This window comes from Kineosporia sp. NBRC 101731, assembly GCF_030269305.1.
Taxonomy (GTDB): Bacteria; Actinomycetota; Actinomycetes; order Actinomycetales; family Kineosporiaceae; genus Kineosporia.
Map to the genome: position 1 here is coordinate 570,771 of NZ_BSTC01000003.1, position 56,745 is coordinate 627,515.

The 56,745-nt window shown below is 70.2% G+C and carries 50 protein-coding genes and 1 pseudogene (2 of these 51 running past the window's edge); 23 read left to right on the plus strand and 28 right to left on the minus strand.

What is annotated here, in order from left to right; translation table 11 throughout:
- A protein-coding gene (locus QSK05_RS12520; RefSeq protein ID WP_285597311.1) for a LysR family transcriptional regulator crosses the window boundary here: on the plus strand, window positions 1-7 show its 3' end. It extends 893 nt beyond the left edge of the window; 7 of the gene's 900 nt are visible here — the last part of the coding sequence; its start codon lies off the left edge, out of view; it ends in the stop codon at window positions 5-7.
- A 100-nt stretch (window positions 8-107) separates the two neighbouring features.
- Here QSK05_RS12520 and QSK05_RS12525 read toward each other — a convergent pair whose 3' ends face one another.
- The gene (locus QSK05_RS12525; RefSeq protein WP_285597312.1) at window positions 108-1,385 is read right to left on the minus strand and encodes a glycosyltransferase; all 1,278 of its coding nucleotides are present in this window, start codon (window positions 1,383-1,385) and stop codon (window positions 108-110) included.
- A 120-nt stretch (window positions 1,386-1,505) separates the two neighbouring features.
- Between QSK05_RS12525 and QSK05_RS12530 the strand changes: the two genes are divergently transcribed.
- A complete protein-coding gene (locus QSK05_RS12530) occupies window positions 1,506-2,138 on the plus strand; it encodes a TetR/AcrR family transcriptional regulator (protein WP_285597313.1) in 633 nt (210 codons plus the stop codon).
- A gap of 200 nt (window positions 2,139-2,338) precedes the next feature.
- Entirely contained in the window at window positions 2,339-3,139 is an 801-nt protein-coding gene (locus QSK05_RS12535; protein ID WP_285597314.1) for a PIG-L deacetylase family protein, read from the plus strand.
- Here the strand turns inward: QSK05_RS12535 and QSK05_RS12540 are convergent.
- Complete coding sequence (locus QSK05_RS12540; protein WP_285597315.1) at window positions 3,120-3,473, minus strand: P-loop nucleotide/nucleoside kinase family protein; 354 nt, start codon at window positions 3,471-3,473, stop codon at window positions 3,120-3,122. The genes QSK05_RS12535 and QSK05_RS12540 overlap by 20 nt on opposite strands.
- Window positions 3,474-3,694: 221 nt before the next feature.
- On the opposite strand from QSK05_RS12540, the gene QSK05_RS12545 reads away from it, so the two are divergent.
- A complete protein-coding gene (locus tag QSK05_RS12545; protein WP_285597316.1) occupies window positions 3,695-6,355 on the plus strand; it encodes a sensor domain-containing diguanylate cyclase in 2,661 nt (886 codons plus the stop codon).
- Here QSK05_RS12545 and QSK05_RS12550 read toward each other — a convergent pair.
- Together QSK05_RS12550 and QSK05_RS12555 are read right to left on the minus strand one after the other, a co-directional pair.
- Window positions 6,324-6,584, minus strand: coding sequence for a hypothetical protein (locus QSK05_RS12550; RefSeq protein ID WP_285597317.1), 261 nt, complete (start codon window positions 6,582-6,584; stop codon window positions 6,324-6,326). The two genes, QSK05_RS12545 and QSK05_RS12550, sit on opposite strands and share 32 nt — an antisense overlap.
- Before the next feature lie 259 nt (window positions 6,585-6,843).
- Window positions 6,844-9,156 carry a molybdopterin-dependent oxidoreductase gene (locus tag QSK05_RS12555; RefSeq protein ID WP_285597318.1) on the minus strand — a complete coding sequence of 771 codons (2,313 nt, stop codon included), beginning with the start codon at window positions 9,154-9,156 and terminating at the stop codon, window positions 6,844-6,846.
- 198 nt (window positions 9,157-9,354) lie between these two features.
- Between QSK05_RS12555 and QSK05_RS12560 the strand changes: the two genes are divergently transcribed.
- The 6 genes from QSK05_RS12560 to QSK05_RS12585 are packed head-to-tail and all read left to right on the plus strand — an operon-like array spanning window position 9,355 to window position 15,790.
- Window positions 9,355-10,590, plus strand: a complete 1,236-nt coding sequence (locus QSK05_RS12560; RefSeq protein ID WP_285597319.1) for a sarcosine oxidase subunit beta family protein — start codon at window positions 9,355-9,357, stop codon at window positions 10,588-10,590.
- An 11-nt stretch (window positions 10,591-10,601) separates the two neighbouring features.
- Entirely contained in the window at window positions 10,602-10,883 is a 282-nt protein-coding gene (locus QSK05_RS12565; RefSeq protein WP_285597320.1) for a sarcosine oxidase subunit delta, read from the plus strand.
- A complete protein-coding gene (locus QSK05_RS12570; RefSeq protein WP_285597321.1) occupies window positions 10,880-13,666 on the plus strand; it encodes a 2Fe-2S iron-sulfur cluster-binding protein in 2,787 nt (928 codons plus the stop codon). The genes QSK05_RS12565 and QSK05_RS12570 overlap by 4 nt, the downstream gene beginning before the upstream one ends.
- Complete coding sequence (locus QSK05_RS12575; RefSeq protein ID WP_285597322.1) at window positions 13,659-14,216, plus strand: sarcosine oxidase subunit gamma; 558 nt, start codon at window positions 13,659-13,661, stop codon at window positions 14,214-14,216. The genes QSK05_RS12570 and QSK05_RS12575 overlap by 8 nt, the downstream gene beginning before the upstream one ends.
- 10 nt (window positions 14,217-14,226) lie before the next feature.
- A complete protein-coding gene (gene purU / locus QSK05_RS12580; protein ID WP_285597323.1) occupies window positions 14,227-15,093 on the plus strand; it encodes a formyltetrahydrofolate deformylase in 867 nt (288 codons plus the stop codon).
- A 19-nt stretch (window positions 15,094-15,112) separates the two neighbouring features.
- Window positions 15,113-15,790: a GntR family transcriptional regulator gene (locus QSK05_RS12585; RefSeq protein ID WP_285597324.1), complete on the plus strand. Its 678-nt coding sequence runs from the start codon at window positions 15,113-15,115 to the stop codon at window positions 15,788-15,790.
- On the opposite strand, the gene QSK05_RS12590 is transcribed toward QSK05_RS12585, so the two are convergent.
- The 5 genes from QSK05_RS12590 to QSK05_RS12610 form a co-directional block, all read right to left on the minus strand.
- Window positions 15,787-16,338, minus strand: a complete 552-nt coding sequence (locus QSK05_RS12590) for an AAA family ATPase (protein ID WP_285597325.1) — start codon at window positions 16,336-16,338, stop codon at window positions 15,787-15,789. The two genes, QSK05_RS12585 and QSK05_RS12590, sit on opposite strands and share 4 nt — an antisense overlap.
- Window positions 16,339-16,486: 148 nt before the next feature.
- Window positions 16,487-16,927, minus strand: coding sequence for a BLUF domain-containing protein (locus tag QSK05_RS12595; protein WP_285597326.1), 441 nt, complete (start codon window positions 16,925-16,927; stop codon window positions 16,487-16,489).
- Between the two features lie 111 nt (window positions 16,928-17,038).
- On the minus strand, window positions 17,039-18,154 hold the full coding sequence (locus tag QSK05_RS12600) for a CaiB/BaiF CoA transferase family protein (protein WP_285597327.1): 1,116 nt from the start codon (window positions 18,152-18,154) through the stop codon (window positions 17,039-17,041).
- Window positions 18,155-18,163: 9 nt separating this feature from the next.
- The gene (locus QSK05_RS12605; protein ID WP_285597329.1) at window positions 18,164-18,619 is read right to left on the minus strand and encodes a DUF2752 domain-containing protein; all 456 of its coding nucleotides are present in this window, start codon (window positions 18,617-18,619) and stop codon (window positions 18,164-18,166) included.
- Complete coding sequence (locus QSK05_RS12610) at window positions 18,619-19,221, minus strand: CD225/dispanin family protein (protein WP_285597330.1); 603 nt, start codon at window positions 19,219-19,221, stop codon at window positions 18,619-18,621. The genes QSK05_RS12605 and QSK05_RS12610 overlap by 1 nt, the downstream gene beginning before the upstream one ends.
- A gap of 239 nt (window positions 19,222-19,460) precedes the next feature.
- Between QSK05_RS12610 and QSK05_RS12615 the strand changes: the two genes are divergently transcribed.
- The 6 genes and pseudogenes from QSK05_RS12615 to QSK05_RS12640 all read left to right on the plus strand — a co-directional run bounded on the left by QSK05_RS12615 (window position 19,461) and on the right by QSK05_RS12640 (window position 26,101).
- Window positions 19,461-20,471 carry a phosphotransferase family protein gene (locus QSK05_RS12615; RefSeq protein WP_285597331.1) on the plus strand — a complete coding sequence of 337 codons (1,011 nt, stop codon included), beginning with the start codon at window positions 19,461-19,463 and terminating at the stop codon, window positions 20,469-20,471.
- A gap of 58 nt (window positions 20,472-20,529) precedes the next feature.
- Window positions 20,530-20,976 carry an NUDIX domain-containing protein gene (locus QSK05_RS12620; protein WP_285597332.1) on the plus strand — a complete coding sequence of 149 codons (447 nt, stop codon included), beginning with the start codon at window positions 20,530-20,532 and terminating at the stop codon, window positions 20,974-20,976.
- Window positions 20,977-21,151: 175 nt separating this feature from the next.
- Window positions 21,152-21,931, plus strand: coding sequence for a GNAT family N-acetyltransferase (locus tag QSK05_RS12625; protein ID WP_285597333.1), 780 nt, complete (start codon window positions 21,152-21,154; stop codon window positions 21,929-21,931).
- A pseudogene (gene rffA / locus QSK05_RS12630) lies at window positions 21,928-23,046 on the plus strand (dTDP-4-amino-4,6-dideoxygalactose transaminase); the annotation flags it as partial. The gene QSK05_RS12625 and the pseudogene rffA, both read left to right, overlap by 4 nt.
- Before the next feature lie 98 nt (window positions 23,047-23,144).
- Window positions 23,145-25,379, plus strand: coding sequence for a WzyE family oligosaccharide polymerase (locus tag QSK05_RS12635; protein ID WP_285597335.1), 2,235 nt, complete (start codon window positions 23,145-23,147; stop codon window positions 25,377-25,379).
- Window positions 25,376-26,101 (plus strand): WecB/TagA/CpsF family glycosyltransferase, encoded by a 726-nt coding sequence (locus tag QSK05_RS12640; RefSeq protein WP_285597336.1) that lies wholly within the window; start codon window positions 25,376-25,378, stop codon window positions 26,099-26,101. Before QSK05_RS12635 ends, QSK05_RS12640 begins: the two co-directional genes overlap by 4 nt.
- Here QSK05_RS12640 and rfbB read toward each other — a convergent pair.
- Window positions 26,085-27,041: a dTDP-glucose 4,6-dehydratase gene (gene rfbB, locus QSK05_RS12645; protein ID WP_352301059.1), complete on the minus strand. Its 957-nt coding sequence runs from the start codon at window positions 27,039-27,041 to the stop codon at window positions 26,085-26,087. The genes QSK05_RS12640 and rfbB overlap by 17 nt on opposite strands.
- Window positions 27,042-27,102: 61 nt before the next feature.
- Window positions 27,103-27,702: a GNAT family N-acetyltransferase gene (locus QSK05_RS12650; protein WP_285597338.1), complete on the minus strand. Its 600-nt coding sequence runs from the start codon at window positions 27,700-27,702 to the stop codon at window positions 27,103-27,105.
- A 126-nt stretch (window positions 27,703-27,828) separates the two neighbouring features.
- Between QSK05_RS12650 and QSK05_RS12655 the strand changes: the two genes are divergently transcribed.
- From QSK05_RS12655 to QSK05_RS12670, 4 genes are all read left to right on the plus strand, one after another.
- Window positions 27,829-28,659, plus strand: a complete 831-nt coding sequence (locus QSK05_RS12655) for a universal stress protein (protein WP_285597339.1) — start codon at window positions 27,829-27,831, stop codon at window positions 28,657-28,659.
- Window positions 28,660-28,948: 289 nt separating this feature from the next.
- The gene (locus QSK05_RS36635; protein WP_285597340.1) at window positions 28,949-29,170 is read left to right on the plus strand and encodes a hypothetical protein; all 222 of its coding nucleotides are present in this window, start codon (window positions 28,949-28,951) and stop codon (window positions 29,168-29,170) included.
- A 46-nt stretch (window positions 29,171-29,216) separates the two neighbouring features.
- On the plus strand, window positions 29,217-30,218 hold the full coding sequence (locus QSK05_RS12665; protein WP_285597341.1) for an LLM class flavin-dependent oxidoreductase: 1,002 nt from the start codon (window positions 29,217-29,219) through the stop codon (window positions 30,216-30,218).
- A gap of 33 nt (window positions 30,219-30,251) precedes the next feature.
- Window positions 30,252-30,899, plus strand: coding sequence for a phosphoribosylanthranilate isomerase (locus QSK05_RS12670; protein ID WP_352301001.1), 648 nt, complete (start codon window positions 30,252-30,254; stop codon window positions 30,897-30,899).
- Here QSK05_RS12670 and QSK05_RS12675 read toward each other — a convergent pair.
- From QSK05_RS12675 to QSK05_RS12725, 11 genes are all read right to left on the minus strand, one after another.
- The gene (locus QSK05_RS12675; RefSeq protein ID WP_285597342.1) at window positions 30,896-31,663 is read right to left on the minus strand and encodes an SDR family oxidoreductase; all 768 of its coding nucleotides are present in this window, start codon (window positions 31,661-31,663) and stop codon (window positions 30,896-30,898) included. The genes QSK05_RS12670 and QSK05_RS12675 overlap by 4 nt on opposite strands.
- A gap of 141 nt (window positions 31,664-31,804) precedes the next feature.
- Complete coding sequence (locus QSK05_RS12680) at window positions 31,805-32,800, minus strand: heme-binding protein (RefSeq protein WP_285597343.1); 996 nt, start codon at window positions 32,798-32,800, stop codon at window positions 31,805-31,807.
- Window positions 32,797-33,819 carry a sugar phosphate isomerase/epimerase family protein gene (locus QSK05_RS12685; protein ID WP_285597344.1) on the minus strand — a complete coding sequence of 341 codons (1,023 nt, stop codon included), beginning with the start codon at window positions 33,817-33,819 and terminating at the stop codon, window positions 32,797-32,799. Before QSK05_RS12685 ends, QSK05_RS12680 begins: the two co-directional genes overlap by 4 nt.
- A 4-nt stretch (window positions 33,820-33,823) precedes the next feature.
- Window positions 33,824-34,732 carry a myo-inosose-2 dehydratase gene (gene iolE, locus QSK05_RS12690; protein ID WP_285597345.1) on the minus strand — a complete coding sequence of 303 codons (909 nt, stop codon included), beginning with the start codon at window positions 34,730-34,732 and terminating at the stop codon, window positions 33,824-33,826.
- Window positions 34,733-34,741: 9 nt separating this feature from the next.
- A complete protein-coding gene (locus QSK05_RS12695) occupies window positions 34,742-35,236 on the minus strand; it encodes a hypothetical protein (protein WP_285597346.1) in 495 nt (164 codons plus the stop codon).
- Window positions 35,233-36,357: a ferritin-like domain-containing protein gene (locus tag QSK05_RS12700; RefSeq protein WP_285597347.1), complete on the minus strand. Its 1,125-nt coding sequence runs from the start codon at window positions 36,355-36,357 to the stop codon at window positions 35,233-35,235. Before QSK05_RS12700 ends, QSK05_RS12695 begins: the two co-directional genes overlap by 4 nt.
- Window positions 36,358-36,372: 15 nt before the next feature.
- The gene (locus QSK05_RS12705) at window positions 36,373-38,250 is read right to left on the minus strand and encodes a GMC family oxidoreductase (protein ID WP_285597348.1); all 1,878 of its coding nucleotides are present in this window, start codon (window positions 38,248-38,250) and stop codon (window positions 36,373-36,375) included.
- A gap of 30 nt (window positions 38,251-38,280) precedes the next feature.
- Window positions 38,281-40,077, minus strand: a complete 1,797-nt coding sequence (locus QSK05_RS12710) for a GMC family oxidoreductase (protein ID WP_285597349.1) — start codon at window positions 40,075-40,077, stop codon at window positions 38,281-38,283.
- Window positions 40,074-40,538, minus strand: coding sequence for a hypothetical protein (locus QSK05_RS12715; protein ID WP_285597350.1), 465 nt, complete (start codon window positions 40,536-40,538; stop codon window positions 40,074-40,076). Before QSK05_RS12715 ends, QSK05_RS12710 begins: the two co-directional genes overlap by 4 nt.
- A complete protein-coding gene (locus QSK05_RS12720; protein WP_285597351.1) occupies window positions 40,531-41,934 on the minus strand; it encodes a glycoside hydrolase family 15 protein in 1,404 nt (467 codons plus the stop codon). The genes QSK05_RS12715 and QSK05_RS12720 overlap by 8 nt, the downstream gene beginning before the upstream one ends.
- A gap of 57 nt (window positions 41,935-41,991) precedes the next feature.
- A complete protein-coding gene (locus QSK05_RS12725; protein WP_285597352.1) occupies window positions 41,992-42,426 on the minus strand; it encodes a lipocalin-like domain-containing protein in 435 nt (144 codons plus the stop codon).
- A gap of 364 nt (window positions 42,427-42,790) precedes the next feature.
- Here QSK05_RS12725 and QSK05_RS12730 point away from each other — a divergent pair, with 364 nt between their 5' ends.
- Entirely contained in the window at window positions 42,791-43,471 is a 681-nt protein-coding gene (locus QSK05_RS12730; protein ID WP_285597353.1) for a DUF1345 domain-containing protein, read from the plus strand.
- A 39-nt stretch (window positions 43,472-43,510) separates the two neighbouring features.
- Here QSK05_RS12730 and QSK05_RS12735 read toward each other — a convergent pair whose 3' ends face one another.
- Window positions 43,511-44,341 (minus strand): GNAT family N-acetyltransferase, encoded by an 831-nt coding sequence (locus QSK05_RS12735; RefSeq protein WP_285597354.1) that lies wholly within the window; start codon window positions 44,339-44,341, stop codon window positions 43,511-43,513.
- Between the two features lie 164 nt (window positions 44,342-44,505).
- A complete protein-coding gene (locus tag QSK05_RS12740) occupies window positions 44,506-46,404 on the minus strand; it encodes a rhamnogalacturonan lyase (protein ID WP_285597355.1) in 1,899 nt (632 codons plus the stop codon).
- A 288-nt stretch (window positions 46,405-46,692) separates the two neighbouring features.
- On the opposite strand from QSK05_RS12740, the gene deoC reads away from it, so the two are divergent.
- Window positions 46,693-47,367 (plus strand): deoxyribose-phosphate aldolase, encoded by a 675-nt coding sequence (gene deoC, locus QSK05_RS12745; protein ID WP_285597356.1) that lies wholly within the window; start codon window positions 46,693-46,695, stop codon window positions 47,365-47,367.
- Window positions 47,368-47,390: 23 nt separating this feature from the next.
- Here the strand turns inward: deoC and QSK05_RS12750 are convergent, their stop codons facing one another.
- Both QSK05_RS12750 and QSK05_RS12755 read right to left on the minus strand, forming a co-directional pair.
- Entirely contained in the window at window positions 47,391-48,734 is a 1,344-nt protein-coding gene (locus QSK05_RS12750) for a hypothetical protein (RefSeq protein WP_285597357.1), read from the minus strand.
- Window positions 48,735-48,805: 71 nt separating this feature from the next.
- Entirely contained in the window at window positions 48,806-52,183 is a 3,378-nt protein-coding gene (locus QSK05_RS12755) for a pyruvate carboxylase (RefSeq protein WP_285597358.1), read from the minus strand.
- Between the two features lie 183 nt (window positions 52,184-52,366).
- Here QSK05_RS12755 and QSK05_RS12760 point away from each other — a divergent pair, with 183 nt between their 5' ends.
- Window positions 52,367-54,385 (plus strand): beta-galactosidase, encoded by a 2,019-nt coding sequence (locus QSK05_RS12760; RefSeq protein WP_285597359.1) that lies wholly within the window; start codon window positions 52,367-52,369, stop codon window positions 54,383-54,385.
- Here QSK05_RS12760 and helR read toward each other — a convergent pair.
- Both helR and QSK05_RS12770 read right to left on the minus strand, forming a co-directional pair.
- Window positions 54,372-56,528 (minus strand): RNA polymerase recycling motor ATPase HelR, encoded by a 2,157-nt coding sequence (gene helR / locus QSK05_RS12765; RefSeq protein ID WP_285597360.1) that lies wholly within the window; start codon window positions 56,526-56,528, stop codon window positions 54,372-54,374. The two genes, QSK05_RS12760 and helR, sit on opposite strands and share 14 nt — an antisense overlap.
- 188 nt (window positions 56,529-56,716) lie before the next feature.
- Window positions 56,717-56,745, minus strand: partial view of an MBL fold metallo-hydrolase gene (locus QSK05_RS12770; protein WP_285597361.1) — the end only. It continues 613 nt past the right edge of the window; the window shows 29 of its 642 coding nt (coding positions 614-642); the start codon falls outside the window, past its right edge; its stop codon occupies window positions 56,717-56,719.

Consider the following 56,745-nt stretch of genomic DNA (forward strand, 5'->3'; position numbering starts at 1 on the left):
CCCCTGAGCGACTACGGGGGGAACCCCAGTGCCTGACTCCCGTGACGGCCCTCCACCGATGCGCGGGACGACCCGGGCCGCGCATCGGTGATCCGGTAGGGGCCCGGTCAGGCCCTCTCGACCATGGCCACGATCAGCGCCAGGCTGTCGTAGCGGGAGTACGCCTCCCGCATGGCGTCCACCCGCTCCTGGTAGCCCGGATCGGCCAGAATGGCTCGCACGGCGTCCCGGATCTGCTCGGGCGCAGGCGTATCCGTGCCGAGATCCACCCCGGTACCGCTGTACGTTACCCGGGCCGCAGTGGCCGGTTTGTCCTCGGTGGTGCCGGCCACGACCACGGGGCACCCGGCCGCCAGGGAGACCTGGACCCCGCCGTAGCCACCGTTGGTGACCAGTACGTCGGCGTGGGGCAGCAGGCGGTCGAACGGCACGAAACTCTCGACCCGGGCGTTGGCCGGCGACTTCTCGGCGATCTCGTCCACCGCCCGTCCCCCCAGGGCCACCACGACCAGGACATCCTCGTCGGCCAGGGCCGTGAGCGTCGGCTCGACCAATGAGCTCAGGTCGTGGTTCGACAATGTTCCCTGGGTGACCGCCACCACCGGACGCGAACCCAGTTCGCTCCACCAGCTCGGGGGCGTCCAGGCGTCCACCGTGGTCATCGGGAGCGGGCCGACGTAGGTGATGTGCTCCGGAAGATCGCTGCGCGGGAACTCAAGTTCGGGCACCGTGGGCTGCGCGACGATGTCGGGCAGGGAGTAGGCCGTGGCGATGTAACCGGTCACCCGGCTCAGGTCGCCGCCCAGCCCGGCGATGAGGTCGCGCACGTGCGAGAAGCCGGGCTCCAGCATGGCATCGAAAGCGGCTGTCGCAGCTAGGTTCGCAGCTGCCTGGTCGCCACCGGGCTCCACCGGCACCGGTCCCAGCATCGAGGTGTCGACGCTGGCCACGTACAGCGGGGTCATGGCCAGGGAGATCCAGCGGCGCGGGCGCAGGCCGACGCCGAGTGCGGACGGCCAGGCGCCCAGGAACATGAGATCGGTGATCAGTGTCTGCTCAGGGTCCTGGGCCAGGAGCGCCTGGAGCTGGAGGTGCTGCTGCACCAGCGGGTCGCCGAACACCTGCCGGAGGTCCAGGTTCAGCTGCGGGGGACCGGGCGGTGTGGACGCGCGGTTCGGGAAGAACTCGTCGAACCGGCGGTCGTCGTAGTCGGCCTTCCCGGTCAGGGCGACCATCTGTGCGCCGGCCTCCTTGACGCTGCCGGTGTAGCGCTCGCCGCCGAGGAAGGTCACCTCGTGGCCGGCGGTCACCAGGGCCGCCGCGATCTGGAGCATCGGTGATGTGTGCCCGGCCAGCGGGGTGGCCGCGACGATGACTTTGCTCATGGGTCTGCTTCCTGCTGGTTCCATGGGCCCGGGGAAGGCCCTCCGGTCAAGAATTCACTGCAACACTGTTTCAGTCAATTTCTCAACTATTCTGGCTCTCCCGTCAGCCAGGAAGTGAGCATGTCCCGCACCTATCGTTCGGACCTGCGTGGGCAGCAGGCCGAAGACACCCGGCGCCGGATCTTGGAGGTCGCGGCCGGGAAATTCGCACAGGACGGGTACGCGGCCACTTCGGTGCGTCAGCTCGCCGTCGCCGCGGGGGTCTCGGTGAACACGCTCTATGCGATCGGTGGCAAGCCGGAGATCTTCCTGAAGGCGCTCGTGCAGGTGATCGACGACGAGGAGGGGGCCCGTCTGGTCGACCGGCCGGAGGTGGTCGATCTCTTCGCGGTTGCCGAGCCGGTGCTGAATCAGGTCCTCGTCGCCCAGGCCGCGTTGATCACGGCGGCGAACGACCGCTCGGCGAAGCTGTGGGCGGCGTTCGAGGAGGGTGCCAACACCGATGCCTATCTGGCGGTGGCGTACGGACAAGAGGCCGAGAAGATGCGTGCGGACTCCCGCCGCGGACTGGACCGGCTGGTGCGGGCGGGGATCTGCGCGGCCCCGGCCGATCCCGACCGCACGGCCGACCTGCTCTGGGCCGCAGGGCATCCGCGCAACTACGACGTCCTGGTGCGGCAGGCCGGATGGGCCCCGACCGACTTCCAGGAGTGGCTCGTCGGGCAGTGGATGGCGCTCCTGGCCGTAAAGTAGACTATTCTTGTAGAGATTAGGTCCGGTCCGACCGGGCCGATCATGAACACCCGGGCCACGGCCCAGACCTGCGAACGGGGGACCTTCATGCTGTACGTCGCCATGACCGTGGTGTCCTCCCGCTGTCCGGTGGGGTGTTGTCCGGGCTGATCTGCGCCCCGACAACCCTTCTCATCACCGGAGCGTCACCTGTGTCTGCTGTGCTCACACCCCCTGTCCAGCGCCGTCCGTATGTCGACCACTCGGTCGTCTTCGTGCACGCCCATCCCGACGACGAGGCCATCTTCACCGGTGCCGTCATGCACGCCCTGGCCCGTGGAGGTGCCCGCGTCACGCTGGTCGTGGCCACCGACGGCCTGGCCGGCCAGGACCTGGCCGGCCAGGGGCGGCACGTCGGGTCGGTGCGGGCCCGTGAACTCGAGCGGGCCGCGTCCGTGCTCGGGGTTCACGAACTGGTGACCCTGGGGTGGGGTGACTCCGGAATCGGCGATCCGTGCTCGGGGCACGCCCTGGCCCGCCAATCGGTGGACGCGGTCGCCGGGCAGATCGGGGAGATCGTCGAGCGGGTCGGTGCCGACGCGATCGTGGGCTATGACGAGGGTGGCATCTACCCGCATCCCGACCATGTCTTCGTGCACCGCACCGTTGCCGAAGTGGCGCGTCATCAGCCGGATCTCAGCTACTACGAGGCGACGGTCGACGCCGAGAGCCTGGCCCGGCAGGAGATCCGGCACCTGGTGCTCGGGGCCAACGACGCCGTCCGCCGGGCCGGCTTGCCGAGCGTGCCGGTGGGCCTGCCGGCCACCCGGATCGGTGCCTGCTATCGGGCCGGGGCTTTCGACTTCGCCGCGAAGGTGGCTGCGATGCAGGAACACTCCAGCCAGATCGACGCCGAGCACCTGCGCCAGGAAGACCTGCACTCGGCCTACGGCGTGGAGTGGTTCACCTGCACCGGGCCGGCCGGGGCGATCGACCGGCTGGTCAGTGCGGGCGGTCGGTGACCGGGCCGGTCTCCGCTTCCACGGCCTGGCGTAGCTCGGCGACGCAGGTGGCCACGTCGCGGGACGCGGTGTCGATCACGAGGTGCGCCCGGTCCCAGGGTTCGTAGTCGCGGCCGGTGATGGCGTCCCAGTCGGGCGGGACGAGGTCGGGGATGTCGACGTGGCGGTGTTCGGCGCGGTGCCGGTGCTGGGTGGCGTCGCTGCAGATGATCTCGGCCTCGAGGGCGGGTACCCGGGCCCGGCCGGCGATGTCGCGCCAGGCCTGCCGGGTGATGGCGAGGGGGTTGACCGACTCGGCGATCACGGTGAGCCCCTGGCGCAGGTCGGGGCGCACATCTCGATCCTCGGCTTCAACCACGCTTTTCCGACCCGGAGACCGAGGTGTTCCGGCAGCCGCTGCTGAGGCCCGGGAAACCGCCGCCCCGCCTGACCACCCGGCCACCCAGCGTGCTCGGCATTGACCCGGGCGGGTGGGTGACGCGTCCTGGCTCAGGCCCGCCCGTCCAGGCTCCGAGTCACTGAGAACCGGAGGACGGCTGGGGCAGCGGAGGACGTGTGGCGGATCAGGTCGGGGAGGTCCGGGGCCCGCCCCTTCCCTCCCGGCGGACGAGCCAGGTCGTGGCCGTGCTGGTCGCGGCCGGGCTCGCGGTGCTGCTGCGCCTGGCCGGCGTGGAGTTCTTAATGCACTCCTCCGAGGAGGGGCCGGTCTGGTGGCCTCTGGCGGGGGTGGGCGCCGTCGCCCTGCTGCTGAGCCGTCGCTGGCTGTGGGGACCGATCGTCGCGGGCCTCGCGATCGGGCTGACCGTGGCCGCGGCCATGACCGGGTTCTCGCTGAACGCGGTGGCCGGCGCGGTGGGCGGCGTGTGCGAGACCGGCCTGACCGCGGCGTTCATCGGCCGCTTCCTGCCCGAACGGCGCACGGCCGGCCACCGCGGTCAGATGATGCTCGTCGTGCTCTGCGCCCTGGCCGGGACCACGGTGGCGTCGGTGGCGTTCGCGGCCGTCATCGGTGTCGGTGGGGGCGAGGTGGACCGGCTCTGGTGGCAGTTCGCCCGCAGCCATCTGCTCGGGCTGTGCGTCACGGCCAGCGCCCTGCTCGCCCAGCAGGTCCGTCATCCGGCGCAGATCCTGGCCGGACTGCGCGACCACCGGACGAACCTGGAATGGGCACTGCAACTGCTGGTGCTCGGCGCGGTCTGCGGAGCGGTGTTCCTGACCCACCAGCGGGTGATCAGCTCGTCCATCATCGCTCTGCCCCTGATCTGGTCGTGCCTGCGCCTGGGGCCGTTGCGGACCGCGGTCGGGCAGGCCCTCGCCGCCGTGATCATGACGGTCGGCACCCTGCACGGCTTCGGGCGGGTGGCCGCCCTGGACCGTTCGGGGGAGATCGTGATCGCGTTACAGGACTCCATCCTGAACCTGACGCTCATCACCCTGGTGGTGGCCGTGGTGGCGCAGGCGCGCGACCGGGCCTTCGCCGTCATCCACGACCGCACGCGCGATCTCAACAGCGCCGAGCGGATGGCCCGGCTGGGCTCGACCCGCTGGGAGCCGGGCGCGCGCGAGGTGGTCTGGAGCGACGGCCTGTTCGCCCTGCTCGGGACCTCACCGGCCGACACCACGCCGGGCCTGCCGGCGATGCTCGCCGCTGTTCACCCGCAAGACCGCGGCCGGCTGCAGCAGGAGATGGTGACGATCAGCCAGGACGGCCGGCGGCGCACCACCGAGTACCGGATCGTCCGCCCGGACGGCGAAGTCCGCGACGTGCTCTCCTACGCCGCCGCCGAGCGAGGGGCGAACGGCCGGATCCGGCAGGTGTTCGCCACGCTTCAGGACATCACCGAGGCCAAGGCGGCCGCGGCCGAGGTGGCTCGCGCCCACGACGAGCTGGCGGCCGTGCTGGACGCGGTGACCGGGGTCGCCATCATCGGCGCGGATCCGGCCACGAACGTCATCCAGTTCTTCAACCGGGGTGCGGAGAACCTGTTCGGGTACACCGCGCAGGAGGTCGTGGGGCGCTTTCGCGTTCACGACCTGCACGACCCGGACGAGCTGGCCGACCTGACGGCGGACGGGACCTCGCTGGGGCAGGAGGTCGACAAGAGTGTCGCCTCCCGCGGACTGCACGGGCGGCAGTGGACCTTCATCCGTCAGGACGGCACCCGCTTCCCGGGTCAGCTCACCGTCAGTGCCCAGGAGGCTCCCGACGGAGCCCAGCAGGCCCGGATCGGGGTGGTGACCGACCTGTCGAGGGTGCTGCAGGTGCAGGAGGAACTGAGCGAGAGCCAGGACCGCTTCCGGCTCGCCTTCGACGGTGCGCCGGTGGGCATGGCGATGGTCGCCCTGGACAGCGACGACCCGGGGGCGATCTTCCACGTCAACTCGGCCTTCTGCGAACTCACCGGGCGCACCGAGGACGAGCTGCTGGCCCTGCGGATCGATGCCCTCCTGATGGACGACGGGGAGGCCGAGGACTCCCGCCGCAACGTCGCCGAACTCCTGCACGGCGTGATCGAGACGATCACCACCGAACGTCGCATCGTGCGCCCCGACGGCCAGGAACAGTGGGGCCGGGTGTCCACGTCGGCGGTGCGCCCGCCCGGCGACGGCCGGGGCCCGTACCTGATCTGCCTGGTCGAGGACATCACCGCCCGTAAGGAACTCACCGAGAGGCTGCACCACGACGCCACCCACGACCCGCTCACCGGGCTGCCGAACCGGCTGCACCTGCATCGCCAGCTGGAACAGACCCTGGCCGACCGGCGCAAGAGCGCGGTCGCCGTGCTCTACCTGGACCTGGACGGGTTCAAGGCCGTCAACGACACCCAGGGCCACGGTGCCGGCGACGACCTGCTGATCCAGGTCGCCGACCGGATAGCGGCGTCGGTGCGCAGTACGGACGTGGTGGCCCGGCTGGGTGGCGACGAGTTCGCGGTGCTGTGTCCCGGCCTGGGTGACGAGGAGATCGCCCTGCAGATCGGTCACGCGATCCTGGCCGAGCTGACGCGCGAGTTCGATCTGGGCTCGTGCACGGTCCGCGTCGGGGCGAGCATCGGCGTCGCGATGGAGGGTGACGGCGACACCGGCCCGGCCCTGCTGCACGCGGCGGACGTGGCGATGTACACGGCCAAACGTGAGGGCAAGGGACGGGTGCGGCGGTACATGCCCGGCGTCGGCGCCGGACCTAGCTCCGCCGGACCACCCGGAACACCGTGACCGCGGCCGGGGAAGCGGTGCGGTCGTCGGTGGTGATGCCCCGGCCGTCGAACGTCTTGGTCCAGGTCCCGCCGTCCGGAAGGGTGACGTCCTGGGCACCCGTGGTGGGGTTGACCACGACGACCGTGTCGTAGTCGGTGGGAGCATCCGCCCGGGAGCTGATCCTCGAGGTGACCACCTGGCCGGCGACCGTGACCTGCTGCTGCTGGCTGATGGCGTCCCAACTCATCAGGCGTAGGGACGGGGTGGTCCGGCGCAGGTGGAACAGGGCCCGGTAGTAGGCGTTGACGTTCTGGTTCGTGATCTTGTCGCCCCAGTGGACGGCGGTCGTAGCGTTCGTCGAAAAGGCGGAAGTCCTCGACCGGTTCGCCGGTGGGCAGGCTCAGCCCGGTGATGTCGGCCTCGTCGGCCGTGGGATGGAACGAGAGGGTGGGTAGCCAGAGCGCACTGATCACGATCAGTGCGCGCATACCGGCATGCTGTCCCGCCTACCTCTGGTGAGGGGGAGGCGTATGGACGCGGACGGCCCCCGGGTCGCTGCCGGCCACCCGGATCTCGACCAGGGTCGAGTGGGCACTGGGCCCCTGGCCCAGCCGGGAGGTGCCGAAGTCCCGCGTGAGGACGTTCGGGTTGCCGTGGCGGTCGGGTGACCCCTCCGTGGCGGACGGGTCGATCGGGTCGTACCAGGCACCCGTGGCCAGCTGGACCACCCCGGTGCGCACCTCGTCCGCCAGCACCGCACCGGCCAGCACCCGCCCGCGGTCGTTGAACACCTCGACCAGATCACCGTCGCCGATACCGCGCTGCGCGGCGTCGCCGGGGTTGAGCCGGACCGGCTCACGCCCGGCGACCTTCGCGGCCCGGCTGACCGGGCCCGCATCGAGCTGGCTGTGCAGGCGGTGTTTCGGCTGGTTGCTGATCAGGTGCAGGGGATAGGTGGCGGCCAGCTCGCTGCCGGCCCATTCGCGCGGTTCCAGCCAGACCGGATGACCGGGACAGTCGTCGTAGCCGAAACCGGCCACCACATCACTGGTGATCTCGATCAGCCCGCTGGGCGTGCGCAGCGGGTGCGCGAGAGGGTCGGCGCGGAAATCGGCCAGCAGCGTGTGCTCGGCCTCGTGCTCGATGACGGCCTCGCCCTGCTCCCAGAAGGTCGCGAAGTCCGGGAGCCGGATGTCGTGGTCGGCCGCGCGCTCGCGGGTGCTGTCGTAGAGGAACCGGACCCAGCCCATCTCGTCGCGGCCCTGGGTGAACTCCTCGAGCACACCCAGCCGATCGGCCAGCCCGGTGAAGATGGCGTAGTCGTCGCGGGCCCCGGCCTGGGGCTCGAGCGCCCGTTTCATCGCCACCAGCACCCGGTCGCGCGAACTGGCGCCGATGTCGTTGCGTTCCAGCGTGCTGGTGGCCGGGAGGACGATGTCGGCGCGGCGGGCGGTCGCGGTCCACCAGGGCTCGTGCACGACGACGGTCTCCGGGCGGCGCCAGGCCGCGGAGAGCCGGTTCAGGTCTTGATGGTGGTGGAACGGGTTGCCCCCGGCCCAGTAGACCATCCGGATGTCCGGGTAGGTGCGCGTCGTCCCGTCGTACTGGTAGCTGCCGCCGGGATTCTCGAGCATGTCGCTGATCCGGGCCACCGGGATCCAGGAGTCGCACCGTCGCCGGCCGGTCGGCAGCGACGGCGAGGCGAAGGGCAGTTTCGCGGCGCCGGTGGTCGCCGAGTTGCCGTACCCGAACGAGAACCCGCCGCCGTCCAGCCCGATCTGCCCGAGCATCGCCGCCAGCGTGATCGTCATCCAGTACGGCTGCTCCCCGTACTCGGCGCGCTGCAACGACCAGGTGGTGGTGATGAAGGTGCGGTTCGTGGCCATCCGGTGGGCCAGGTCGACGATCTGGTGCTCGGGCAGGCCGCAGATCCCGGCGGCCCACGCGGCGTTCTTCGGCTGCCCGTCGCTCTCGCCGAGCAGGTAGCGCCGGAAGGTGGCGTAACCGTGGGTGTACCGGGCCAGGAAACGCTCGTCGGCCAGGCCGTCGCGTTCCAGGGTGTGGGCCAGGCCGAGCATCAGCGCGGTGTCGGTGTTCGCCCGCAGTGCCAGCCACTGCGGGTCCAGGTCCGGGTCGAGGTCGTCACGCAGTGGGCTGACATTGACGAAACAGGCTCCGGTGCGTGACATCCCGAGCATGCGATAGCGCTGCTCGTGCCGGCTGACGCCCCCCGACTGGCTCTGGGCCGTACGCAGGGGAACGCCGCCGAAGGCCACCCACAGCGTCGTGGCCCCTTCCAGTCGTCCCCAGGTGGTCACCTCGCCGCTGACCATCGCGGGGTCGCCGACGACGTGGGGGAGCAGCGCCGTGGCGGTGCCGAAGGAGTAGGTGCCGCGCCCGTCGGTGAACCCGCCGATGCTGTTGAGGAAGCGCTTGAGCTGACTTTTCGCGTGATGCACGCGCCCGGCGCTGGACCAGCCGTAGGAACCACCGAAAATCGCCTGGTTGCCGTGCGTGGTGCGCACCCGGTCGAGCTCGGCGGCCACCAGGTCCAGCGCGGTGTCCCAGTCGACCTCGACGAACTCCTCCGCGCCGCGCCGATCGGTGCGGGCTCCCGGGCCCTGTTCCAGCCAGGAGCGGCGCACGGCCGGGGCGGTGACGCGCAGGTCGGAGTGCACCGTGTCGGGGATCGAGGCGAGCAGTGGCGAGGGGTCGGGATCGGCCGCCGGGGGACGTGCCTGCACGATCCGGCCGTCGCGGACCACGGCCGTGAACGAGCCCCAGTGCGAGGTGTGGGAGTAGGTGCGGTCGCTGGTCAAGGAAGGGCCTCCGGGAGTCGATCAGGCACCACCCTCGCCGAATCGACCGGGTCCATCAAGGCGGCCTCGACGAGCAGCTGCATCGGGAGGAGCAAATGTCCAGAGGTGCGGGGTCTTGTCGTCCCCGCTCGCACCTGCTTATCCTCCCTGTGGCGCAGCACTGATATATCAATCGTCGATCAGATGGACGGTGAGGTCATGACCTCCGCGACCCCTCCCGGTGCTCACCTGCCCGAGCACGGCGACTTCCTCTGGCGGAACCCGGAACCGAAGAAGTCCTACGACGTCGTCATCGTCGGGGGCGGCGGGCACGGCCTGGCCACCGCCCACTACCTGGCCAAGAACCACGGCATCACCAACGTGGCCGTGCTCGAGAAGGGCTGGCTGGCCGGCGGCAACATGGCCCGCAACACCACGCTGATCCGCTCGAACTATCTGTGGGACGAGTCGACGGCGATCTACGAGCACTCGCTGAAGCTCTGGGAGGGCCTGGAGGACGACCTGGGCTACCCGATCCTGTTCTCCCAGCGCGGCGTGCTGAACCTGGCACACACCGAGCAGGACGTGCGCGACTCGGTGCGCCGGGTGGAGGCCAACAAACTCAACGGGGTGGATGCCGAGTGGCTCACCCCGGACGAGGTCGCGAAGATCTGCCCGATCGTCAACATCTCCGACGACATCCGCTACCCGGTGCAGGGCGCCACCTATCAGCCGCGGGCGGGCATCGCCAAGCACGACTGGGTGGCCTGGGGGTTCGCCCGCAAGGCCGACGAGGCCGGGATCGACCTGATCCAGGACTGCGAGGTCACCGGGTTCACCACCGACGGCGACACGGTGACGGGGGTGCGCACCACCCGGGGCGACATCGCCTGCGGGACGGTGGCCCTGTGCGCGGCCGGCCACACCTCGGTGCTGCTCGACATGCTCGGCGTCGCCGCCCCGCTGAGCTCTCACCCGCTGCAGGCCCTGGTCTCGGAGCTGCTGGAGCCGGTGCACCCGACGATCGTCATGTCGAACCAGGTGCACGTGTACGTCTCGCAGGCGCACAAGGGCGAACTGGTGATGGGCGCGGGTGTGGACTCCTACAACGGGTACGGCCAGCGCGGCGCCTTCCACATCATCGAGCGCCAGATGGCCGCCGCCGTCGAGTTGTTCCCGGTGTTCGCCCGGGCCCACCTGCTGCGCACCTGGGCGGGCATCGTCGACACCACGCCCGACGCGTCGCCCATCGTCGGGCACACCCCCTACCAGAACGTGTACGTGAACTCCGGCTGGGGCACGGGCGGTTTCAAGGCGACCCCGGGGATCGGATGGTGCCTGGCCGACACCGTGGCCAACGGTCGCCCGCACGAGTACGTCGCCCCCTTCGCCCTCGACCGTTTCGTCACCGGCGCGCTCGTGGACGAGCACGGCGCCGCGGCCGTGGCCCACTGAGGAGAACCGCCATGCAGCTCATCGAATGCCCCTGGTGCGGTCCCCGGGAGGAGACCGAGTTCCACTACGGCGGGCAGGCCCACATCGCCTACCCGGAAACGCCGTCGGAGCTCTCGGACACCGAATGGGCGCAGTACATCTTCTTCCGCGCCAACCCCAAGGGGCCCTTCGCGGAGCGGTGGAGCCACAGCGGCGGCTGCCGCCAGTGGTTCAACGCCGTGCGCGACACCCGTACCTACACCTTCCTCGCCACCTACCGCAGCGGTGAACCACAGCCGGAGGTCCAGTCATGAGCAATGATTTCCGGGTCGAGGGGTACGGGCGCGTCGAGCGCGACCAGACCCTGACGTTCACCTTCGACGGGCGCACCTACACCGGCCACCCGGGCGACACGATCGCCTCCGCCCTGCTGGCCAACGGCGTCCACACGCTGGGATCCAGTGTGAAACTCGGCCGCCCGCGCGGCATCGGGGCCTCCTGGACCGAAGACGCCACCGGCCTGATCCAGGTCGAGGAGCCCTTCCCCGAGCCGATGCTGCTGGCCACCGCCGTCGAGCTGGTCGACGGGATGGTCGTGCGCGGCCTGAACGGGCAAGGACGTCTGGCCGAGATTCCCGACACCGCGCGGTACGACCGCAAATACCACCACGTCGACACCCTCGTGCTCGGGGCCGGGCCCGCGGGGCTCGTCGCCGCCCGGGCCGCGGCCCGCCGGGGCGAGCGGGTCGCGCTGCTCGACGACCGGGCCGAGGCGGGCGGTTCGCTGACCGGTACCGAGACGATCGACGGACGTCCGTCCCGGGAGTTCGTCGCACAGGTCACCGCCGAGCTGGCCGGTCTTCCCGAGGTCGTGCACCTCCAGCGCACCACGGCTTTCGGGCACTACGACGACGGTTTCGTGCTGGCCCTGGAGCGGCGCACCGACCACCTGTCCGACCCGCCGGCCGGGCGCTCGCGGCAGCGGGTGCACCGGGTACGGGCGAAGCGGGTGGTCGTGGCCACCGGCGCGCACGAGCGCCCGATCGTCTTCGCCGACAACGACCGGCCCGGCATCATGCTCGCCGCCTCCGCCCGCGACCTGCTGCACCGCTACGGAGTTCTGGCCGGGCGCGAGATCGTGGTGTTCACCAGCGACGACGCCGCCTACGCGGCCGCACACGACCTGGTCGCGGCCGGGGCGACGGTGACCGTGCTGGAGGTCCGTGCGCAGGCGCCCGCCTGCGCCGGTGACCTCCACGTCATCACCGGGGCCCGCGTCCTGTCCACCCGGGCCGTCCTTCCCGCCGACGAAACGCCCGGGAACCACGGACGGATCGCGTCGGTCTCGGTGATGGACGGCGACGGCCACGAGTTCGGCCACCACTGCGACCTGCTGCTGGTCTCCGGCGGCTGGAACCCCACCGCCCACCTGTTCAGTCACGTGCGGGGGCCCCTGGCCTACGACCCGGTCCTCGGCGCCTTCCGTCCCGCGCAGAGTGTTCCCGGGACCGAGGTGGTCGGCGCCGCCGACGGCGTTCTCGATCTGGCCGGCTGCCTGGGGCCGGAGGCATCGGCCGGCGAAGAGCCCGAACGCACTCCTGGAGAGGTGATCTGGCGGGTGCCGGGCGCCACCGACCGGCAGTTCGTCGACGTCCAGCGGGACGCCACCGTGGCCGACATCGCCCGGGCCGTCGGGGCCGGACTGCGCTCGGTCGAGCACGTCAAGCGCTACACCACCATCGGCACCGCGCACGACCAGGGCAAGACCACCGGCGTCATCGCGGCCGGGATCGCCGCCGAGCTGCTGGGCACCGGGGTGCAGGACCTCGGGACCACCACGTTCCGCCCGCCGTACACCCCGGTCGCCTTCGCTGCCCTGGCCGGGCGTGAGCGCGGTGACCTGTTCGACCCGGTGCGCACCACCGCCGTGCACGACTGGCACGTGGCCCACGGCGCGGTGTTCGAAGACGTCGGACAGTGGAAGCGGGCCCGGCACTACCCGCAGCCCGGGGAAGACATGGAAGCCGCGGTGCTGCGCGAATGTGCCGCCGTGCGGGAAGGCGTCGGCATCCTCGACGGCTCGACGCTCGGCAAGATCGACGTGCAGGGCCCGGACTCGGCGGTGCTGCTGGACCGGCTCTACACGAACATGATGAGCAGTCTCAAGGTCGGTTCCGTACGGTACGGCGTGATGTGCGGTGTCGACGGCATGGTCATCGACGACGGCACCGTGCTGCGGCTGGCCGACGACCGGTTCATGGTCATCACCACCACCGGCGGGGCCGCGAAGATCCTGGACTGGATGGAGGAATGGGTCCAGACCGAGTGGCCCGACCTGCGGGTGCACCTGGCTTCGGTGACCGAGCAGTGGGCCGTGTTCCCGGTCGTGGGGCCGCGCTCGCGCGAAGTGATCGGGTCGGTGTTCGCCGATCTCGACGTGGCGAATGAGTCTTTCCCGTTCATGACCTGGCGGGACACGGTGCTGGACGGGGTGCCCGTGCGGGTGGCCCGGATCAGCTTCTCCGGTGAGCTGGCCTACGAGGTGAACGTGAACGCCTGGTACGCCCCGGCGATGTGGGAGCGGCTGCTGGAGGCCGGTGCCCCGCACGGCATCACGCCCTACGGCACCGAGACGATGCACGTGCTGCGGGCCGAGAAGGGTTACCCGATCATCGGTCAGGACACCGACGGCACCCTCACGCCGCACGACCTGGGCATGGCCTGGGCGGTCTCGAAGAAGAAACCGGACTTCATCGGCAAACGGTCGTTCGCCCGGGCCCTGAACTCTGACCCCTTGCGCAAGCAGCTGGTCGGGCTGCTGCCGACCGACAGCACCACGAAGCTGCCCGAGGGCTCGCAGATCGTCGAGCTGTGCGACGACGGTGTGCTGCCCGCCCCACCCGTGCCCATGCTCGGGCACGTGACCTCCAGTTACCGCAGTGCCGCGCTGGGGCGTCCTTTCGCCCTCGCTCTCCTGAAGGGCGGGCGCGGGCGCGTGGGCGACATCGTGCACGTGCCCGTCGGCGGGCAGCTCGTCGCCGCGCAGATCACTTCGTCCGTGCTCGTCGACCCCGAAGGAGCCCGCCGCGATGGCTGACACCCTTGACCGGAGCCAGGTCCTGCCGGGCGATGTCTTCGCCGCTCTGCCGGAAGGTCTTTCGGTCACGATCGAGCCGCCTGTGGCGATGGCCGGCCTGCGGCTGCGCGACGTGGCGGAGGTGCTGGGCGAGACCCCTCCGGTGCAGCCCAACACCTGGGCCGCGACGCCCGACGGGCAGATGGTGTGGCTGGGACCCGACGAGTGGCTCGTCACCAGCCGTGACCAGCAGCCGCACGAGCTGGAGTTCACGTTGCTGGAGGCGGTGAAGGAGCGCGGCGGGGCGGCGGTGGACGTCTCGGCGCAGCGCCTCAGTCTGCGCCTGAGCGGTGTTCACGCCCGGGACCTGCTCAGCCTGGGGTGCTCGCTGGACCTGCACCCGTCGGTCTTCCCCGGCGGCAGCAGTGCCCAGACCGCGCTCGGGATGACGGGCGTCGTGCTGCTGGCGCTGGACGACACGGGAGAGGACTACCGGATCTTCGTGCGGTCGTCGTTCGCCCGGTACCTGGCCGACTGGATCGTGGACGCGTCTTCCGAGTACGTGAACTGAAGGGATCGTCATGACTGACTCGTTCACCCTGACCCTGACCTGCCCGAACCGCGCCGGGATCGTCCGGGCCGTGAGCTCCTACCTGTTCGAGCACGGCCTGGACATCGTCGAGTACCAGCAGTTCGACGACGCCACCCATGACCGCCTGCACCTGCGGGCGCAGGTCAGCGCAACCTGTGACGGCGTGAGCGGGTCGGGGGTGACCGCCGACCAGCTGACGGCCGGTTTCAGCTCGGTGGCAGCTGATTTCGGCATGCAGTACAAGTTCTTCGCAGACCAGCCGGCCCGGGTGCTGGTGATGGTCTCGCAGCAGGGCCACTGTCTGAACGACCTGATCTTCCGCTGGCGGGCGGGCAGTCTCGGCGCCGACATCGTGGCGGTCGGGTCCAACCACGAGACCCTGCGCCCGATGGCCGAGGCCGCCGGGCTGCCCTTCGTGCACGTGCCGATCACTCCGGACACCAAGCCGCAGGCCGAGGCCCGGATGCTGGAGCTGGTCGAGGAGTACGACGCCGAGCTGGTGGTGCTGGCCCGGTACATGCAGGTGCTCTCCGACCAGACCTGCCGCCGGCTGCACGGGCGGGCCATCAACATCCACCACTCGTTCCTGCCCAGCTTCAAGGGTGCCAAGCCGTACCACCAGGCCTGGGACCGGGGCGTGAAGCACGTCGGCGCCACCGCCCACTACGTCACCCCTGATCTGGACGAGGGCCCGATCATCGAGCAGGAGGTGCTGCGCATCGACCACTCCCACGACCCGAAGGCGCTGCAGACCATCGGGCGTGACGCCGAGGCCCTGGCGCTGTCGCGGGCCGTGCGCTGGCACGCCGAGCGCCGGATCGTGCTCGACGGCCATCGCACGATCGTGTTCCGGTGACCCGCAATATCATCGAGCCGTGACCGCGACACCCTTGCGCCTGGACGATGCCCCGGATGCTCCGGCCTCCCTGGCCGAGCAGGCCTACCGGGCCGTGCGCGACCAGCTGATCATGCTCCAGATCCAGCCCGGTGAGCCGATCGACGACGTCGAGCTGGCCAGGTCGCTGGGCATGGGCCGGACGCCCTTGCGCGAGGCGCTGAAGCGGCTCGAGGGCGACCGGCTGGTGGTCTCGTACCCGCGCCGGGGCACGTTCGCGACCGGCGTGGACATCGCCGACCTGGCCCACGTGTCGGAGATCCGGGCCACCCTCGAGCCGCTGGCGGCCCGCCGCGCCGCGCAGCGCGCCACCGACGCTGCCCGCGCCGAGCTCGAGGGCCTGGCGGCGGGCACGCAGGCCCTCGACATCACCCACACCGACCGCAGCGAGGTGATGCGCTGGGACCTGGGCGCCCACCGCGCGATCTACCGGGCCACGGGCAACCCCTACCTCGAAGACACCCTGATCCGCTACGACAACCTGGCCACCCGCATCCACTGCGTCTTCCTCGACCAGCTCTCGACGATGGACATGCACATCGTCGCCGAGCACGTGGCCCTGCTGCGGGCCATCGCGGCGGGCGAGGCGGACCGGGCCGAGGAGCTGGCTCTGGAGCACGTGGTGGGCTTCGAGAAGGCCGTGCGAGCAGTGATTTAGGCGTTGATCGCGCTGAGTAGACACCGGTAGGTCGAAGCGATCTCCCCGTCCACCGTGACCACGGTCCGGGTGGCCGGCCGGGCTTCGATCACGGCCAGCAGACGCGCGTACATCGTCCGTAATTCGTCCGTACCGCCCGAGCGTTCCTGCAGAGCGGCGGCGTCGCGGTGTTCCTGGGTCTGAGGGGCGTGGGTGCGCCGGGCGAAACGGGTGACCGCGTCGTCCACGTCGGAGACGAGAGCGATCTCGACGAACGGCACCCCGGCGCCGGCCGCCAGCTCTTCGAGTTGGAGGACGAAGTCCAGGCGGCCCAGGAACTGCGGCACGATCACGTCGCGCCCGGTGCGGAGGTGCACGTCAGCCATGACCAGGGCGAGTTCCCGGGCGGCCAGGCCGGACTCGGTCGGCTGTTCCAGCCACCCCCCCAGCATTCCCCGCACCGTGTCGATGTCGAGGGCCAGGGACAACGGGTGCTTGTCCACGAAAGTACCTGCCAAAGTTGACTTCCCGCTGCCCGGGGCGCCGTTGAGCAGGATCAGGCGGGGCATCTCGGCTCATCTCAGCTCGTGGCGGCTCATGGCTGCTCAGGGCGGGGAGGTGGATCTGCTGGGGCATGTGACAAGGCCATGCTCGCGGGCAGCTCTCGCGACGTCCACCCAAGCTGTTCCTGGTCCGGCGGCAGGGTGCCGGACCGGGTCAGCCGGCCCGGACGGTCTCGGCCGTCAGCAGGGCCCGGGACACGAAGGTGTCTTTCAGGAGGGTGAAGGTGTCCTTGGACGTCATCCGTTTCACGTCGTCGCCCACGACCAGCGGGAGGACGGCGTCGGTCGTCGTCGTGGCCAGGCGCATGCGCCAGCCCCCGAACGACCGGGCGCCCGTGGCACCCCGCTGCACCAGGGTGACGTCGGTGTGCAGGGCATCGTGGCGGATGCGCTCGTAGGTCCGCTCCACCGACTCCTGGGGGCCTTCCAGGAGCTGTACGAAGAAGCCCTCGTGCGCCGGCTCGTCGTGGACGTACAGCAGCATTCCGGTGATGTCGGCATGGGCGTTGAGGTCCCGGCTCGGGCCGATGAGCGTTTCCAGCTCGCCGCCGGTCAGGTCCACCACGGCACGACTGACGTAGATGAGCTCGTACACGGGCACCTTCTCGGGGTATCCGAACGGTCACGGCTGTCACTACGGAGTTCGGCTTCCCGGCGTCCGGCTTGAGCGCTGCCGGCGACCAGTCGCGCGGTCCGGCGGTTCGGGTCATGGTTCAGCGGTCCGGACCGGCCAGCCCTCGAGCACGGCGGTGGTGCCGACCCGGGACGATCCTGGCGGATCCGGGGTGCGGGGTGGGGTGGTGCGGGAGAAGCGCGGCGCCGGGCCGGGCTGCCGAACGCCGTCGATCTCGACGTGGGTGCCGTGGGCGCGCAGGTGCGGGTCGTCCAGGGCCTCGGTCATGCTGAGCACAGGCGTCACGCAGGCGTCGGAACCGTCGAACACGCTCCGCCAGTGGGCCAGGTCGTGCCGGGCGAACGCGACGTTGAACCGTTCGCGCAGGATCGGCCAGTTCCCCCGGTCGGCCCGGTCGGGCAGCTCGTCCGGGTCGATCCCGAGACCGTCGAGAAGCTGCGCGTAGAAAGCGGGTTCGAGGGCGCCGACCGCGACGTGCCGGCCGTCCGCACAACGGTAGGTGTCGTAGAAGGGCGCGCCGCCGTCGAGCAGGTTGGAGCCGGGGGAATCGTTCCAGCCGCCCTGCGCCCGCCACGACCACATCATCTGCATCAGCAGGGAGGCCCCGTCGACCATGGCGGCGTCCACCACCTGGCCCCGACCCGAGACCCCGCGTTCGACGAGTGCGGCCAGCACACCGGAGACCAGGAACATCGACCCTCCGCCGAAGTCCCCGACCAGGTTCATCGGTGGCACGGGGCGCTCACCGGGCCGGCCGATGCCGTGCAGCACGCCGGCCAGGGCCAGGTAGTTGATGTCGTGCCCGGCCTGGTGCGCGCGCGGGCCGGTGCGGCCCCAGCCGGTCATCCGGCCGTAGACCAGGCGCGGGTTGCGGGCCAGGCACACGTCGGGGCCGAGCCCGAGTCGTTCCGTCACACCCGGGCGGAACCCCTCCAGCAGCACGTCGGCGCGGTCGGCCAGCTCCAGCAGGGTGTCCCGGCCCGGCCGGGACTTGAGGTCGAGCTCGACGGACCGCCGCCCGCGCAGCATCTGGTCGCCGGTGTCCGGAGCCCCGGGCCGCTCGACCCGAACGACGTCGGCCCCCAGGTCGGCCAGGATCATCGCGGCATGCGGAACCGGCCCGATCCCCGCGAGCTCGAGCACACGCAGGCTCGTGAGGGGTCCCGTGGCCCGGCCCTCGTCGCCCATCCGCCGAGTTTACGGCGCGAGCAGGCTGAACGGCGCGAGCGGCAGGTTGCGGACGACTCCCCAGACGATGACGAGGATGAGCACAGGGAGGGCGCCGGAACCGGGAAGCCGGCCCGGGGTGGGTGCGAGAAGGGCGGTCCGGAGCCAGAACGCGACGAGCAGCGGCAGGGTGATCACGGTCAGGGCGTTGTACCCGAGAGCACCGGCCAGGTCACCGTGCACCAGATCGCTCACCGCGCGCAGGCTGCCGCAGCCGGGGCAGTACAGGCCGGTGACCGCGTGGAACGGGCAGGACGGCCACCGGCCCGGGTGGCGGGGGTCGGCCAGGGTGACGGCCGTGACCAACCCGGCCACGACCGTCAGCCCGGCGATCGCCTCCCGGCGTCGGGAGCGCTCCCCGGCCGGAGGTACCCGGCCGGGAAGCGCTGTGCCAGGAGAGTCGAGAGGGTCAGGGTGGCCGGGCATCAGGGCGAGGTGCTCCCGAGCACCGCGAGGAGGAACCAGAGGATGACGCCGACCAACCCCAGCACGATGCTGGCGATCATCCAGGTGCGGGCCTTGTCGGACGACTGCTGGGCACCGGCGACGTCGCCGGCCGCCAGTCGCGAATTGACCTGGGCCGCGTAGACGATGGAGGCGATACCGGTCGGCAGGCAGCAGAACAGGGTGACCAGGATGGCGCCCGCCAGGTAGGTGGGAATGTTCGGTCGCAGAGCATAGGGATTGCCGTGCGGCTGACCGGTCTGCTGCCACGGCTGGTTCGGGGACTGGCCGTAGGCACCCTGGTGGTAGGGGGTCTGGCCGTACGGAGGCGGTGACTGGCCGTAGGGCTGCCCGGGCGGAGGCTGCTGGCCGTAAGGAGGTTGTCCACCGTACGGCGACTGGCCGTAGGGAGGCTGTTGCCCGTCGCCGGCCGCCTGCCCGTAGGGAGAGTACCCCCCACCGTCGGCCGGCTGCCCGTCAGAGGACTGCTGGTTCCCGTACGGGGGCTGGCCGTAGGGCGGCGGGTTCTGCGGGTTCGACGTGTTCCAGTCGTCCTCAGGCCGCGGCGTTCCGGGCTCGCTCAACGTGGTCCCCTGTCGTGAAGGCTGTCGTGAAGGCATTCCTTCCGACGAAGATCGGCGCGTCACCGGGCGGTGGACAGGGGTCACCCGGGGTATGTGTACGTATGGGCCCCTCTTCCGGGTCAGTGCGCGGGGGCCGATCGGGGGAGCCGGGAAAGCGGGCCGGGGCGGCCGGGCACTTCCCGGCGTTGGCTACGGTAGGTGCAGCAGCGTCAGGGCGGTGGGGAAGGAGCGCAGTGCGGATGGACGAGGTCACCCGTCTGGCCCGGCCCGACCTGGTCGCCCCGGCGCTGGTGCGGGTCACCGGCGACGAGCGCTGGCAGGACACCCGGGCCGAACTGATCACGGGTGGCCGTTCCAACCTGACGTTCCGGCTGCTGAGCCCGGCCGGGGAGCTGATTCTGCGCCGTCCGCCGAGCGGGAACGTCCTGCCCACCGCGCACGACATGGGCCGGGAGACCCGCGTGCAGCGGGCCCTGGCCGAAAGCGCTGTTCCGGTGCCGGGCATCGTGCTGGAAGACGCCGGGGAGCTGATCGGGGCGCCGTTCTACGTGATGACCCGGGTGCCCGGTGTCGTGGTCACCGACACCCTGCCGCCGGCGTACGACCTCGAGGACCGCGCGCACCTGGGGGAGAACCTCGTGGACGTGCTGGCCGACCTGCACACCGTTGACCCGAAGGCGCTCGGGCTGGGGGATTTCGGGCGCCCGGAGGGTTTTGCCGAACGCCAGGTGCGGCGCTGGACCCGGCAGATCGAGGCCACCCCGGTGCCCCCGCCCGACGCGCTGGCGGAGCTGGCCTGGGTCCTGGCCGGGCAGCCGCCCGTGAGCGGGGCGGCGTGCGTCGTCCACGGCGACTACCGACTGGACAACTGCGTGGTGGACGAGAGGCACCCGAAGCTCAACGGCGTCCTTGATTGGGAGATGTCGACGCTCGGTGACCCGCTGACCGATCTGGGCCTGCTGCTGTTCTACTGGGAGTCGGTCGAGCGTCTGGCGCCCACGCTGGTGCGCTCGGTGACCCTGCTGCCGGGCTTTCCGGGTGCTGACGCGATCGCCGCCCGCTGGTCGGCGCAGACCGGGATCGACATCGAAGACCTCGACTGGTACCGGGCTTTCGCTCATTTCAAGTTCGCCGCCATCGTTCTCGGGGTGCAGGCGCGGGTCGGGGCCGGGGCGATGGGCGGGCAGGACTTCGGCGATCTGTCCGGCAGCGTGGTCGCGATCGCGGAAGCCGGCCTGGAGATCGTGTGAGTATGCGCGGGGAACTCGGGCTACCGGCGGGTCAGTCCTGACCGGTAACGTCTGCGGCGTGGCTGGAAACGATCATGCGAGCCTCGTGGACGTCTTCGGGCTGCTGAAGGACGACCACGGCCGCCTGCTGTTGATGAAACGGGCCGGCGACATCCCCGGCAGCGGTCAGTGGGCCCTGCCCAGCGGCAAACTGGAGGCCGGGGAGAGCCTGCCCCAGGCGGTGCGGCGCGAACTGCACGAAGAGCTCGGCGTGACCTGTGATCCGGGCGATCTCGCCTTCAACGGCGTCGCGCACGTGCGCCCGCCCGGAAGTGAGCCGCGCATCGGTTTCAGTTTCGTCGTCACCCGCTGGCACGGGGTGCCCGCTGTTCTGGAGCCGGACCTGTGCACCGCGCTGGGCTGGTTCCCCCCGGGCGATCTGCCGGTCGACACCTTCCTCTACACCCGCCTGATCCTGGGCCCTCACCTGGGTGGCCAGAACTTCTCCATCTGGGGCTGGTCCTGACGGTAACTGCTGGGTAGAGAACTTATTTCGGCGCACTGTCGCCCCACTGGCGCTCGTGGGGCGCAGGCCTCTCACGGTGTCTTGTCGGTCGTCCGTCGGCCCTGCTAGAACATGTTCCGGGAGACGGCAACGGGGGCGGACATGAAACAGTTCTCAATCGACGGGTTTTGCTGACGTGGCCGCTCGGGGGCGGGTCGAGTCGGCCGGGTGGCTGAGCGAGTTGTTCGGGCGTCCGGTGTCGATGCTGATGATGGACGCGCAGGGGCCCCTGCTGCGGGAGCAGGACGTCCGCACGGGCGGGCTCGTCCAGGCCAAGATCTCCTCGAGTGCTCTGGAAGAAATGGACGCACTGGCAGACATGGGTTTTCGGCTCGTCGAGAGCGAGGTCGACTTCATCCTGGAAAGGTCCGGGGTGACCCTTGGCGGGATGGGGACTGTCGTGGACGACGGGGTGCCGGTTGTTGAGCATGGTGGTGTCCAGGCCGACCCGGCTGAAGGGGGGTGCCCGGTTGCGGCTGTCGGCATCCGGCCCGCCACGGCCGAAGACCTCGACCGCGCCGGCGACCTTGCGGCTGAGGGTCTGGGGCACAGTCGTTTCCGGCTGCCCTGGTTCTCCGTGGACGAGCGTCGCCACCTCTACCGCACCTGGGCCCGCGCCGCGGTGATGGGGTCTCACGACGATCTTTGTCTTCTCGCCGGTGACGGCGGTGATCGTGGGCTGGTGACGCTTCGCCAGGAGAACGGCTCCGCCCGGATCGGCCTGCTCGCGGTGGCTCCGGGCCATCAACGCCGGGGTATCGGCACGGCTCTGCTGCGGGCGGCCGCGCACTGGGGCGCCCAGCGCGGTCTCGCTCAGCTCAGAGTGGCCACGCAGGCCAGTAATCCCGGCGCGATCGCCTTCTACCAGGCCCAGGGCGCCCGTGTCGGCGCCCTCAGCCAGTGGTTCTACCGATGATCCCCTTCACCCGCCCGGCCGTGGTCGGCACCGAGATCGAGCATCTGCGCGCCGTCGTCGAGAGCGGTGCGCTCGCGGGCAACGGATCTACGGGCCGCGCGTGTGAGCGCCGGCTGGAGCGCGACACGGGGTGTCGGCGCGTGCTGCTGACACCCTCGTGCACGGCCGCGCTGGAACTGGCCGCCCTGGTCCTGGAGGTGGGTCCGGGCGACGAGGTGATCATGCCGAGCTTCACCTTTCCCTCCACCGCGAATGCTTTCGCGTTACGGGGCGCGCAGCTCGTGTTCGTCGACGTCCGGCCGGACACGCTGAACCTCGACGAGACCCTGATCGAGGCGGCCCTGACCGATCGCACCCGAGGCATCGTGCCGGTGCACTATGCCGGCGTCGGCTGTGCGATGGACCCGATCCTGGAGATCGCGCGTGCCCACGGCCTGTGGGTCGTGGAAGACGCTGCCCAGGGGCTGGGCGCGACCTACCGCGACCGGGCGCTCGGCACACTGGGTGACATCGGCTGCCTGAGTTTTCACGCCACCAAGGGAGTGACCGCCGGCGGTGAGGGCGGTGCGATGCTGATCAACCTGCCGGAACTGACGCAGCGGGCCGAGATCGGTCAGGAGAAGGGCACCGACCGCAGCCGGTTCCAGCGCGGCGAGGTGGCCCGCTACACCTGGCAAGGGCTCGGGTCCAGCCATCTGATGTCCGAGCTGCAGGCCGCCTTCCTGCTGGCCCAGCTGTCCGCGGCCGACCAGATGCAGAAGCGGCGCCGTGAGCTCTGGGACGGTTACGAGCAGGCCCTGCGGCCGGTTGCCCAGTATGTCGACCTGCCGGTGGTTCCGCCCGAGACACAGCACAATGCACATCTTTTCGGGCTGCGCACCAAGGACGCGGACGGGCGGGACACGCTCATCGCGGCCTTGCGGGAGGCGGGGGTCACCGCGACCACGCACTACGAGCCGCTGCACGGCTCACCCGCGGGCCGGCGGTACGGCCGGTTCAGCGGGACCGACCGGGTCACCACCGACTCCAGCCGCCGCCTGGTGCGGCTGCCGCTCTTCCACACCATGACCGACGCCGAGCACCGCACCGTCATCGACGCGGTACTGAGCCACTACCGCCGGAGCTCGAGGAGCGAGGCCGCGATGGGTGGAGTCGCGTCGGCTGAGGCCATGACCGGTGAGATGACGTCCGGCGAGGTTACGGGGGACCGCTGATGATTCACGTGCTGGGTTCCGACATCCCGCACCACAACGCGACGGTGCTGGCATTCTTCGACGAGATGCTGGCGCCGGAGCTGGATCACCGTCCGCAGTTCTGGGTGGCGGGAGAGCCGCCGGGGCACTACCCGAACCTGGATGTCCGGGTCCTGCGCGGCCGGGCGGCCGTCACCCGGGCGGTGGCGCGGCGGGCGATGCTGAACCGGCGGGAGCGCTTCTTCCTGCACGGCCAGTTCTCCTCCGGCACCTGGACCGCCCTGCTGCTGCGGCTGGTGCGGCCCGACCAGGTGAGCTGGCACATCTGGGGCGGTGACCTGCACGAGACCCGCCCGGGGCGCCCGGCCGCGCTGGCCTACCGGATGAGACGGCTGGCCCACCGCCGCGTCGGTCATGTCTACGGAACGCTCGGTGATCTGGACACGTACTCCCGCCGGCACCCACGCACCCCGGTGACGCCGCTCTACTTCCCGGGCCCGCACGCGTCTTTCAAGCCGTCCAGCGATCGGCAACGCCCCCGGCTCACGGTGCTGATCGGAAACTCGGGCGACCCCTCCAACCGTCACGTCGAGGCCCTGCGCGCCGTGCACGACCGGTTCGGGCCCGCCACCCGGGTGCTCCTGCCGACCGCCCACCCGGCGGGCAACCAGACCTACCTGAACCGGGTGCAGGCCGAGGCGGCCCTGCGGTTCGGTGCGGACAACGTCGAGATGATCACCGGATGGACCGGCCTGGAACAGTTCTCGGCGCGCATCGGCGACTGTGACCTGGCCTATCTGCCCGCCCGGCGGCAACAGGGCGTCGGCACGCTGTACCTGCTGCTGCGGCAGGGGGTGCCGGTCGTGCTGCACCGGGAGAACGGGTTCACGCTCGATCTGGCCCGGTCCGGGGTGCCGTTCCTGACCGACGACAACTGGGACGATGCTGCCCTCGTACGCTGCCGGGAGGCCCTGGCCGGCACCCGGGTCGAGGTGGCGCCCTTCGCCCCGGGCCGTCAGCCGTGGCTCTGGTCCCAGGTGGTGCGGGCCCCCGCGCCCGCCCTGCCTGCATTCTCGTTCGACGCCTGGTTCACGCTGCTCTTCCTGATCACCAGTTACCTCGGCATCCCGCTGTCCTGGCTGCTGGTGAGGTTCTTCGACGTGCCCGCGGTACCGGCGGGGGCCGCGGGCGCCCTGCCCGTCCTGTTCTATGCGGTGTACCGGGCCGTCTACGCCGCACTGCCCGAAGGGAAACACCTGTCGGTCGTCCTCACCCACCGTGAGGCCGATCTGACCGTTGCGGCCCTGGCCTCTCTCGCCATCGGGTCGCTGGCTGCGTTCGTGGCCCGGAACGGGTTGCTCCTGCTGAGGATCGGCAGTTACCGGCTGGCGTTCTCACCCGGCATCCGGCTGGTGCCCCTCAAACGCTTCACCTACTACCTGATCCCGGCCGCCCTCATCGCCTACCTGCGTCACCCGACCCGGGCCCGCTGGCTGGCGTTCGCCGCGTCCACCACGGCCTTCGGCGCCCTCACCTACGTGGCCGTCGGCGGTACCCGGGCCAACCTGGCGGTCGCCGTGGCCCTCACGGCGCTGCTCGGGGCGAGCGACGGCCACCTGCCCGCCCAGGCCCTGCCGGCGCTGGGGGCCGCCGGTCTGCTCGGCATGTACCTGCTCGCCCTGGGCCGTTACCGCGACCAGTTGTCAGGACTGCACCCGCTGAACACGTTTCTCTTCCTCACCCGGGACACCTTCTCGCCGTGGGAACACCTGGCACTGATCGTGCGCCGTCGCGCGCAGATCGAGCACCAGGGCCTGGCGCCGATCCTGCGGGACTTCCAGGTGTTCGTACCGCGCCGGCTGTGGCCCGGCCGCCCCGACATCACCCTGAACACGGCCAAGTACTTCACCTGGCGCGTCAACGGCGGGGAACGGGTGACGTCCTTGTCACCGACGCTGATCGGCTCGTCGTGGATCATGGGTGGGCCGGCCGGAGTACTGGCCGGGGCGGCCGCGACCGGCCTGATCATGCGTGCTTTCGACCACCTGCTCGAGAGTTCCGCCCGACCGCGGGAACGGCCCGGTGACGCGGTGCTGGCGGGGTTCGCCCTGGCCTCGGTGTTCAACGTCGCGGTGCTCGTGCGGGAAGGGCTGGACTCGTTCGTCTCCCGCACGGTGGTGCAGGCCGGGGTGTTCGGCGCCGGTGTCGGGGTGGCGCGAAGAATGAGTCGTCGCCTCGGAGGGGCCGCCCGGTGACCGCCCATCCGTGCTACGAGCTACGCGGCCTCAGCGTGGTCGCCTATCCCGACGAGGCCCGTCTGCTCGAGGAGATCTTCACCGGAGGTGCCGTCACCCCCGGGCTGATGATCGCGATGAACGCGGAGAAGATCGTCGCCGCCGAGACGGATCCCGCTCTGCGGCACAGCATCGAGCAGGCCGAGTTCCGGTATGCGGACGGCATCAGCGTGGTGCTGGCGGTGCGGCGCAAGCACGCCGTGCGGCTGGTGCGGATCACCGGCGCCGATCTGTGGCGCAGCCTGATGGCCCGCGCCGTCATCGAGGGCGCCGGCGTGTTCCTGCTTGGCGGCCTGCCCGAGGTGGCGGCCGAGGTGGAGCGGAAACTACGGCACGAGTGGAACGTTCACGTGGTCGGTAGCCGCCACGGCTACTTCGCGGACGGTGACCGGGCCGAGGTGATGCGGGAGATCCGGGACAGTGGCGCGGCGATCGTCACGGTCGCGCTCGGCTCACCGAAGCAGGAGATCTTCATGCACGAGTGCCGCCGGATGCATCCGGCGCTGTACATCGGGGTGGGAGGCACGTTCGACGTGGTGAGCGGCACGGTACGCCGGGCCCCGGCGGCGCTGCGCCGGTGCGGTCTGGAGTGGTGCTACCGCATCCTGTCCCAGCCCAGCCGCCTCTTCCGGGCCGGGCGTCTGATCCGGTTCGCGGTCTACCACGTCAGGAATCGGCTGTGAACCAGTCCGGGTGCTCGCGGTACCAGGCCACCGTCGCGGCCAGGCCCTGGGCGAACGGGATCCGGGGCCGGAAGCCGAGTTCGTCCGTGATCTTCGAGGAGTCCAGGGAATACCGGGCGTCGTGCCCCGGCCGGTCGGGCACCGAGGCGACCCGATCGGCATCGGCGCCCACGGCGTCCAGAAGCATCTGGGTCAGCTCACGATTGCTGATCTCGAACCCGCCGCCGATGTTGTAGGTCTGACCGCCCCGCCCCCGCTCGGCCACCAGGGCGAGGGCGCGGCAGTGGTCTTCCACGTGCAGCCACTCCCGCACGTTGAGCCCGTCGCCGTACAGCGGAACGGTCTGGCCGCGCAGCAGATTCAGCACGAAGCGGGGGATCAGCTTCTCCGGGTGCTGGCGGGGGCCGTAGTTGTTGGAGCAGCGGGTCACCACCACGTCGAGGCCGTGCGTGCGCGCGTAGGCGCGGGCCATCAGGTCGGCCCCGGCCTTGCTCGCGCTGTACGGTGAGTTCGGGAGCAAGGGCTGCTTCTCGTCCCAGGAGCCGTGCGCGATCGAGCCGTAGACCTCGTCCGTGGAGACGTGCACGAACCGGATACCGGCCCGGGCGGCGGACTCCAGCAGCACGTGCGTGCCGACCACGTTGGTACGGCTGAACTCCACCGAGCCCGCGATCGACCGGTCCACATGGGTCTCGGCGGCGAGGTGCACCACCAGGTCGGCCGCCGCCATCAGGCCGTCGACCACAGGACGGTCGAGAATGTCCCCGACCGCCAGGTTCAGACGCGGGTGAGGGCTCAGGTTCCGGCGGTTCCCGGCGTAGGTCAGCTTGTCGAGCACGGTGATCCGGGCCTCGGCGAAGGCCGGGTAGCGGCCTGCCAGAAGACCTTCGACGAAATGGGAACCGATGAATCCGGCCCCACCGGTCACAAGAATCTCCACCACGCAGCCCCCCAGCCCGGTTCCGGATCCCGACCCTAGCGCCGGTGACGGCCGGCCGGGATCAGGGGGCAGCGGTGGGACGGCCCAGGTACAGGACGTCCGGGGCACCGACCTCGAGCGTCCGGAACCCCAGGCGCTCGTAGAAACCGAGAGCGCGGGTGTTGGCCGGATCCATACCCAGGTACACGGCGGGTGCACCGGCCGCGTGCACCGCCTGGAGGAACCGTTCGATCAGGGCCCGGCCGTGGCCACCGCCCTGAACCTGCGGCAGCAGATCGATATGAAGGTGCGCCGGATAGGCCTCCAGGCCCGGCACCAGCATGTTCTCCGGATGCAGGCCCAGCTCCAGCAGTTCGCGGTCGGACGCGGCCGGTTCGCCCGGGTAGTGCTCCAGCAGTCGCGGAACCCAGATCTGCCGGTAGCGCCGCACGTACGCCGGGGTGTCGGCGGTACCGAGCACGTAGCCCACCGGCAGGTCGTCGTCGGTGAGCACGAACGCGAACTGCGGCTCCAGCGTCAGGTAGGGCGCGGCGAAGAGGTCACCCAGCAGCTCGTCACTACCGAACTTTCCCCGCGCGTCGTTGCCCGCGGCCCCGGTGCGTACACAGATGTCGTAGCAGGCGGCGAGGTCGCCGGCCCGGTACGGACGAATCGTCAGCATCCTGTGGAGTCTTCCCCACCAGGGGATGAAGGGGGAAGCAGAACCACTGCACGATGAGGGGACCTTCGCCCATGGACGCTGTGCGGGGGCTGAAGCAGACTGGGGGCAGCGGGTAAGGAGCTGATCATGACGTTCAAGACACGTAAGACCGTTGTCGGCTACGACGGGTCTCGGTCTGCGCAGGCCGCCCTGGACTGGGCCGCGGTCGACGCTGCCGAGCGGGGCTCGGAACTACTCGTCCTGCACGTGGCCGAGTTCGGTCCGGCGGAGCACGACGGGGGCAGCACACCGGAGCCGCTGGGACGGGCCTCGACCACGCTGCTGGAAGACGGGCTGGCCCGGGTGCGCCGCCTGGCGCCCGATCTGCCGGTGACGCTGGAGACGAGTCTGGCCGGCATCAGCCGGTCGCTGGTCACGGCCTCGTGCACGGCGGAGATGGTGGTGCTGGGCGTGCCGGAGCACCGGACCGTCGAGGGCCAGGTCCTCGGTAACACCACCGCGGCCGTCGTGGCGCGGGCCCACTGCCCCGTCGTCGTGGTCAGCCCGGGGGCGGGAGTTGCCCGCGGCCGGTGCGTGACCGTGGGGTACGACGGTTCCGCCGGTGCCGAGCGGGCCCTGTCCTTCGCCGCCGAGCGGGCGGGCCGTCAGGACGTGCCGCTGGTGGTCACCGTGGCCTACGAGGACGCGCAGGGAACACAGGACACTCAGGGAACACAGGCGGCGACCCGGCTCGGGGAGCTGGCCGTCACCTGGGTGCACCGTTGCTTCCCCGGGGTACAGGCACGGTACGAGCTGGTCGAGGGAACGGCCGTGCCGGTGCTCTCCGACGCCTCCCACGGCTGCGGGATCGTCGTGGTCGGTAACCGGGGCCGGGGCCTGACCGCCGACCTGCTCACCGGATCGGTGGGGAACGGGCTCATCACCCGCTCGCACAGCCCTCTGGCGGTCGTGCACTAGCCATACCGAAAGTCCCTTTTCAGCGCGCTCTCGCACACCCCGCCCTTCGACAAGGCGTGCGAAGCGCGCTGACTCATGCTATGACCGCGAAAATCGCTGCGGAACTCCAGGAAATCAGTGTGACTAAGACGAGTGTCACGTAACGCCGGAAGTTCTTTCGGCGATGTCTCCGAAACGCCTTGCTCCGGCGCGCTCCGGACCAGGTTCTCCGGTGGTCGCCGACCCCTGGGCCGGGCATATTTGTGGCGCAACAAAATTCACTTGGCTTGACACTCTGCAGACCCGGCCGGTGTTCGTGTACCGGATCCCGGCGGTGTTCTTCTTCGGGGTCGGGGTGGTGCCGGGGATGGTCGCCACCACTGTCTTCGCGATCCCGCCGGCCTGGGCTCCGTGGTCGTGCGCGGTATCAGCACCCCGGACGTCGGCGCGGGCGGTGGGTCGTTCCGCGGCCTCGCCCCGGTGGGCAGCGGATCCGGCTGCGGATATCGACGCGAACCCGGACGTCCCGTAATCTCTATTATCTTAGTAGAGAAACGGAAGGCGGTCCGAAACAGCGCATGCCGGTCATCAACTCCCTGGCGTTCCTGACTCCCGGAAACTTCGACGACGACGATCCGTACTCCGGTCTGGAAGACACCCTCCAGCTCTTCGAGTACGGCGAGGCCCTGGGCTTCGACGGTGGCTGGATCCGCCAGCGCCATCTGGAGCACGGGGTCGGCTCGGCGGCGGTGTTCCTGGCCGCGGCCGGTCAGCGCACCCGCCGCATCGAGCTCGGCACCGCCGTGATCCCGATCGGCTACGAGAGCCCGTTCCGCCTGGCCGAAGACCTGGCCCTGTCCGACGTGCTCTCGCGCGGGCGGCTGCAGCCCGGCTTCAGCGCGGGCGTGCCCCCGCACGCCGACCTGATGGGGCATCTGGTCTTCGACGGCGACTGGCGCACCTACGACCTGTCGTACGGGCGCATCGAGCGGCTCCTGGCGAACCTGCGGGGCGACTTCCTGGGCGACGACGACACCGTGATCCGCTCCCCGGGCAACGTGCAGCGACCCCGGCTCCAGCCCTACAGCCCGGGCCTGGCGAGCCGGGTCTGGTACGGCGGGGGCAGCACCCGTTCGGTGCGCTGGGCGGGGGAGCAGGGGCTGAACCTGCTCACCGGCAACATCGTGGCCGCGGAGCGGGAGACGTTCCTGCAGTCGCAGCTCCAGCTGGTGCGCGAGTACCGGCAGCTCTCGAGGGGCCGGGTGGCCCTGGGCCGGGTGATCCTGCCGTGGGACAGCGCCTCGCGAGCCACCCGCGAGCGCTACCGCGCGTACGGGGCGAGCCGGCACGAGCGCACCCTGGCCCCGGTCGAGATCGGCGGCCGGCGCATGCACATCGCCCCCGACCTGGTCGGCCCGAGCGACGAGATCCTCGAGCAGCTGCACGCCGATCCGGTGCTGGCCGAGGTCTCGGAACTGCGCCTGGAACTGCCCTACGAGTTCGTCCGGGAGGACTACGAGCAGATCCTGCGCGACACCACCGAGCTGATCGCTCCGGAACTGGGCTGGAAGGCGTCCTGACCGGGCCGGTCGGCACCCTGACAGAATGGCCCGGTGTTCGTGAAGATCTGTGGCCTGCGCGACCTCCCCTCAGCCCGCGTCGCGGTGGACGCCGGGGCCGATGCGATCGGTTTCGTCTACCACCCGGCCAGCCCGCGTCACGTCGAGCCGGCGCAGATCCGGTCGATGGTCGATGCACTGATGGTGGACGCGCGGGGTGACGTTCCGGTCGAGACCGTCCTGGTGGTGCGGGGCCGGCCGATCGAGGAGGTGCTGCGCGTGGCGCGGGAGAGTGGCGTGCGCACCGTCCAGTTCCACGGTGGTGAGCCCGACGCCGACCTGCAGCAGGCGGTGGACGCGGGGTTCACGGTGATGCGGGCCCTGTCGCTGGCCGAGTACGTCGCGGGCGGTTCCTCTGGGGGCACCTCCCGGCCCCCTGGGGGCCGGGGGACCTTCATTGATGCCCGTCTGCTCCTGGATGCCCCCGAACCCGGCCAGGGACAGCTCATGGAGGTCCCCGACCGGGCCCTCCTTCCCCGCACGCCGTGGATCCTGGCCGGTGGCCTGGGGGTCGACAACGTCCGGGCGCAGATCGAGAGTCTGCGCCCCGACGGTGTCGACGTGTCCAGCGGTGTGGAATCGGCGCGCGGGGTGAAGGATCACGCGAAGATCCGGCAGTTCATCGCGAACGCGCGCTCTTAACGACCCAGAGCCGCGAGGGCGCCGGAGAATCGGCTCAGCATCTGGTCGTAGATGCCGTTGACCACCGCGTGGCGCTGGGCCTCGACCCGCTGGACGGTGATCTCACGCGGCGTCGGCTGCTGGGAGAGCAGCCCCACCGACTCGTCGACGAAGTCCTGCAACGGCATGGCGTTCGGGTCGTTCTGCTGACTCTCGCCCATCAGTGTGGTGGCTACCAGCGGCGGGATCAGCTCGGTCACCTCCACACCGGTGCCGGCCAGCTGCTCCCGCAGCGATTCGGTGTAGGAGTGGATGCCCGCCTTCGTCGCCCCGTAGGCCGGCGTCAGAGGGAAGGGCACGAACGCGATGCCCGAGGTCACGGTGACGATCGTGCCCGCGCCACGCTGTAGGAAATGCGGGGTGAACGCGTCCACCACCCGGATGGTGCCGAGCAGGTTCGTCTCGACCGTGCGCCGGGTCGCTTCGAAATGGTCGGCCTTGCGCAGGTCTTCGGCGATCATGATGCCCGACATGGTGATCACGGCGCTCAGGTCGGGGTACTGCCCGAGCACCGTGTCGCGGGCGGCGGCCACGGAGGCGTCGTCGGTGACGTCGATCTCCACGGTGCCGATGCCCGGGTTCTGCGCGGCGATGGCGGCGAGCAGGTCGGCCCGGCGACCCCCGACGATGACGGTGCTACCGGCCGCGGCGAGCTTCTGCGCGATGCCGAGCCCGAGGCCGCTCGTGCCGCCGGCGATGAGAACGGTGCTGTGGTTGATGTCCATGGACAACAGCCTGCGGCGCTCGCGGGCCCGGTGGCAGAGTCCACTCATCCATGGATCAGCGGTCCCTGCCTGGGGAAGGTCGGCCTGATCGCGGGCCGCATCGTGCCGGCCTTCCCCGGTCAGAAGGCTTTCAGAAGGCGCTCAGAAAGCCTTGACCAGCGTGCCGACCGTGACGTGGGGCCAGCTCAGGCCGCGGAAGTTGAGCAGGGCGGTCTGGGCGTACTGCAGCTGCTGGTACTCGCGCCCGCCCGGCCCGACGATGCTCTGGATCGCGAACACCGAATTCAGGGTCGGATTGTCGGCATTGGCCGTGATGAAGGGGATGTTCGCGACCCCGCCGGTGGGCGGGGTGTTCGTGATCAGCCGGGTGATGTGCTGGATCTGCAGGCCCCGCAGGGCTGCCCGCAGCAGGGTGTTCGGGTCGTCCAGCACCGCCTGGGTGATGTTCGGGGGGACGGGCGAGGTGCGGAACGGCGATTCCTGGCCCAGGTCGTAGGCCGCGAACGGGTTGATCGTGCCGGGTGGTGGCACCGGGGAGCCGACCGGGAACGGCACGGTGTTGACCGGCGGGATGGTGGGGAGGCCGGGCATCTCCTCGTCCTCGGCGTGACCGAAGGCGCAGGCGGCGTTCCCGTGGGGGACGGTGGCCAGCCGGGCGATGCTGGGCCCCGACTCGGGTTGGGTGGTCGGCGGGATGGTCAGCCACAGACCGGGTTCGATGTGCAGGGCCTCACCGGTGATCGCGTCGGTGACCCGGTGCAGGTAGGTCACACCGAACATGGCGATGTCGCTCTGCAGGCTGCCCCGGTTGAACACCGGGGACCCGATCGAGGTGAACTCGATGGTCTCGCGTAACAGGTTGAGCTGCAAGAAGAAACCGTCGGGGTTGTCGGCGTCGAAGTCGGGTCGGGCGATCAGGCTGAACCCGGGCCCCTCCCAGATGCCGGGCAGGTCCTGCAGGGGCCCGAGCTCGTCCGAGACGGTGCGCTGGCGGGGCACGGCCCGGTAGCCGCTCTGTCGCGGAACACCGTGCAGCGGGCCGATCTGGGCCGGTTGCAGCAGGGCCGTGGTGGGGTCGCCGAGGGGAACGTGCGCCGGGTGGCTGAGCGGATCGGTGGGGGCGTCAACGGTGGTCATCGGTGTCCTTCCAGTGCGTTGTCCTTCCGGTGCACACGGGTGAGTTGTTTCTCGAGCTCCTCGATCGACTCGGCGGCCACCGTGTAGGCGTCCGGTGTCCCGGCGACCGGCTCGTCCTCACCGGGTACCCAGAACGTGCGGCGGGTCAGCCGCAACGTGGTCAGGAAGTCCGGTATCGCGTTGAAGATCTCGATCAGTAGAGGGCCCTGGTAGCGGGGTATCACGGTGTTCAGGAACACCTCCCAGGGAATCCAGCTGTCGCGCACCGCACCCCGGTCGGGCGGTGAGATCTGGACGTAGTTGAGGCGACCGGTGTCGGCCGCCTCCCGCACGGCCTGCTGGAACACCTCCGGCCCGCTGCTGCCGAGCACCACGTGGGCGCTGTCGACGCACACCCCGACCTGCCGGCTGGGAACGCCGTCGAGGAACCTCAGCACGTCTTCGACCTGGTTGGGCGCGGGTTGCTCCCAGTGGTCGACCGGCTCGATCGCGAGTCTCACCCCCCGGTCGGCCGCGTACGAGCCGAGCCGGTCGAGCACCGGCTGGGCGTTCGCGTACCGCGGCGGCAGCCAGTCCTGCAGGGCGTCGCTCCAGATCGGTTCGCCGAAGTCGGTGGTGGGGAACTGGTTGTAGGGAAACACGATCGGGCCGGCCATGACGTCGCCGCCCAGGGCCGCGGTGATGTCGACCCGCGACTTCAGGTAGTCCAGGGCGATCTCGCGCTGCTGCTCGTACGGCGAGGTGGGGTCGAACGTGCGCAGGGTGGCCACGTTGGTGGTGAAGCCGACGTCGTCCAGCCCGGCGGCGTCCAGGGCGCGCTTGAGGCCGACGTAGCTCTCCACCTCGTCACGGTGGTCGAGCACGGTCGGGTCGGGATGCACCGGAAGATCGAAACCACGGTATCCCAGGCGTTTCAGCTCCCGGATGTGTCGCACGACGACCTTGGTGTACTCCGGATCGGCCGGTCGCAGGTCGGTGGTGAACATGAAGAAGCTGAGGTAGATGTCCCGGTGCGTCATGCTGTCACCAGCCCAGGACGTCGCGCAGGTAACGCCGGGCCTTGAGGGCGTACTCCAGCGGGTTGGCCTTGGCCGGGTCCTGCTCGGCCTCGACCACCAGCCAGCCCTCGTACCCGGCATCGCCCAGGGCCTGCAGGATCGGCTCGAAATCGATCGAGCCGTCGCCCGGCACGGTGAACACGCCGTCTTCGATGCCCTGCTGGAACGAGAGATTCTCCTCGCGGACCCGGCTCACGATCGGTGGCCGGAGGTCTTTCAGATGAACGTGTTTGATGCGATCGGCGTGGGCTCTCACGGCGTCCAGCGGGTCATCGCCGGCGAATTGCAGATGCCCGGTGTCCAGGAGCAGGTTCACGAGCGCGGGATCGGTGCCGGCCAGGAGCCGGTCCACGTCGGCGCGGGTCATCACCCCGGTGCCCATGTGATGGTGGTAGCACAGCCGCATCCCGGCCTCGTTCGCGATCCGGCCCAGCCGGTTCAGGCCGTCGCACAAGCGGTCCCACTGGGCATCGTCGAACCGGGCGCGATTGGCGAACAGGGCCACCGGAAGGATGTGCGAGGTGTTGCCGAACTCGGCCACCACGATGTCGTGACCGCCGACGGCCTTGAGGAAGGTGAGCCGGTCCTCGAACGCGGCCACCGTCTGTTCCGTCATGCCGTCGATGGTGAAGTACGTGCTCACCCACGGCTCGGAGACCGTGAGGCCGCGCAGGTCCAGGGCGCTCTTCAGCTCGGCCGGGTCGGTCGGGTACTTGTGCCCGATGCTGCATCCCTGGAAGCCGGCCAGGGCCATCTCGCTCACGGCCTCGCCGAACGGGATGCCGATGTCGATGTCCGGGAAATCGTCGTTCCACCAGAGAGTCGGGGTGATACCGAGTTTCACCCGGTCGGGGGTGAGTTCCTTCACGGTCATGGCGGGCCCCTAACGGGCGAGGGAAGAGGGGATGGACGACGGGGGGAGGTGCGGGATGCGCGGTGGTTGCGCCCACGAGCCGTAGCCGGGGGCGCGGGCGCCGGGTGGGTTGCTCCCGACGGCGAACCAGAGCAGTCCGACCGCGTAGGCCTGCCCGGAGGCGGTGAAGGTGCCCTCGGTGCCCGGAACGCCGAACTGCGCTGTCCATTCCGGTGAGAGGTCGAACCAGGTCCCGGAGTACCAGAGCTTGATGATGTTCCGGGCGATGACGCCCAGCCGGGGGTCGTCCAGCACCGACTCGCCCAGCTGCCGGGCCCGTTTCTGCTCGTCGTCCAGCTCGGTGACGCTCTCCTGGTAGGTCCGCAGCAGGTCGTCGAGATTCTGCGACCCGACCACCCTTTCCACGGTGGAGTGGTAGGTCGGCGCCTGGCCCGTTCCCAGCAGGTCGAACTCGGTGAACCCGGTGACCTCTGAGGAGAAGGCGAGAAAGACGTCCATACTCATGCTCGGGCTCCCCGGTCGATGGGAATGCGCTCGAAGACGGGGGACGCGTTGACTCCCGGAACGCTCGGGTGCGGGTTGCGGATCAGCTGGTTGATGTCGTCGCGCAGACGGAACATCCACGGGACGGCGTCGAGCAGCCGGCTCGGGGCGCCGTTGTACGCCTGCGTCAGGTAGGCGAGGAAATCGGCGTAGGTCTGGTTGAAACGCTGCGCCGCCTCGAGAACCGGTGACCCCGGTGGGTAGTCGGCCAGCTCGGCGTTGATCGCGACCGGGTAGACGGCGTGGAAGTCGACGTCGAGGCCGGGGCCGCTGGGCCGGCCCGGGATGTCACCCTTCTGGTAGTAACGGGCGAGCTGGATCTGCTCGAAGCGGTAGTAGTGCGAGAGCTCGCCCTCGCCGTCGTAGATGCCACCGCCCATCCCCTCACCCTGCTCGGCGATCACGGTGAGGGCCCGCAGCGCGGTGGCCAGATCGACGACCGCCAGCGCCTCACCGCCGCCGGAGTAGAAGTACTCGGGTGTGATCTGCCAGGAGGCATTGCCCACGAACAGTTCCCGGCCCTCCTCGCGGAAGGTGCGGTCGAGGTAGCGCAGACCGCGCTCGATCTCGTCGTAGAACTCACCGATGCTGTAGTAGCGCACACTCGGGTCGAGCGGGCTGGCGGCCAGTACGGTGCCGACACCGAGCTCACTCGCATCGGGGCAGGGCAGGAGGCGGCTCTCTTCGGTCGGTGCCTTGGCCGGGCGCTCGATGTTGAGGAACGTGGTGACGGCCGCCTGCGAGAACGGCTGCACGTCGACCAGGAAGTCGATCTCACCGCTGGGCAGGTGCGCAGGATAGTTGGGCACGAAGTCGTCGGCCGTCAGGTCGACGTGCAGGCCGATCGCGTTCATCACGTTGGCGACCAGGGTCAGGTGCAGCATCTCCTCGACCGCCACCACCCGGATCACGTGCTGGGCGTCCGAGTTGCTGCCCGGGTGCAGTGAGTACAGAGCGGTCAGGTACGGCGGGATCGTGGCGTGCTCCAGACGCAGAGCGGCGTTCAGGTACGCCTCGAGGTCGGACAGACGGTGGATCTCGCCCGGGAGGCGGTCTTCCTTGATCAGGGTGTGCTGGGTCATCGCGACGCCAATCGGTTAGACGGTGGCCAGGGCGAGCGGCTGGTCCTGCTGCTGGAGTTCCCGGTGCAGGTGCCGGGCGGTGCGCAGGCAGAGCGCGGCCGCCGTCAGGGTGATGTTGGCCGTGCCGATCGTCGGCATGCTGCCGCCACCGACGAGGTAGAGGTTGGCGTGCTCCCAGCTGCGCTGGGCGGGGTCCACCACGGAGGTGCCCGGACTGCTGCCCATGATGTGGGTGCCGGCCAGGTGGTTGCCGCCGAGGATGCGGTAGCCCTGGTCCTCGAACTCCACGTAACCGTACTCCTGCGGCCGGTACTCGGTGTGGTCCTCGACCCCGAGCTGCGCGAACAGCCGGCGGGACAGGTGCCGGGCGAAGGCCGCCCCCTTCATCGAGTAGTCGGGCACCGAGAACGAGATCACCGGGCGCAGGTTGCCCAGCTGGTCGCGGTACTGCGGGTCGACGGTGACGGTGTTGTACCGCTCGGGCAGGACCTCGATCATGTGGGCGAGCAGCAGCTGGCGGCTCACCTGGTCGACGAGGGCCCGGCGCAGGTCGAAACCGTGGGCGCCCTCGTCCACGATCCGGATCAGGTCGGAGACCGGTGATCCGGTGGCCCAGCCCCAGCCGTCATTGTGGATGTCGACGCTGAAACTGGCCTGGTCCCGGCGGAAGGCACCACCGCGCAGGTCGACGATGCCGGACGTGCAGTTGGTGCCGCGCCCGGTGCCCGCGATCTCGGGCAGCAGGCCCCAGGTGAGCAGGTAGGCGTGGTCCATCAGGTTGCGGCCGATCAGGTCGCTGCGGGTCTGCAGGCCCGAGGCGAGCATCAGCCGTGCGTTCTCGATCGCGTTCGTGGCCAGCACGTAGGTCCGGCCGCGGGCGTAACCGGTCTCGTACTCCACCGATGCGGGGTCACGGTAGCGCCGGTACTCGATCTGCGTGACCCGCCCGTTCTCGGGGTCGGTGTGCACCTGATAGGCCACGGCCTGGGTGAGTATCTCGACGCCACGCTGCAGGGCCTTGGAGAGGGTCTTGCCGGCGTGGTACTTCGCCTGTACCGGGCACAGCGGCACGCAGTTGTTGTTGCCCTGGCAGCGTTCTCCCTCCTCGACCTGGGTGGTACTGACCGCACCCACCGGCACGAAGCCCCGGCCGTTGTCGTACGCCGGGTTCGGGATGCCGTTGCGGCCCTGGGGGAACGGCCGCACCCTCAGGGAGAACTCGTGCCCGCCGAGCTCGACCTTGGTGCCGTCGACGTCGCGGGCCACCACCCGGTCGAGGTAGGACTGCGGCAGGCCCCGCATCGGGTACACGTAGTCGCGGGGGAACGTCATGCCGAGGTACTGCTGGTCCTCCACCTCGGCGCAGACGCCGATCTCCCTCTCGACCTCCCGGTAGTCCGGTTCCAGATCGGCGTACCCCAGGGGCCATCGCGGCCCCTGCTCGTAACGCTCGGCGAGTTCGAAGTCCTCCGGGAGCATCCGCAGGATCTTGGCCTCCCAGTGCATCGTCGTGCCGCCCAGCACCCTGGTGTAGGTGGTGTCGGTGGAGTGCGGCCCGTTCTGCACGAGGTAGCCGTCGGTGTTGGGCTCACCGGGTACCAGAGGACGCGCGTCGGAGCTGCGCGGCATCGGCACGGTCGGGGTCACCGGGTAGGGGGACTGGTTGTCCTTGACAGCCGCGGCGTAGAACTCGTTGAGGTAGGCCTCGTAGTCCTTGATACCCATGTCACCGGCCGGGCCGGCCTCGAGCACGAGCACCGAGCGGCCTTCCCGGCTGAGGTGGTCGGCCATGAGCGCCCCGCAGATCCCACCACCCACGATCACGACGTCGTAGACGGTCTCGGCGACCGCGGCCGGGGTGGTGCGAACACCGGCCCCCTGAGGAAAAATCACGGCGGTTCCCTTCATCTCACAAAGGTCTGCTCAATCACGGAGTGTGGCGAGAACGTGCCCGGCGGTGCGCAGTGTCAGTGCGGCCATCGTCAGCGTGGGGTTGGACGTGCCCATGGTGGGGAAACTGCCCGACCCGACGACGAAGAGGTTCGGGTGCGCCCAGCTGCGCTGGGTGTCGTCCACGACGGAATCACCGGCGTGGGAGCCCATCACATGGGTACCAGCGAAATGTCCCATGCCGTGGTAGTGGTACTCCTCGCCCTGGTAGGTGACCGACGGGAACCAGGCGCCGCCCTCGTCCTGGGAGTGGTCCTCGATCCCCGCCCGCGCGAACATCTGCCGGTACACCTGGCGGCCGGCGGCCATCCCGGCCCGGGTGTAGTCGTCGATGCTGTAACGGATCACCGGACGCGGGTTGCCGAGCTGGTCGGGGTGGCCGGTGTCGAGGGTGACCGTGTTGGCCGGGTCGTGCAGCTGCTCCACCGCGACCGAGAAGCGGACCTGGCGCGGCAGGGTCTGCTGCAGGTGCTCGCGCAGGGCGTCGCCGTACAGGCCCTGCCGCACGGCGGTGGCCACGTCGGAGTCAGGGGCACCGGTGGTGGCCCGCCAGCCGTCGTTGCCGATGTCGAAGCGGAAGGCCGCGTGCTGCGCCCGGAAGTCGCCACCGCGCAGGTCGTCGATCCCGGCCGTGGACTGCGGACCGCGGAAGGCCCCGACCGGTACCGGGCTGAGACCCCAGGCGTAGAGGGCCGGATGGTCCATCAGGCCCTGCCCGATCCCGGTGCCGCCCAGGTGCGAGGCCAGCATGATCTTGGCGTTCTCCACGGCGTGCGCGGCCAGCACGTAGATCCGGCCGGTCGCGGTGTGCACGGTGTGCCGGGAGGAGTCGGGCTCGTCGTAGTGCTGGTACTCCAGCCCGGTCACGGCACCGTTCACCGGATCGACGAGCACCTTCGAGACCACGCTCTGCGTGCGGATCTCCAGCCGGCGCCGGTCGGCCTGGGCCAGGCTCTTCTGGGCGTTGTACTTGGCCTGGACCGGGCAGATCGGGGTGCAGGAGGTGTTGCCCTGACAGCGCTGGCCCAGGCCCCGGTGCAGGGACAGTTCCTCCCCGGGCTCACCGACCGCGCCGGCCGGGCGGTACCCGGCCCGCGGGAGCGAGTTACGGGCCGCCGGGTACCCACGCACCTTCAGGCTGTACGAGGCCTGCCCGAGCCGGATCGCCAGGCCGTCCACCGACTTCGCCAGGATCTGGTCCGAATAGCTCGGCGGCAGGCGCTGCATCGGGAAGTCGTAGCCGTCGGCGAAGGTGATGCCCAGATGGGCCTGCTCCGCGACGTCGGCCGCGACGCCGAGTTCGAACTCGGCCTCGCGGTAGAACGGTTCCAGGTCGTCGTAGCCGATCGGCCAGTCGCGCCCGACCCCGTGCCGGGTGCGCAGGGCGAAGTCCTCGGGCAGCATCCGCAGGCACACCCCGAGCCAGTGCAGGGTGGATCCGCCCAGGGTGCGGGAGTAGCTGCTGCCGAACCGGTCCGGGCCGTCCTGGACGAAGTAGCCGTCGGCGAGCCGGACGTCGGCGGTGTCGGGCTGCGGGGCACCCACGGTCGCGGGCCAGGGCGACTCGACGTTCTTGCTGGTGGCCGTGAAGAACGTCTCCAGGTGCTGGTGGTAGCTCTCGTACTCCCAGGCGCTTCCGCGACCGGCCTCCAGCACGAGTACCGTCACCCCCTCCTGGGTCAGGCGTTTCGCGAGCAGCGCCCCGTTGACGCCACCCCCGACGATGACGACGTCCGCGTCCGGGCGGTCGGGCGTGCCGTTGTCGCTCATGCCACGCTCCGGCGCAGGAGAGGTGATGCGCCCGGGGCCAGAACGTCGGGCGGCAACGCCCACGCCCCGAACCCCTGCTGGTAGGCGCCGGCCGGGTGGGCCCCGGCTGCGACCCACTGCAGGCCGCTGCGGTAGGCCTCCGCCGAGATCACCCGGTGGGTATCGAAGGCGCAGGTGCCGTGGCGTTCGCGCCAGTCGTCGGGCAGGGGTGTCCAGGTGCCGCAGTACCACAGCAGGACGAGGTTGCGGGCCACCGGACCGAGGTCCGGGTCGGCGAGAATCTGCGGGGGCGGTTGGTTCTCGGCGGCGGCCCGGAGAACCCGGAGCAGGACGTCTGCGGGCAGGACCTGCTCCAGGGTGCTCCGGTAGACCTCTGCCATACCGGTCCCGAGCAACTGGAAGTGACTGAAACCGGTGAGGGAGACCGAGAGGTCGAGAAAGGCGTCCACCGGGTCAGCCATTGACCGTCAGGCCGGTCCGGGCCCGCACCGCGGACAGGTAGGAGGCGTAACTCCAGGTCAGGTTGCGTACGCTGCGGCAGTAACCGTTCGTGCCGTCGAACTGCTCGCTGAGTTCGAGGTTGTCGCTGTGGTAGATCACGGCCTGCAGCATCCGGTCGCCGGCCTGTTCCAGGGCGGCGACGGCCTCGGCCGGGGTCGTGTCGCCGGTGACCCCGACCTGGGCGAAGAACGGGGCGGAGAGATCGTCGTAGGGCAGCGACCCCAGGGCCCGCACACCGTCGGCGAGCCGGTAGTACAGCTCGGCGAAATTGTTCGTGGTCAGGGCCCAGGGATGACCGCCCTGCACGTGGTCGGACATGTCGCCGTCGTAGGTGTCGCCCGGGTAGCGGCCCAGCATCGGCCCGATCCCCAGGTCGGCATCAGCCAGGTTCACCGGGTACACCGAGGCCGAGGCCGGGTCCGACCACTGCTGCCGCAGCAGGGCGGCCGTGGCCAGGAGCCGGGTGTCGGTCAGGGGGACCGCGCCGTAGACGGCCGCCATCACGATGTCGATGTTCGGGTCGTAACCACCGCCGGCCGGGTCGGACGGCGGCTGATCGTCGGTGATGAGGCTCAGGTACCGGGTGCCGTCCCAGTGCTGCGACAGGGCGTTCTCCAGCCAGTCGGCGGCCTCACCGAGACCCTCGGGCACCGGCACGCCCACGGTGTTGGCCGAGATCTCGCGCAGGGCGCGCAGTTGCACCGCCCGGGCGAAGAACGAGTAGCCGGAGTGCTCCTCCCAGAGATTGGTGGTCGGCGCCCGGTAGGTCCCCAGGAGGAAGTCGAGGTTGCGGGCGATCACCTGCCGGGCCAGGTTCCGCGTCGGATCGTCGAGCTGGCCGAAGGCCGCCAGGATCGCCGAGGTCTGCAGGGCCGGACCGTCGTTCTGCTCGGTCCACGGCCGGGACTGGCCCTCGATGGTGAAACAGGCGTGGGCCAGGGTCGGGATCGCGTTGCCCTGGCAGATCGAGGCGAAGCGCACGTAGTCCTCGAGGGATTCGACCCCGGTGCCGTCACGCGTCGGTAGCTTCGCCGCGGCGATCTCGAGGGCCACGATCGCCGCGTCGCGGGTCCAGTTGAACACGTAGTCCTGGTCGACACCGGGGGAGTTGGCCGGGTAGGAGGGTGCCGCGATCACGGCACCGGGGGTGGAGAAACGGCCGGGGTCGGCCGGGTCGGTGAACAGGAAACCGTCACTGGCCACGTTGCGCAGCATCAGCGTGAACATGTGCTGGGCGATGGTCCGGAAGTTGCTGTGGTGCACCACCGAGCTGATGTGTTCCGCGCTGAGCTCCGCGTACCCGTTGGCTGCCCGGGCCCGGACATGGGTGCCGGGTTCCAGGATCGTTGCCGTCATCTCGGACTCCTTCGTGGTGGGCGCGCAGGCGCTCAACCCTCGTTGTGATATGCGGCGTCACCGGCTCCCGGCGCGCTCCCACGACATCTCGTTGACCACCACCGAACCGTCCGGCAGGCTGGTCGGCAGGGTGCGCAGAACGAGCCGGCCGACCTCGATCGTGTAGGGGCGTTCCTGCTGCGCGCCCGACCAGTTCGGGTACGAGCTGCCCTCGACGAGATGGGTGACGGTGTCGTCGGTGAAGGTGTACCCGCCGAAGTAGGCCAGGTACCCCGAGTAGGCAGCCGCACGTTCCTGCGGGCTACCGCCGAGCGGGTCGGTGGTCGCCAGCGGGCTGCGTCGTTCGCCGGTCATCTGGACGGCCATCCGCCCGCCGGGAGCGTAGATCAGGATCCCGGACGCGGCGGGCCCCAGGGGAAAGGATGCCGAGGCGTCCTGGCTCAGGCGCCGCCAGCTGATGAGTTTCCATGTGCCAAGCAAGGTTTCGGTCACGACATCCCCTTCGGGGGAGAGGCGCTGCCGGAAGGTGTGGGCAGTCCTTCGTCCCGCCGCGGTCTGATCTTGAATCCGGCGCGGCGGGATGAACAACCGCAAAGCCTGCGCAACGGCCGGGGCGTTCACCTGAACGCTGCGGGCACCTGACCGGTCGGCCTACGAAAAGCGTTGCAGGGAGGCTGTTCGTGTGAGCACGTTACCGTCTTCGGTGCACTGGGCGACCGCAGTGGTACAACGCGTGTGTTTGCCGCTGTGCCAAGGTGTCCGCTAGCTTCCGTTCGTCCTGATTGCTATTGAGGCATCCGGTGCCGAGCCGGGCCGACCATCAAGGAAGACCATCACCGTGACTCAGGAAACGCTCATGGCCTCCCGCCCCGTCGCCCACCGCGCTCCGTGGCCGAGCCGGCTTCTCGACGTGGTGCTGCTCCTGTCGACCCTGGCCACCTGCCTGGCGGTGTTGTGGGGCGGTGCGGACAGCGACAGTAACGATGAGCTCAGCAACGGAAGTCTGCTGCTCTTCCTGCTGGCGACGCAGTGGATCCTCATCGGCCTGCTGTGGACGCTGGTGCGCGTGCGTCGCATCCGTCAGGCCCGCAAGGGCGATACCCGGTGGTCCTCGCGTCTGGCCGGAGGTCGGGCGACGCGGATGATCGTGGCGCTCACCGCCGTCATCGTGATCGACAGCGGCTTCAACATTGCCTTCTGGAGGGGCGACGACCTGAACGCGGTCGTCATCCGCTTCACCAGTATGGCCATGGTCCTGGTCGCCTGGACGATCCTGCAACTGGCCTACGCCGAGCGATACGCCCGCCTGGATCTCGAGAACACCGCGCAACCGGCGCATCTGGAGTTCCCGGCCACCGCGCAGCCGACACTTCTCGAGTACGCCTACTTCTCCTTCACCGTCGGCAGCACCTTCGGTACCTCCGACGTCTCCGTGCAGACCAGCCGCATGCGCGGCATCGTGCTCTGCCACGGTCTGCTCTCGTTCGTCTACAACACCGCAGTCCTCGGCATGGTGCTGAGTCTCATCTCCGGCTAGTCCTCGGGGTAGCTCTGGCCGACGCCGTGGAGTGGGTCGTCATCTGACGTAAGTGATCTGCAGGAAGTCGGTCTCGGGCTCGAAACCCAGCCGGCGGTAGAGGGCATTGCTCGTGGGGTTCGCCAGGTCGGTGAAGAGCACGACGGTGGTGGCGCCCGCACTGATGGTGCGGCGGATGCTCGCGGTCACCGCACCCGCGGCGTACCCCTTGCCGCGCAACGACGGTGGTGTGTACACGGACGTGACGCGGGAGGCGCCACCGGTGGGGACGGTGGTGCCGGCGAGCGAGACCGGGTGCCCGTCCACCTCCCACAGGGTCAGTGACCCGGTGGCGATGCGGTCGTCGACCGAGGCCGGCAGGTCGACGACGGCACCGGTCTCCTCGCCGAACGCGCGGAACCAGTCCAGCAGCAGACCCCGGTCCGGCGCCGTGGCCGTGCGGGCGGAACCGGTGGGCCACGGGTAGGGCTTGATCAGCTGTTCGAGGCGGAAGAGTTTCTGTGCCATCTCGCCGGCGCGCTGCCGGTCTGTGCGTGCCTCCCAGGTCGCGGTGAACTCCTCGACCGTGGCCCGGGGACCCTGCACCGCCTGGACGGGGGCTCCCCGGTCGGCCAGTTCGACGGCCAGGGGCCGGGCGGCTCCGGGAGGGAGAGAGCCGAGGATCAGGGTGCGGATGGTCGTGAGCAGGTAGCTTCCGGTCACGACGCCGCCGGGCTCCTGCCACCAGCCACCCGTGTGAGCTGGGCCGTCCGGCTCCAGGGCCCGGGAGCTGAGGCTCAGGAAGAGGGTGTGCCGGGCGCGATCGGCGGCCCACAGGCCGCCGGCGGCGCGCACGACGGCGGGCAGGGATTCTGCGGTGCGCCAGGCCATGCCCACTTTCTACCGGAGAAGGACCGGTGGGCGCCGCCGCTTTTCGAAAGGAGGGCCACCCGGTCCGGCGCCATGCCGGGAGGGCCCACCCCCGTGAGTGGGCCCTCCCGCGTCCGGTGACTCGTCCCCTGTTGTGGGCTGTTGTGGGCTGCGCTGGCTTGTTGTCAGTTGCCCAGGTAGAAGCTGGTGTGCGGCGGCTGGTTGTAGGCCACGTTCTGCCAGGCGATGCCGAGCCGGTACACCGGGTCGCGCATCAGGGTGCGGAACCCGTGCCGGCTGGGGTAGGGCGTGGTGTACAGACGCAGCGCGGTGCTGTCGTCGGTGCGCCAGAGCACCTCCTCGCGCCAGTCGCCGAGGAGGTCGGCCTGGAGCGAGGGCGTGCCCTTGGTGTGGTTGTTCGAGAGCGTGCCGGTGGCCGTCAGCAGGTTCTTCGTGGTCTGCGTGGCCGGGTCCCACTGACCGATCGTGCCCACCCCGGTCTCGGTGGTGGCGTCCCAGGTGTGGTCGAGCAGTTCGCGGGACAGGTCGCCGTCCCACCAGATCGCGAAGTTCGCCGACGGGATGCTGTTCGAGATCAGCTCGCCCTGGGCGCTGAACAGCCAGCCGGTGGGGGAGTTCCAGGCGCCGTTCACGGCCCAGACCTCCTCACCCGGGTAGGCGGGGTCGATGTCGGCGGAAAGGCCCCGCCCGGTGTCGATCCCGGTGTTCTGGCCGAAGAGGATCTCGCCGGTGCGGGCGTCGTGCATCTCCAGGCCGTATGCCGCGCTCTTCGACTCGTGCACCCCGAACACCTCCAGCCCGGGCCGTTCCGGATCCAGGTCGCCGACGTGCAGCGCGTCGCCGTGCCCCAGGCCGGTGCTGTACAGCACGCTTCCGTCGTCGTCCAGAGTCAGTGAACCGTAGACAATCTCGTCCCGGCCGTCGTCGTCGACATCGGCCACGGAGAGTTCGTGGTTGCCCTGGCCCTCATACTGCTTGCCGGCCTCATTGCTGTCGAACGTCCAGCGCTGCGTCAGTTTCCCGTCCCGCCAGTCGTAGGCCACCAGTACGGTGCGGGTGTAGTAGCCGCGGGCCATGACGAAACTGGGTCGCTGGCCGTCCAGGTAGGCCACCCCGGCCAGGAACCGGTCGACCCGGTTGCCGTACCCGTCGCCCCAGCCGGTGACCGTGCCGCGCGGCGGCTGGTAGTCGGTGGTGCTCAGGGCCCGGCCGGTGCGGCCCTCGAACACGGTCAGGAACTCGGGCCCGGTCAGCACGTATCCGGCGGTGTTGCGGTGGTCGGCCGCGGCGTCACCGATCACGGTGCCCGCACCGTCCACCGTGCCGTCCGCGGTCTTGGCCACGATCTCCGAACGCCCGTCGCCGTCCAGGTCGTAGACCAGGAACTGGGTGTAATGCGCTCCGGCCCGGATGTTCTTGCCCATGCCGATGCGCCAGAGCTTCTGGCCGGTCAGCTCGTAGGCGTCCAGGTAGACCTCACCGGTCACCCCGGACTGCGAGTTGTCCTTGGAGACCGCCGGGTCCCACTTCAGCACGATCTCGTACCGGCCGTCGCCGTCCAGGTCGCCCACGCTCGCGTCGTTGGCCTTGTAACCCTCGCCCGGCTTGTCCAGCGGGATGTCGAGAGCGTTGCTGCCCCAGGCCTTCACCGCGGCCGTGCGGGCGCCGCCGACCGGCTGGATCGCGTAGCGGTCACCGGCCCGGCCCCGGGCGTCGGTGTAGTTGGACCGCCCGCTGACCGGCTTCTTCGTGATCAGCCGGCCGTTGCGGTAGACCAGGAACGCCGGGTCCTTCGCCGTCAGCAACCGCCAGCTGACCAGCACCCCGTCGTCCGTCGGCACGGCCACCAGCCCGCGGTCCAGCTTCTCGGCCTGGCGTCCGTCGACCAGGGGCGGCTTCGCCATGGTGGACGTCGTGGTCAGGGCGGTGGGGCTGGTTGCGGTAGACGTTGCGGTGGACGTCGCGGTGGACGTCGCGGTGGTCGCGGCCGCCGTCGACAGCGGGCCGGTCGTGACCGCGAGCAGGGCCGCGATCCCGATGCCGACACGTTTCTTCCAGGCCATGGTTCTCCTCCGGGTACGTCGCTGTACGCAGGAAAGCGCTTTCCCGCCGGCCCTGAAAAGACGGCTCGCCAGGATGTCTGACGGCCGTTGGGTCTGCGGGTGGAGCGTGAGGCAGGTCGGTGGAGCGTGAGTAGGGGAGCGTGGGTAGGGCAGGCGGCCGGTGTCGGGACGGCCGATGTCCGTTTCGTGCGCCAACCTAAGCTGCGTTGCGTGACTCGTCAAGAACGATCCGCGACGAGGTGCCGATCGTCTCCCGGCGGCTCCCGGCGGCCCCGTAGGCTGAGAGCCATGACCGAGAACCTCGCCACTTACATCGACCAGACGCTGCTCAAGCCGGAAGCCACGCCCGACGACGTGCGCAAACTCGTCGCCGACGCCCGGGAGCTCGCCGTGTTCGGTGTGTGCGTGTCGCCGTCCCTGGTGACCGTCGCCAAGGAGGCCGCGGCCGGTTCGGATCTCGCGGTCGTGACGGTGTGCGGTTTCCCCAGCGGCGCCCACAGCGCGGCGGTGAAGGCCGACGAGGCGAAGCGCTCCGTCGCCGAGGGGGCGGACGAGATCGACATGGTGATCAATGTCGGCGCCGCGGTGTCCGGCGACTACGCCACGACCGAGCAGGAGATTGCCGCCGTCCGGGCCGCCGTCCCCGCCCCGCACCTGCTCAAGGTGATCGTCGAGTCGGCCGCCCTGACCGACGAGCAGCTCACCGCCGTGTGCCGGGCGGCGACCCGGGCCGGCGCCGACTTCGTGAAGACCTCCACCGGTTTCCACCCGACCGGCGGCGCCACCGTGCACGCCGTCGAGGTGATGCGCGCGGCCATCGGCCCGCAGGTGCGGATCAAGGCTTCCGGCGGCATCCGCACCCTCGAGGACGCCGAGGCGATGATCGCCGCCGGCGCCACCCGGCTCGGCCTGTCGTCGGCGCGCTCCGTGCTCGAGGGCAAGGCCTCGACGAGCGCCTACTAGAAAAGATCATGCCGTCCCCCGACCTACGGCCGGGAGGGGCCCCCAGTTCCCCGGGAAACGTCGGCATGATCACGGCAGAAGGGCGTGAGCAGCACCAAGGCCCCTGCCGTGACGTAGAGCGTCGGGGACAGGGCATTCCCCAGCGCCTCGTACCCCTGGAGCAGCACAGTGGCTCCGAACAGCGCACCGATGGCCCAGACCACCTGCAGCACACCGACAGCCCCGGCCGCCCCGGCCACCGGCAGGAGGCGCAGGGCGGTCTGGGTCACGGCGGCGATCCCGAGCCCCGCCCCCAGCCCGAGCAACGTCGTTCCGCCGATCAGCGTCCACCAGGCGCCGTCGTGCGTGGCCGCGAGCCAGGCGCAGGCCGCCGCCATGACCACGAAACCGGCCGGGAGCAGCCGGCGCGGGGTGGTCGGCAGGATGCCCAGCACCCCGCCGCCCGCGGTGGCGACGGCCAGGCAGAGCATGACCCGGGGGTACTCGTCACCGGCCGAGGAGGCGACGAGTAGCGGGACGAGAAGCACTGGCACACCGTGGAGTCCAAGGGCCAGCGGGAGGGGCGCCCAGGGTCGGCGGACCGCGGGCAGATAGCGTCGCCCGACCCGCAGCAGTCCCGGAGTGACGACGAGAACGGCTGCCTTCCAGGGGCTGTCGACCCAGAACAGGGCGGCCAGGGTCAGGACGCCGGTGCCGCCCAGTAACAGGATCCCGACAGCGCCCGGCCGCACCGGCGTGACCGGCCAGCCCGGTGACGTCAGCGTGAACCAGGCCACCAGCAGCGCCACGACGGTGAACGCCACAGCGGTCCAGGGCAGGAAGCCGGGGCCGAGGTCGACCCCGGGCGGCACGGCGAGCACCCGGTCACCGTAGTACCGCAGCGGCGCCGCCAGCAGCGGCGCGGCTACGGCCACCGCCGCCACGGCCCCGGCCGCGGTGTGGCCCGCGGCCTCGTGCGCCGAGGCCACGCAGGCCGGGATCACCGCCAGGGCCAGGCTCGACAGTGCCGAACCGGCCACCACCAGGGGGTGGTTCGTGGCCAGGGCGACCAGGAGGGTCCCGGCCAGCACGAGCAGCAGAACGATCAGGACGGTGCGCCGGCGTCGGGTGCCGACACCGATCCGGCTCACCACCGGCACCAGCAGGACCCCGGGCAGGAACTGGGCAGCCGACTGCCAGCGCACCTGGCCCACGGTGGTGGGCAGCTCGTCCGACAGCGCCGACAGCGCCGACAGCGCCGACAGGGCCGGCCCGGCGGTGACGACCGAGGCCAGCAGTGCGAGCACGCCGATCAGGAACACCCGGGTCGCCGGGCCGAGTGGGTCCCGGGAGGCGTGCTTGGCTCGTCCGGCCGCTGCCATCGACATCCGTGCTGCTCCAGACCTCGTCGGTGAGGCCTGAGCATCGCACAGAAAATACGGACAAAAGGTGTGAATGGCTAAGCCAGTTCGAGCACCAGGTCACCGCCGTCCACGCTCTGCACCCCACTGAAGGCCAGCCGCTGCACCACGCCCTCGACCGGGGCGGTGATGGAGGCTTCCATCTTCATCGCCTCGATCGTGGCCACCGTGTCCCCGGCGGCCACCTTGTCGCCCGCGGCCACCACCAGCGTCACCACGCCCTGGAACGGCGCGGCCACCTGCCCGGGCCGGGACGGGTCGGCCTTCTCCGCCGACGGGATCTCGGCCGCGATCCTGGTGTCGCGCACGCTGATCGGCCGCATCTGCCCGTTCAGCCGGGCCATCACGGTGCGGAAACCCTTCTCGTCCGGCTCGCTGATCGACTGCAGACCCATGATCAGGGTCTTGCCCTCGGACAGCTCCACCGCGTGTTCCTCGCCCCGGCGCAGACCGTAGAGGTAGTCCAGGGTGGGTAGCCCGGAGGTGTCGCCGTAGGTCGATCGGGCCTCGGCGAAAATCCTTGCGGGACCCGGGAACAGGAGCTCGTTCAGAGCCCTGCGGGGGTCCGTCGCGAGCGCGTCCTCCTGCTCGGGGCTCAGTTCTTCCGAAGGTGCCGTCCAGGAACGTCCTTCGAGGGCCCTGGTGCGGAACGGCTCGGCCCAGCCGCCGGGCGGGTCGCCCAGCTCGCCGTTCAGGAAGCCGATCACCGAGTCCGGGATGTCGAAAGAGCCCGGGTGCTGTGAGAACCCCTCGGGGTCGGCCCCGGCCGCCACCAGCGAGAGCGCCAGATCGCCGATGACCTTGGACGACGGGGTCACCTTGGGCACGTTGCCCAGGATGTCGTTCGCCGCGGCGTACATGTCCTCGATCTGCTCGAACTTCTCGCCCAGGCCCAGCGCGATCGCCTGCTGGCGCAGGTTCGACAGCTGCCCGCCCGGGATCTCGTGCCGGTAGACCCGCCCGGTCGGTGAGCTCAGCCCGGACTCGAACGGCGCGTAGACCCGGCGCACCGCCTCCCAGTACGGCTCCAGTGCGTTGACCGCCCGCAGGTCGAGCCCGGTCTCGCGGTCACTGTGGTCGGTCGCGGCCACCAGCGCGGACATCGGCGGCTGGGAGGTGGTGCCGGCCATCGAGGCACAGGCCGCGTCGACCGCGTCCACCCCGGCCGCGATCGCGGCGGTGAGGGTGGCCAGCTGGCCACCCGCGGTGTCGTGGGTGTGCAGGTGCACCGGCAGGTCGAACTCCTGGCGCAGGGCCGTCACCAGCCTCGATGCCGCCGGCGCCCGCAGCAACCCGGCCATGTCCTTGATACACAGCACGTGCGCCCCGGCCTTCACGATGCGTTCGGCCAGGTGCAGGTAATAGTCCAGGGTGTAGAGCTTCTCGCCCGGATCGGAGAGGTCGCCGGTGTAGCACAGGGCCACCTCGGCCACGGTCGTGCCGGTCGCCCGCACCGCCTCGATCGCGGGCCGCATCTGCTCGACGTCGTTCAGGGCGTCGAAGATACGGAACACGTCGATACCGGTGGAGGCGGCCTCGGCCACGAAGGCGTCGGTCACCCGGGTCGGGTACGGCGTGTAGCCCACGGTGTTACGGCCGCGCAGCAGCATCTGCAGGGCGATGTTCGGCACCGCCTCGCGCAGCGACGCCAGGCGCTCCCACGGGTCCTCGGCCAGGAACCGCAGCGCCACGTCGTAGGTCGCCCCGCCCCAGGCCTCGATCGACCACAGTTGCGGGGTGGTCCGGGCGACGTGCGGCGCGACCGTCAGGAGGTCCCGGGTCCGCACGCGGGTGGCCAGCAACGACTGATGGGCATCCCGGAACGTGGTGTCGGTGACGGCGACCCGGTTCTGCGCCCGCAGCCTCCGGGCGAACTCCTGCGGCCCGAGATCCAGCAGCAGCTGCCGGGTCCCGCCCGGAGCGGGGGTGGTGAGGTCGGTGGGGGGAAGCTTCAGCGTGGGATCCAGCATCACCGGCGCCGGCCCGTTCGGCTGGTTCACCGTCACGTCCGCCAGGTAGGTCAGCAGCTTGCTGCCCCGGTCGCCGGTGCCGCGGGCCTGGAGCAGGTGCGGGTGGGTCTCGATGAACGCGGTGGTGACGTGGCCGGCGGCGAAGTCCGGGTCGTCCAGCACCGCCTGCAGGAACGGGATGTTGGTGGAGACCCCGCGGATCCGGAACTCGGCCACGGCGCGGCGGGCCTTCTCCACCGCCGATCCGAACGTGCGGCCCCGGCAGGTGAGCTTGGCCAGCATCGAGTCGAAGTGCGCGCTGACCTGCGCCCCGGTGTAGGCGGTGCCGCCGTCCAGCCGCACCCCGCCGCCGCCGGGTGAGCGGTAGGTGGTGATGACACCGGTGTCCGGGCGGAAGTTGTTGGCCGGGTCCTCGGTGGTGATCCGGCACTGCAGGGCCGCGCCCCGCAGGCGCACGGTGTCCTGCGACAGACCCAGGTCGTCCAGCGTCTCACCGGCCGCGATGCGCAGCTGCGACTGCACCAGATCGACGTCGGTGACCTCCTCGGTCACCGTGTGCTCGACCTGGATACGTGGGTTCATCTCGATGAACACGTACGTGCCGTCGGGTGCCAGCAGGAACTCCACCGTGCCCGCGTTCCGGTACCCGATCCGGCGGGCGAAACGCACCGCGTCCGCACACATGCGCGTGCGCAGTTCCGGGTCGAGATTCGGCGCCGGGGCGATCTCGATGACCTTCTGGTGACGACGCTGCACCGAGCAGTCGCGCTCGAACAGATGGATGACGTTGCCCTCACCGTCGGCGAGGATCTGCACCTCGATGTGCCGCGGGTCGACCACGGCCTGCTCGATGAACACCGTCGGGTCACCGAACGCGCCGTCGGCCTCGCGCATGCAGACCTCGATCGCCTCGCGCAGGTCTTCCGGCCGGTCGACCCGGCGCATGCCACGCCCGCCACCCCCGGCGACGGCCTTGACGAAGAGTGGGTAGGGCAACTGCTGCGATGCGGTCACCAGCTCGTCGACATCGCGGGACGGCTCGATGCTGGCGAGCGTGGGAACCCCCGCCGCCCTGGCCGCCGCGATCGCCCGCGCCTTGTTGCCGGTCAGCTCCAGCACCTCCGGGCCCGGCCCGACGAACGTGATGCCGGCCCGGGCACAGGCCTCGGCCAGGGCCGGATTCTCCGACAGGAACCCGTAGCCCGGGTAGATCGCGTCGGCCCCGGCCCGCACAGCCGTTGCCACGATCGTCTCCGCATCGAGGTAGGCGCGCACCGGGTGCCCGCGCTCGCCGATCTCGTAGGACTCGTCGGCCTTCAGCCGGTGCTCGCTCCAGCGATCTTCATAGGGGAAGACCGCCACGGTGCGGGCGCCGACCTCGTAGGCCGCGCGGAAGGCCCGTACGGCGATCTCGCCCCGGTTCGCCACCAGTATTTTCGAGAACACGGGCCCGCTCCTGACTCATTCGGTGATGCAGCGTTCCGGGGCAGGATAAGTCGCTGCGCGGCGCGGGAACCGGGTCAGAAAGTGGGCTGGGTCACAGCGGGGGGCCGAGGCGTCAGGATCGCGGATCAGGCGGGAGAATGGCGCCCGACCGACGTTCCCGACGGCAAGGACGCTGACGAACCCATGCTCTACGGCGCCGACTACAATCCCGAACAATGGCCGGAACGCGTCTGGGACGATGACGTGCGCCTGATGAAGCGGGCCAGTGTGACCACCGTGAGCCTGGGCATCTTCTCCTGGTCACGACTGCAGCCGGCTCCGGGCGTCTGGGACTTCACCTGGCTCGACACCGTCATCGGCAAGCTGCACGCGGCCGGTATCGGGGTGAACCTGGCCACGGCCACCGCCTCGCCACCGCCCTGGATGAGCATCGAGCACCCGGACACGCTCGCCACCGACGAGAACGGCGCCACCTACTGGCACGGGTCCCGGCAGCACTACTCACCCGCGTCGAAGACCTACCGGCGTCTGGCCGCCGAACTGGTGACGCGTCTGGCAGCGCGGTACGCGCGGCATCCGGGGGTGGTGATGTGGCACGTCAACAACGAGTACGGATGCCACCTGCCGGTCGAGTACTCACCCGCCGCCCAGGAGGCCTTCCGGGAATGGCTGCTGTGGCGCTACCGCAGCATCGAGGCACTGAACGAGGCCTGGGGCACGGCGTTCTGGTCGCAGCGGTACGGCGAGTGGGCCCAGGTGATGCCCCCGCTCAAGGCTCCCTACAGTCGTAACCCCGCGCAGTTGCTCGACTATCAGCGCTTCATGTCCGACATGTGGCTGGAGTGCTACCTCGCCGAGCGCGACATCATCCGCGCCGCCGGTGCCACCCAGCCGATCTCGACGAACATGATGGGTGCTTTCAAGCCCGCCAACTACGCCGACTGGGCCCAGCACATCGACGTCATCACCGACGACTGCTACCCCGACCCGCAAGACCCGCACCGGGTGCGCAACACGGCCTTCCAGCGTGACCTGATGCGCTCGCTGAAGCGCGGCACGCCGTGGCTCCTGATGGAACAGGCCACCGACGCGGTCAACTGGCGCCCCACGAACCCGTCCAAGCAGCCCGGTCAGCTGGCGGCCGAGACCGCGCAGTCCGTCGGGCGCGGCGCGGACGGCATCTTCTACTTCCAGTGGAGGCAGTCGCGCGCGGGCAGTGAGAAGTTCCACTCGGCCATGCTTCCGCACGCCGGTACCCGCACCCGCACGTGGCAGGAGGCATCCACCCTGGGAGCCGACCTCGCCGCCCTGCCTGACCTGCCCCCTCCCGGTGACGATGCGTCCGTTGCTCTGGTGTTCGACTGGGAGAACTGGTGGGCCATCGAGAACCCCGACCACCCAGCCACTCTCGACTACCTGTCGCTGATCCGTGAGTGGTACGGCGCCTTCCACCGGCGGGGCGTCCAGGTCGACATCGTGCCGCCCGAGAAAATCGACGCCCGGTACCGTCTCGCGGTCGCGCCGTTCCTCTACCTGATCCGCGACGAGACCCCGCTGATCACCTTCGTGGAGAACGGCGGGGTGCTCCTGACCGGACCGTTCAGTGATGTCGTGGATGCGCAGGACCGTTTCTGCGACGGCGGTTTCCTGACCCGGCTGGGTCCGGTGCTGGGTGTCGGCGTCGAGGACTTCCGCCCCCTGCCGCCCCCGGTGCGGCAGCAGGTCGCCGAGAGGGCGGGGGAGACCGTCGTGGAGGACGACGCGGGCACCGGTGGTGGCGACCGTACGTCGGTCTCCTTCGCCTCCGGGGAGGCGGGTTTCGGCGCCACCTATTTCGCCGAGGCGCTGTGGGCCGATGACGCGCAGGTCGTGGCCACCTTCACCGATGGCCCCTCCGCGGGCCGCCCGGCCCTGACCCGGCGCGAGCACGGTCAGGCGGGCGGCCAGGGCTGGTACGTCGCGACCATGCCGGACCCGACCGGTCTGGACGCGATCGCCACCCGCCTGCTGGAAGAGGTCGGGATCCCGTCGGCCCCACTGCCCGAGGGAGTCGAGACAGCCCGACGCGGTGACGTCCTCACGGTGATCAACCACGGGAGTCTTCCGGTCTCGGTGACGTTCGACGGCACCGACCTGCGCACCGGGGAGGTCTTCGGGACCCGGGAACTGGCCCCGCAGGGGTTCGCGTTCATCCGCCGCTGAGGACCACCAGCTGCTGAGTCGCCCGGGTCATCGAGACGTACCGGTCGACGGCGCCCTCGATGCCGTCGCCGAACTTCTCCGGGTCGACCAGCACGACCAGGTCGAACTCCAGGCCCTTGGCCAGGGTCGGGGTCAGTGAGCGCACGCGGGCGGTGGGCAGGAACGTGGGATCGCCGATCACACAGGCGACTCCCTCGGCGTGCTCGGCCAGCCAGGTGTCGAGCACGTCGTTCAGCTCGACCGGGGTGCCGTAGCGCACCGGCAGACCGCTGCTGCGGATCGAGGTGGGCACGTTGGCGTCCGGCAGGGCGGCGCGGATCACCGGCTCGGCCTGTGCCATCACCTCTTCGGGCGTGCGGTAGTTGATGCTGAGCGAGGCGATCTCGATCCGGTCCAGTCCCACCCGCTTGAGCCGGTCGGGCCAGCTCTCGGTGAACCCGTGCCGGGCCTGGGCCCGGTCTCCGACGATGGTGAAGCTGCGGGAAGGATTACGCAGCAACAACATCTGCCACTGCGCGTCGGAGAGTTCCTGGGCCTCGTCCACCACGATGTGCGCGAACGGCCCGGCCAGCGCATCGGGAGTCGTGGTGGGCCGCGCGGCCTCGTCGACCAGGGCGTCCTGAAGGTCCTTGCCCATCAGCATGGCCACGGCGCCCTCGAAATCGTCCTGGGCCTGAAGAAGAGCGTCGGCGACGGCACTGCGGCGCTCGGCCTCGGCCGCGATCGCCGCGTCCTGCCGCATCTTGCGCTTGGCGGCCTGGGGGTCGCCGAGCCGCTGACGGGCCGCGTCGAGCAGGGGGAGATCTTCCAGGGTCCAGATCTGCTCGCCGCGCTGCAGCAGGCGGATCTCCTCGCGGGTCAGCCCGGGTGCGCAGCGGCGCAGGTAGGCGGGCACCGTGAAGAGGTCGGAGACCAGGTCTTCCGCCTCCAGCCAGGGCCAGCCCCGGTTGACGGCCGTCGTCAGCTCGGCGGTCTGCCGCAACGACTTGCGCACCTGTCGGGGGGTGGGCCGGTCACCGTTGTCGTCCGCCGGATGCTTGTCGGCCAGGATCGAGGCCACCTCGTCGAGGATGTACTCCTGGCTCTCGTTGTGCGGCGTTCCGGGCGGGGGAGCGTCGAAGGCCAGCGCCCAGTCGTCCGGGGTGAGCCAGACCTCGGCCCACGGGGTGCGCAGGCCCATGGTCTCGGTGGGCGCCTCCTCGTAGAACCGCACGGCCGCGTCGATCACCTTCACCACGTTCAGGGCCGACTTCAGCCGTGCCACCTCCGGGTCGGTCTCCGGCCGGGCCTGGGTGCCCTGCGGGACCAGGTCGCGCAGCGTGCAGGTCTGCACGCCCTCCTCGCCCAGGCTGGGCAGCACGTCACCCACGTAGTCCAGGTACGGCTGGTGCGGTCCGACGAACAGCACGCCGCCGCGATGGTGGCCCAGCCGGGGGTCGGAGTAGAGCAGGTAGGCCGCCCGGTGCAGCGCGACCACGGTCTTGCCGGTGCCCGGGCCGCCGTCGACGATCAGCGCGCCCCGGGAACCCGCGCGGATGATCGCGTCCTGGTCGGACTGGATGGTGCCCAGTACGTCTCGCATGCGGGGGGAGCGGTTGCTGCCCAGGCTGGCGATGAACGCCGACTGGTCGTCCAGCGCGGCGTTGCCCTCGAAGCCGTCGGCGGTGAACACCTCGTCCCAGTAGTCCGTGATCCGCCCCTGCGTCCAGCGGAACCGCCGGCGGCTCACCAGCCCCATCGGGTTGCCGTGCGTGGCGCCGAAGAACGGCTCGGAGACCGGCGAGCGCCAGTCGTGCAGCAGACGGCGTCCGTCGTCGGCCGTGAGACCGAGGCGACCGATGTACAGCGTCTCGCCGTCGTCCTTCACGATGCGGCCCAGGCAGAGATCCAGGCCGAACCGGCGCAGCGTGCGCAATCGCGAGGTCAGCCGGTGCACCTCCTGGTCGCGCTCGAGCGCGCGCGGGCCGCCGCCACCGGGCAGCCGGCGCACGGCGTCGAGGCGCTCGGTCAGCTCGGCGATCGACTGCTCGAGGGTGCCGGCGATCTCGGCGAAATGCTTCTCGTCCGTGGCGATCAGCTGGGCGGCGGACTTGGCGCCGCGGTCTGGGGGAAGGTTGAAAGCGCTGTGGTCGAGGGCTTTCATGAGGTAGGGCTCCGATCTGATGCCGATGCACGGCAGGTCACGATCGGTGATTGTGAGCCATGACCAGGGTCTTGCCGCAAGGCCCCCCTTACGCTATAACCTTGTGAGAGGCAGGGAGCGGTTTTCCTTGCCTCTTTTTATGCCCACGGGTTGGTCACGACCCCTTTGTCGTGGCCTCACCGTCCGGATCAGCCCGCGATCTCGATCGACTCGCCGA

Excerpts from the sequence above, each read along its gene's own strand:
- QSK05_RS12715 (WP_285597350.1), bottom strand. The coding sequence starts at position 40,538 with ATGGCTGACCCGGTGGACGCCTTTCTCGACCTCTCGGTCTCCCTCACC.
- QSK05_RS12675 (WP_285597342.1), bottom strand. The coding sequence starts at position 31,663 with ATGGACATCAACCACAGCACCGTTCTCATCGCCGGCGGCACGAGCGGC.
- QSK05_RS12750 (WP_285597357.1), bottom strand. The coding sequence starts at position 48,734 with ATGTCGATGGCAGCGGCCGGACGAGCCAAGCACGCCTCCCGGGACCCA.
- QSK05_RS12525 (WP_285597312.1), bottom strand. The coding sequence starts at position 1,385 with ATGAGCAAAGTCATCGTCGCGGCCACCCCGCTGGCCGGGCACACATCA.
- QSK05_RS12685 (WP_285597344.1), bottom strand. The coding sequence starts at position 33,819 with ATGACGCACCGGGACATCTACCTCAGCTTCTTCATGTTCACCACCGAC.
- QSK05_RS12710 (WP_285597349.1), bottom strand. The coding sequence starts at position 40,077 with ATGAGCGACAACGGCACGCCCGACCGCCCGGACGCGGACGTCGTCATC.
- QSK05_RS12560 (WP_285597319.1), top strand. The coding sequence starts at position 9,355 with ATGACCTCCGCGACCCCTCCCGGTGCTCACCTGCCCGAGCACGGCGAC.
- QSK05_RS12650 (WP_285597338.1), bottom strand. The coding sequence starts at position 27,702 with ATGCTGACGATTCGTCCGTACCGGGCCGGCGACCTCGCCGCCTGCTAC.
- QSK05_RS12635 (WP_285597335.1), top strand. The coding sequence starts at position 23,145 with ATGATTCACGTGCTGGGTTCCGACATCCCGCACCACAACGCGACGGTG.
- deoC (WP_285597356.1), top strand. The coding sequence starts at position 46,693 with ATGACCGAGAACCTCGCCACTTACATCGACCAGACGCTGCTCAAGCCG.
- QSK05_RS12600 (WP_285597327.1), bottom strand. The coding sequence starts at position 18,154 with ATGGGCGACGAGGGCCGGGCCACGGGACCCCTCACGAGCCTGCGTGTG.
- QSK05_RS12695 (WP_285597346.1), bottom strand. The coding sequence starts at position 35,236 with ATGAGTATGGACGTCTTTCTCGCCTTCTCCTCAGAGGTCACCGGGTTC.
- QSK05_RS12570 (WP_285597321.1), top strand. The coding sequence starts at position 10,880 with ATGAGCAATGATTTCCGGGTCGAGGGGTACGGGCGCGTCGAGCGCGAC.
- QSK05_RS12720 (WP_285597351.1), bottom strand. The coding sequence starts at position 41,934 with ATGACGGCAACGATCCTGGAACCCGGCACCCATGTCCGGGCCCGGGCA.
- QSK05_RS12590 (WP_285597325.1), bottom strand. The coding sequence starts at position 16,338 with ATGCCCCGCCTGATCCTGCTCAACGGCGCCCCGGGCAGCGGGAAGTCA.
- purU (WP_285597323.1), top strand. The coding sequence starts at position 14,227 with ATGACTGACTCGTTCACCCTGACCCTGACCTGCCCGAACCGCGCCGGG.
- QSK05_RS12665 (WP_285597341.1), top strand. The coding sequence starts at position 29,217 with ATGCCGGTCATCAACTCCCTGGCGTTCCTGACTCCCGGAAACTTCGAC.
- QSK05_RS12730 (WP_285597353.1), top strand. The coding sequence starts at position 42,791 with ATGGCCTCCCGCCCCGTCGCCCACCGCGCTCCGTGGCCGAGCCGGCTT.
- QSK05_RS12680 (WP_285597343.1), bottom strand. The coding sequence starts at position 32,800 with ATGACCACCGTTGACGCCCCCACCGATCCGCTCAGCCACCCGGCGCAC.
- QSK05_RS12735 (WP_285597354.1), bottom strand. The coding sequence starts at position 44,341 with ATGGCCTGGCGCACCGCAGAATCCCTGCCCGCCGTCGTGCGCGCCGCC.
- QSK05_RS12605 (WP_285597329.1), bottom strand. The coding sequence starts at position 18,619 with ATGCCCGGCCACCCTGACCCTCTCGACTCTCCTGGCACAGCGCTTCCC.
- QSK05_RS12700 (WP_285597347.1), bottom strand. The coding sequence starts at position 36,357 with ATGACCCAGCACACCCTGATCAAGGAAGACCGCCTCCCGGGCGAGATC.
- QSK05_RS12550 (WP_285597317.1), bottom strand. The coding sequence starts at position 6,584 with ATGAGTTGGGACGCCATCAGCCAGCAGCAGCAGGTCACGGTCGCCGGC.
- QSK05_RS12530 (WP_285597313.1), top strand. The coding sequence starts at position 1,506 with ATGTCCCGCACCTATCGTTCGGACCTGCGTGGGCAGCAGGCCGAAGAC.
- iolE (WP_285597345.1), bottom strand. The coding sequence starts at position 34,732 with ATGACCGTGAAGGAACTCACCCCCGACCGGGTGAAACTCGGTATCACC.
- QSK05_RS12575 (WP_285597322.1), top strand. The coding sequence starts at position 13,659 with ATGGCTGACACCCTTGACCGGAGCCAGGTCCTGCCGGGCGATGTCTTC.
- QSK05_RS12760 (WP_285597359.1), top strand. The coding sequence starts at position 52,367 with ATGCTCTACGGCGCCGACTACAATCCCGAACAATGGCCGGAACGCGTC.
- QSK05_RS12615 (WP_285597331.1), top strand. The coding sequence starts at position 19,461 with ATGGACGAGGTCACCCGTCTGGCCCGGCCCGACCTGGTCGCCCCGGCG.
- helR (WP_285597360.1), bottom strand. The coding sequence starts at position 56,528 with ATGAAAGCCCTCGACCACAGCGCTTTCAACCTTCCCCCAGACCGCGGC.
- QSK05_RS12740 (WP_285597355.1), bottom strand. The coding sequence starts at position 46,404 with ATGGCCTGGAAGAAACGTGTCGGCATCGGGATCGCGGCCCTGCTCGCG.
- QSK05_RS12655 (WP_285597339.1), top strand. The coding sequence starts at position 27,829 with ATGACGTTCAAGACACGTAAGACCGTTGTCGGCTACGACGGGTCTCGG.
- QSK05_RS12565 (WP_285597320.1), top strand. The coding sequence starts at position 10,602 with ATGCAGCTCATCGAATGCCCCTGGTGCGGTCCCCGGGAGGAGACCGAG.